Annotated in this window: 69 protein-coding genes and 4 pseudogenes (2 of these 73 running past the window's edge); 9 read left to right on the top strand and 64 right to left on the bottom strand. The window is 66.7% G+C overall.

All coding sequences use genetic code 11. The annotated features are described in order from the left end of the window. From guaA to V9E98_11845, 10 genes are all read right to left on the bottom strand, one after another. On the bottom strand, positions 1–489 hold the 5' end (the start) of the coding sequence (gene guaA, locus V9E98_11890; GenBank protein MEI2717669.1) for a glutamine-hydrolyzing GMP synthase. Its footprint begins 1,131 nt before the window's first position; only the first 489 of its 1,620 coding nucleotides appear in the window; it begins with the start codon at positions 487–489; its stop codon lies beyond the left edge, outside the window. Positions 490–560: 71 nt separating this feature from the next. Then, on the bottom strand, positions 561–965 hold the full coding sequence (locus V9E98_11885; protein MEI2717668.1) for a YjbQ family protein: 405 nt from the start codon (positions 963–965) through the stop codon (positions 561–563). A 34-nt stretch (positions 966–999) separates the two neighbouring features. Next, on the bottom strand, positions 1,000–2,721 hold the full coding sequence (locus V9E98_11880; protein ID MEI2717667.1) for a GMC family oxidoreductase: 1,722 nt from the start codon (positions 2,719–2,721) through the stop codon (positions 1,000–1,002). Positions 2,722–2,760: 39 nt separating this feature from the next. After that, positions 2,761–4,206 carry a succinic semialdehyde dehydrogenase gene (locus V9E98_11875; GenBank protein MEI2717666.1) on the bottom strand — a complete coding sequence of 482 codons (1,446 nt, stop codon included), beginning with the start codon at positions 4,204–4,206 and terminating at the stop codon, positions 2,761–2,763. A gap of 108 nt (positions 4,207–4,314) precedes the next feature. Further along, positions 4,315–6,057 (bottom strand): glycerol-3-phosphate dehydrogenase/oxidase, encoded by a 1,743-nt coding sequence (locus V9E98_11870; GenBank protein MEI2717665.1) that lies wholly within the window; start codon positions 6,055–6,057, stop codon positions 4,315–4,317. Next, positions 6,057–7,166: a GuaB3 family IMP dehydrogenase-related protein gene (locus V9E98_11865; GenBank protein ID MEI2717664.1), complete on the bottom strand. Its 1,110-nt coding sequence runs from the start codon at positions 7,164–7,166 to the stop codon at positions 6,057–6,059. The genes V9E98_11870 and V9E98_11865 overlap by 1 nt, the downstream gene beginning before the upstream one ends. A gap of 5 nt (positions 7,167–7,171) precedes the next feature. Then, entirely contained in the window at positions 7,172–8,638 is a 1,467-nt protein-coding gene (gene guaB, locus V9E98_11860) for an IMP dehydrogenase (GenBank protein ID MEI2717663.1), read from the bottom strand. Between the two features lie 222 nt (positions 8,639–8,860). Further along, the gene (locus V9E98_11855; GenBank protein MEI2717662.1) at positions 8,861–9,463 is read right to left on the bottom strand and encodes a response regulator transcription factor; all 603 of its coding nucleotides are present in this window, start codon (positions 9,461–9,463) and stop codon (positions 8,861–8,863) included. 91 nt (positions 9,464–9,554) lie between these two features. Further along, positions 9,555–10,346 carry a hypothetical protein gene (locus V9E98_11850; GenBank protein ID MEI2717661.1) on the bottom strand — a complete coding sequence of 264 codons (792 nt, stop codon included), beginning with the start codon at positions 10,344–10,346 and terminating at the stop codon, positions 9,555–9,557. Then, complete coding sequence (locus V9E98_11845; GenBank protein MEI2717660.1) at positions 10,343–11,308, bottom strand: MerR family transcriptional regulator; 966 nt, start codon at positions 11,306–11,308, stop codon at positions 10,343–10,345. Before V9E98_11845 ends, V9E98_11850 begins: the two co-directional genes overlap by 4 nt. A 132-nt stretch (positions 11,309–11,440) precedes the next feature. On the opposite strand from V9E98_11845, the gene V9E98_11840 reads away from it, so the two are divergent. Then, positions 11,441–11,734, top strand: a complete 294-nt coding sequence (locus V9E98_11840; protein ID MEI2717659.1) for a WhiB family transcriptional regulator — start codon at positions 11,441–11,443, stop codon at positions 11,732–11,734. A gap of 190 nt (positions 11,735–11,924) precedes the next feature. On the opposite strand, the gene groL is transcribed toward V9E98_11840, so the two are convergent. The 3 genes from groL to V9E98_11825 form a co-directional block, all read right to left on the bottom strand. Continuing rightward, positions 11,925–13,559: a chaperonin GroEL gene (groL, locus tag V9E98_11835; protein ID MEI2717658.1), complete on the bottom strand. Its 1,635-nt coding sequence runs from the start codon at positions 13,557–13,559 to the stop codon at positions 11,925–11,927. A 180-nt stretch (positions 13,560–13,739) separates the two neighbouring features. Further along, positions 13,740–14,039, bottom strand: a complete 300-nt coding sequence (gene groES, locus V9E98_11830) for a co-chaperone GroES (protein MEI2717657.1) — start codon at positions 14,037–14,039, stop codon at positions 13,740–13,742. Between the two features lie 310 nt (positions 14,040–14,349). Beyond that, the gene (locus V9E98_11825; GenBank protein ID MEI2717656.1) at positions 14,350–14,982 is read right to left on the bottom strand and encodes a peroxiredoxin; all 633 of its coding nucleotides are present in this window, start codon (positions 14,980–14,982) and stop codon (positions 14,350–14,352) included. Between the two features lie 186 nt (positions 14,983–15,168). Here V9E98_11825 and V9E98_11820 point away from each other — a divergent pair, with 186 nt between their 5' ends. The 3 genes from V9E98_11820 (at position 15,169) to V9E98_11810 (ending at position 17,563) form a co-directional block, all read left to right on the top strand. After that, positions 15,169–16,377 (top strand): class I SAM-dependent methyltransferase, encoded by a 1,209-nt coding sequence (locus V9E98_11820; protein ID MEI2717655.1) that lies wholly within the window; start codon positions 15,169–15,171, stop codon positions 16,375–16,377. 188 nt (positions 16,378–16,565) lie between these two features. Further along, a complete protein-coding gene (locus V9E98_11815) occupies positions 16,566–17,255 on the top strand; it encodes an AzlC family ABC transporter permease (GenBank protein MEI2717654.1) in 690 nt (229 codons plus the stop codon). Further along, on the top strand, positions 17,255–17,563 hold the full coding sequence (locus V9E98_11810) for an AzlD domain-containing protein (GenBank protein MEI2717653.1): 309 nt from the start codon (positions 17,255–17,257) through the stop codon (positions 17,561–17,563). The genes V9E98_11815 and V9E98_11810 overlap by 1 nt, the downstream gene beginning before the upstream one ends. Here V9E98_11810 and tsaD read toward each other — a convergent pair. The 6 genes from tsaD to alr are packed head-to-tail and all read right to left on the bottom strand — an operon-like array spanning position 17,542 to position 22,414. Then, complete coding sequence (tsaD, locus tag V9E98_11805; GenBank protein MEI2717652.1) at positions 17,542–18,609, bottom strand: tRNA (adenosine(37)-N6)-threonylcarbamoyltransferase complex transferase subunit TsaD; 1,068 nt, start codon at positions 18,607–18,609, stop codon at positions 17,542–17,544. The genes V9E98_11810 and tsaD overlap by 22 nt on opposite strands. After that, entirely contained in the window at positions 18,602–19,072 is a 471-nt protein-coding gene (gene rimI / locus V9E98_11800) for a ribosomal protein S18-alanine N-acetyltransferase (protein ID MEI2717651.1), read from the bottom strand. The genes tsaD and rimI overlap by 8 nt, the downstream gene beginning before the upstream one ends. Continuing rightward, positions 19,069–19,749, bottom strand: coding sequence for a tRNA (adenosine(37)-N6)-threonylcarbamoyltransferase complex dimerization subunit type 1 TsaB (gene tsaB, locus V9E98_11795; protein ID MEI2717650.1), 681 nt, complete (start codon positions 19,747–19,749; stop codon positions 19,069–19,071). The genes rimI and tsaB overlap by 4 nt, the downstream gene beginning before the upstream one ends. Before the next feature lie 9 nt (positions 19,750–19,758). After that, positions 19,759–20,232, bottom strand: a complete 474-nt coding sequence (gene tsaE, locus V9E98_11790; GenBank protein MEI2717649.1) for a tRNA (adenosine(37)-N6)-threonylcarbamoyltransferase complex ATPase subunit type 1 TsaE — start codon at positions 20,230–20,232, stop codon at positions 19,759–19,761. Positions 20,233–20,240: 8 nt separating this feature from the next. Further along, complete coding sequence (locus V9E98_11785; protein ID MEI2717648.1) at positions 20,241–21,284, bottom strand: alpha/beta hydrolase; 1,044 nt, start codon at positions 21,282–21,284, stop codon at positions 20,241–20,243. Then, entirely contained in the window at positions 21,284–22,414 is a 1,131-nt protein-coding gene (gene alr, locus V9E98_11780) for an alanine racemase (protein ID MEI2717647.1), read from the bottom strand. The genes V9E98_11785 and alr overlap by 1 nt, the downstream gene beginning before the upstream one ends. A gap of 189 nt (positions 22,415–22,603) precedes the next feature. Between alr and V9E98_11775 the strand changes: the two genes are divergently transcribed. Beyond that, positions 22,604–23,788, top strand: a complete 1,185-nt coding sequence (locus tag V9E98_11775) for an inorganic phosphate transporter (GenBank protein ID MEI2717646.1) — start codon at positions 22,604–22,606, stop codon at positions 23,786–23,788. Positions 23,789–23,828: 40 nt separating this feature from the next. On the opposite strand, the gene V9E98_11770 is transcribed toward V9E98_11775, so the two are convergent. The 9 genes from V9E98_11770 to V9E98_11730 all read right to left on the bottom strand — a co-directional run bounded on the left by V9E98_11770 (position 23,829) and on the right by V9E98_11730 (position 31,842). Further along, entirely contained in the window at positions 23,829–25,316 is a 1,488-nt protein-coding gene (locus V9E98_11770) for an NAD(P)H-hydrate dehydratase (GenBank protein ID MEI2717645.1), read from the bottom strand. 9 nt (positions 25,317–25,325) lie between these two features. Next, entirely contained in the window at positions 25,326–25,742 is a 417-nt protein-coding gene (locus V9E98_11765) for a holo-ACP synthase (GenBank protein MEI2717644.1), read from the bottom strand. Positions 25,743–25,818: 76 nt separating this feature from the next. Then, a complete protein-coding gene (gene glmS / locus V9E98_11760) occupies positions 25,819–26,775 on the bottom strand; it encodes a glutamine--fructose-6-phosphate transaminase (isomerizing) (GenBank protein ID MEI2717643.1) in 957 nt (318 codons plus the stop codon). 174 nt (positions 26,776–26,949) lie between these two features. After that, entirely contained in the window at positions 26,950–27,423 is a 474-nt protein-coding gene (locus V9E98_11755) for a hypothetical protein (GenBank protein MEI2717642.1), read from the bottom strand. Between the two features lie 277 nt (positions 27,424–27,700). After that, a complete protein-coding gene (gene glmM, locus V9E98_11750; GenBank protein ID MEI2717641.1) occupies positions 27,701–29,041 on the bottom strand; it encodes a phosphoglucosamine mutase in 1,341 nt (446 codons plus the stop codon). 10 nt (positions 29,042–29,051) lie between these two features. Further along, entirely contained in the window at positions 29,052–29,423 is a 372-nt protein-coding gene (gene rpsI, locus V9E98_11745) for a 30S ribosomal protein S9 (GenBank protein MEI2717640.1), read from the bottom strand. Positions 29,424–29,545: 122 nt separating this feature from the next. Then, positions 29,546–29,989 carry a 50S ribosomal protein L13 gene (gene rplM / locus V9E98_11740; protein ID MEI2717639.1) on the bottom strand — a complete coding sequence of 148 codons (444 nt, stop codon included), beginning with the start codon at positions 29,987–29,989 and terminating at the stop codon, positions 29,546–29,548. Between the two features lie 226 nt (positions 29,990–30,215). Beyond that, on the bottom strand, positions 30,216–31,184 hold the full coding sequence (gene arcC, locus V9E98_11735) for a carbamate kinase (protein ID MEI2717638.1): 969 nt from the start codon (positions 31,182–31,184) through the stop codon (positions 30,216–30,218). A 388-nt stretch (positions 31,185–31,572) separates the two neighbouring features. Beyond that, complete coding sequence (locus V9E98_11730; GenBank protein ID MEI2717637.1) at positions 31,573–31,842, bottom strand: hypothetical protein; 270 nt, start codon at positions 31,840–31,842, stop codon at positions 31,573–31,575. Positions 31,843–32,042: 200 nt separating this feature from the next. On the opposite strand from V9E98_11730, the gene V9E98_11725 reads away from it, so the two are divergent. The 3 genes from V9E98_11725 (at position 32,043) to V9E98_11715 (ending at position 34,438) form a co-directional block, all read left to right on the top strand. After that, entirely contained in the window at positions 32,043–32,603 is a 561-nt protein-coding gene (locus tag V9E98_11725) for a hypothetical protein (protein ID MEI2717636.1), read from the top strand. A gap of 151 nt (positions 32,604–32,754) precedes the next feature. Then, on the top strand, positions 32,755–33,273 hold the full coding sequence (locus V9E98_11720; protein MEI2717635.1) for a hypothetical protein: 519 nt from the start codon (positions 32,755–32,757) through the stop codon (positions 33,271–33,273). Between the two features lie 361 nt (positions 33,274–33,634). Continuing rightward, complete coding sequence (locus V9E98_11715; protein MEI2717634.1) at positions 33,635–34,438, top strand: hypothetical protein; 804 nt, start codon at positions 33,635–33,637, stop codon at positions 34,436–34,438. A 19-nt stretch (positions 34,439–34,457) separates the two neighbouring features. On the opposite strand, the gene truA is transcribed toward V9E98_11715, so the two are convergent. The 8 genes from truA to infA all read right to left on the bottom strand — a co-directional run bounded on the left by truA (position 34,458) and on the right by infA (position 38,993). Beyond that, positions 34,458–35,294, bottom strand: a complete 837-nt coding sequence (truA, locus tag V9E98_11710) for a tRNA pseudouridine(38-40) synthase TruA (protein ID MEI2717633.1) — start codon at positions 35,292–35,294, stop codon at positions 34,458–34,460. A 4-nt stretch (positions 35,295–35,298) separates the two neighbouring features. Further along, positions 35,299–35,919: a 50S ribosomal protein L17 gene (gene rplQ, locus V9E98_11705; protein ID MEI2717632.1), complete on the bottom strand. Its 621-nt coding sequence runs from the start codon at positions 35,917–35,919 to the stop codon at positions 35,299–35,301. Between the two features lie 29 nt (positions 35,920–35,948). Next, entirely contained in the window at positions 35,949–36,962 is a 1,014-nt protein-coding gene (locus V9E98_11700; GenBank protein MEI2717631.1) for a DNA-directed RNA polymerase subunit alpha, read from the bottom strand. 84 nt (positions 36,963–37,046) lie between these two features. Beyond that, positions 37,047–37,676 carry a 30S ribosomal protein S4 gene (gene rpsD, locus V9E98_11695; protein ID MEI2717630.1) on the bottom strand — a complete coding sequence of 210 codons (630 nt, stop codon included), beginning with the start codon at positions 37,674–37,676 and terminating at the stop codon, positions 37,047–37,049. Between the two features lie 11 nt (positions 37,677–37,687). Continuing rightward, entirely contained in the window at positions 37,688–38,086 is a 399-nt protein-coding gene (gene rpsK, locus V9E98_11690; GenBank protein MEI2717629.1) for a 30S ribosomal protein S11, read from the bottom strand. A gap of 26 nt (positions 38,087–38,112) precedes the next feature. Further along, the gene (gene rpsM / locus V9E98_11685) at positions 38,113–38,487 is read right to left on the bottom strand and encodes a 30S ribosomal protein S13 (protein ID MEI2717628.1); all 375 of its coding nucleotides are present in this window, start codon (positions 38,485–38,487) and stop codon (positions 38,113–38,115) included. A gap of 155 nt (positions 38,488–38,642) precedes the next feature. Continuing rightward, positions 38,643–38,756, bottom strand: a complete 114-nt coding sequence (rpmJ, locus tag V9E98_11680) for a 50S ribosomal protein L36 (GenBank protein ID MEI2717627.1) — start codon at positions 38,754–38,756, stop codon at positions 38,643–38,645. Positions 38,757–38,771: 15 nt separating this feature from the next. Beyond that, positions 38,772–38,993: a translation initiation factor IF-1 gene (gene infA / locus V9E98_11675; GenBank protein ID MEI2717626.1), complete on the bottom strand. Its 222-nt coding sequence runs from the start codon at positions 38,991–38,993 to the stop codon at positions 38,772–38,774. Positions 38,994–39,440: 447 nt separating this feature from the next. Here infA and V9E98_11670 point away from each other — a divergent pair, with 447 nt between their 5' ends. Continuing rightward, complete coding sequence (locus V9E98_11670) at positions 39,441–40,472, top strand: hypothetical protein (protein MEI2717625.1); 1,032 nt, start codon at positions 39,441–39,443, stop codon at positions 40,470–40,472. Here the strand turns inward: V9E98_11670 and map are convergent, their stop codons facing one another. The 28 genes and pseudogenes from map to V9E98_11530 form a co-directional block, all read right to left on the bottom strand. Continuing rightward, positions 40,473–41,303, bottom strand: coding sequence for a type I methionyl aminopeptidase (gene map / locus V9E98_11665; GenBank protein MEI2717624.1), 831 nt, complete (start codon positions 41,301–41,303; stop codon positions 40,473–40,475). Positions 41,304–41,352: 49 nt separating this feature from the next. Next, positions 41,353–41,916 (bottom strand): adenylate kinase, encoded by a 564-nt coding sequence (locus tag V9E98_11660; protein MEI2717623.1) that lies wholly within the window; start codon positions 41,914–41,916, stop codon positions 41,353–41,355. Positions 41,917–42,032: 116 nt separating this feature from the next. Then, complete coding sequence (gene secY / locus V9E98_11655) at positions 42,033–43,331, bottom strand: preprotein translocase subunit SecY (protein ID MEI2717622.1); 1,299 nt, start codon at positions 43,329–43,331, stop codon at positions 42,033–42,035. Between the two features lie 80 nt (positions 43,332–43,411). Then, entirely contained in the window at positions 43,412–43,846 is a 435-nt protein-coding gene (gene rplO / locus V9E98_11650) for a 50S ribosomal protein L15 (GenBank protein MEI2717621.1), read from the bottom strand. Then, positions 43,846–44,031: a 50S ribosomal protein L30 gene (gene rpmD / locus V9E98_11645; protein ID MEI2717620.1), complete on the bottom strand. Its 186-nt coding sequence runs from the start codon at positions 44,029–44,031 to the stop codon at positions 43,846–43,848. The genes rplO and rpmD overlap by 1 nt, the downstream gene beginning before the upstream one ends. Beyond that, positions 44,028–44,612, bottom strand: coding sequence for a 30S ribosomal protein S5 (gene rpsE / locus V9E98_11640; GenBank protein MEI2717619.1), 585 nt, complete (start codon positions 44,610–44,612; stop codon positions 44,028–44,030). The genes rpmD and rpsE overlap by 4 nt, the downstream gene beginning before the upstream one ends. Before the next feature lie 18 nt (positions 44,613–44,630). Next, positions 44,631–45,011, bottom strand: coding sequence for a 50S ribosomal protein L18 (gene rplR, locus V9E98_11635; protein ID MEI2717618.1), 381 nt, complete (start codon positions 45,009–45,011; stop codon positions 44,631–44,633). Positions 45,012–45,013: 2 nt separating this feature from the next. Beyond that, positions 45,014–45,550, bottom strand: coding sequence for a 50S ribosomal protein L6 (rplF, locus tag V9E98_11630; protein MEI2717617.1), 537 nt, complete (start codon positions 45,548–45,550; stop codon positions 45,014–45,016). A gap of 7 nt (positions 45,551–45,557) precedes the next feature. After that, positions 45,558–45,956, bottom strand: a complete 399-nt coding sequence (gene rpsH, locus V9E98_11625; GenBank protein ID MEI2717616.1) for a 30S ribosomal protein S8 — start codon at positions 45,954–45,956, stop codon at positions 45,558–45,560. A gap of 64 nt (positions 45,957–46,020) precedes the next feature. Then, on the bottom strand, positions 46,021–46,206 hold the full coding sequence (locus tag V9E98_11620) for a type Z 30S ribosomal protein S14 (GenBank protein ID MEI2717615.1): 186 nt from the start codon (positions 46,204–46,206) through the stop codon (positions 46,021–46,023). A gap of 4 nt (positions 46,207–46,210) precedes the next feature. Further along, entirely contained in the window at positions 46,211–46,780 is a 570-nt protein-coding gene (rplE, locus tag V9E98_11615) for a 50S ribosomal protein L5 (protein MEI2717614.1), read from the bottom strand. Beyond that, on the bottom strand, positions 46,777–47,130 hold the full coding sequence (gene rplX / locus V9E98_11610; protein MEI2717613.1) for a 50S ribosomal protein L24: 354 nt from the start codon (positions 47,128–47,130) through the stop codon (positions 46,777–46,779). The genes rplE and rplX overlap by 4 nt, the downstream gene beginning before the upstream one ends. Positions 47,131–47,135: 5 nt before the next feature. Continuing rightward, positions 47,136–47,504 (bottom strand): 50S ribosomal protein L14, encoded by a 369-nt coding sequence (gene rplN / locus V9E98_11605; protein MEI2717612.1) that lies wholly within the window; start codon positions 47,502–47,504, stop codon positions 47,136–47,138. A gap of 46 nt (positions 47,505–47,550) precedes the next feature. After that, positions 47,551–47,847 carry a 30S ribosomal protein S17 gene (gene rpsQ, locus V9E98_11600; GenBank protein MEI2717611.1) on the bottom strand — a complete coding sequence of 99 codons (297 nt, stop codon included), beginning with the start codon at positions 47,845–47,847 and terminating at the stop codon, positions 47,551–47,553. Then, positions 47,840–48,082: a 50S ribosomal protein L29 gene (gene rpmC, locus V9E98_11595; GenBank protein ID MEI2717610.1), complete on the bottom strand. Its 243-nt coding sequence runs from the start codon at positions 48,080–48,082 to the stop codon at positions 47,840–47,842. Before rpmC ends, rpsQ begins: the two co-directional genes overlap by 8 nt. Further along, on the bottom strand, positions 48,079–48,501 hold the full coding sequence (gene rplP / locus V9E98_11590) for a 50S ribosomal protein L16 (GenBank protein ID MEI2717609.1): 423 nt from the start codon (positions 48,499–48,501) through the stop codon (positions 48,079–48,081). Before rplP ends, rpmC begins: the two co-directional genes overlap by 4 nt. A gap of 2 nt (positions 48,502–48,503) precedes the next feature. Continuing rightward, positions 48,504–49,274: a 30S ribosomal protein S3 gene (rpsC, locus tag V9E98_11585; protein ID MEI2717608.1), complete on the bottom strand. Its 771-nt coding sequence runs from the start codon at positions 49,272–49,274 to the stop codon at positions 48,504–48,506. Between the two features lie 4 nt (positions 49,275–49,278). Further along, positions 49,279–49,644: a 50S ribosomal protein L22 gene (gene rplV / locus V9E98_11580; protein ID MEI2717607.1), complete on the bottom strand. Its 366-nt coding sequence runs from the start codon at positions 49,642–49,644 to the stop codon at positions 49,279–49,281. Positions 49,645–49,692: 48 nt separating this feature from the next. After that, on the bottom strand, positions 49,693–49,974 hold the full coding sequence (rpsS, locus tag V9E98_11575) for a 30S ribosomal protein S19 (protein MEI2717606.1): 282 nt from the start codon (positions 49,972–49,974) through the stop codon (positions 49,693–49,695). Positions 49,975–49,988: 14 nt separating this feature from the next. Further along, positions 49,989–50,826: pseudogene (rplB, locus tag V9E98_11570) on the bottom strand (50S ribosomal protein L2). 29 nt (positions 50,827–50,855) lie between these two features. Next, positions 50,856–51,131, bottom strand: a pseudogene (rplW, locus tag V9E98_11565) (50S ribosomal protein L23). A gap of 126 nt (positions 51,132–51,257) precedes the next feature. Further along, the gene (locus V9E98_11560; GenBank protein MEI2717605.1) at positions 51,258–51,458 is read right to left on the bottom strand and encodes a hypothetical protein; all 201 of its coding nucleotides are present in this window, start codon (positions 51,456–51,458) and stop codon (positions 51,258–51,260) included. Positions 51,459–51,512: 54 nt separating this feature from the next. Next, complete coding sequence (gene rplD / locus V9E98_11555) at positions 51,513–51,791, bottom strand: 50S ribosomal protein L4 (GenBank protein MEI2717604.1); 279 nt, start codon at positions 51,789–51,791, stop codon at positions 51,513–51,515. Next, the gene (gene rplC, locus V9E98_11550) at positions 51,791–52,441 is read right to left on the bottom strand and encodes a 50S ribosomal protein L3 (protein MEI2717603.1); all 651 of its coding nucleotides are present in this window, start codon (positions 52,439–52,441) and stop codon (positions 51,791–51,793) included. The genes rplD and rplC overlap by 1 nt, the downstream gene beginning before the upstream one ends. A 12-nt stretch (positions 52,442–52,453) precedes the next feature. Next, complete coding sequence (gene rpsJ / locus V9E98_11545; GenBank protein ID MEI2717602.1) at positions 52,454–52,762, bottom strand: 30S ribosomal protein S10; 309 nt, start codon at positions 52,760–52,762, stop codon at positions 52,454–52,456. 149 nt (positions 52,763–52,911) lie between these two features. Next, positions 52,912–54,109: pseudogene (gene tuf / locus V9E98_11540) on the bottom strand (elongation factor Tu). A gap of 186 nt (positions 54,110–54,295) precedes the next feature. Further along, positions 54,296–54,583, bottom strand: coding sequence for a hypothetical protein (locus V9E98_11535; protein ID MEI2717601.1), 288 nt, complete (start codon positions 54,581–54,583; stop codon positions 54,296–54,298). Between the two features lie 161 nt (positions 54,584–54,744). Beyond that, positions 54,745–54,782, bottom strand: a pseudogene (locus V9E98_11530) (hypothetical protein); it runs 67 nt beyond the window's last position.

The raw sequence follows: 54,782 nt of genomic DNA, 5'->3' as shown, positions 1-54,782 counted from the left end.
GACCGCGAGCCCGGGCGGAGCAGAGGTGACGGCGTCTCCATGCGACATCCACACCCGCTGCTGCCTCGGGAGGTTCGCCATGACGGCGGAGTCGAGCACGCGCACCTCGAACTGCGTCGCGCCGTATTCGCGGCCTCCCGTCTGCTCGACTCGCCCACCGAGCGCCTGTGCCATCGCCTGGAATCCGTAGCAGATGCCGAACACCGGGATGTCCAGGTCGAAGATCGTGGGGTCCAACTGCGGGGCGCCCGGTTCGTACACGCTCGCCGGGCCACCCGACAACACCAGTGCAGCGGGATCAAGTGCGGCGAGTTCGGCGGCAGTCGACCCACCGGGAACGATCTGGGAGAACCGGCCTGCCTCGCGTACGCGACGCGCGATCAGTTGTGCGTACTGGGCACCGAAATCGAGGACCAGTACCGGTCGGTCGTCGCTCGTGGTCACGTGGGGGTCCTCCCGGATGAAACCCCCAGCGTAGTTGAGGTCCATCGGGCCAGCAGCGGTACGCCGGGCCGAACCCAAGACAGGATCCGGGCGGACCGGCAACGAGAGTTCTCGCCTCAGGAGCCGGCCACGAACGAATACCGCACCTGACGCGTCGGGTTGTCGGCGTTGCTGTCGACCAGGACGATGCTCTGCCAGGTTCCCAACGGGACCCGACCCTGCACAACAGGGAGGGTCAGCACCGGCGCCGTGAACGCGGGTAGGACGTGATCGCGCCCGTGGCCCTGGCTGCCGTGACGGTGCGCGTAGATGTCCGAACGAGGCAACAGCCGTTCGACCGCCGCCGCGAGGTCGGCTTCCGTGCCGGCATGCAGTTCGATGACGGCGAGCCCGGCGGTCGCATGCGGCACGAAGATGTTCAGCAGGCCATCGCCACGACCGACCACGTGCGCATTCGCGTCATCGGTGAGGTCACTGATGAACTGATCGCCGGTCCGGTAGGTACGGACGTCGCTGTGCACGAGGGAGTCAGTCGCTGCTCTGTCTGCGTGGCGCTCAGGTGTGGGCGCCCGCGCCCTGACGGATGTCGACGATGGGCAGGCGCAGCGCACCCGGGGCCTCGTCCGGCACGACCGGTGACTTCGGCGCCACCGGCGTGATGGAACGGTAGGCCTCACCTTGGGCGGGACGGGGGTCCAACTCACCCTTGTTGGGCCACATCGCCATCGCGCGTTCAGCCTGAGCGGTGATGGTGAGCGACGGGTTCACCCCGAGGTTGGCGGTGATCGCGGCTCCATCGGTGATGTGCAGCCCCTCGTAACCCCACACCCGCTGGTAGGGGTCGACAACACCGTTGTCGGGTGAGTCCGAGATGGGAGCGCCGCCGACGAAGTGCGCGGTCATCGGCGCCGAGATGAGGTCACCGATGTTTCCACCGGCGAATCCGTCGATGCGTTGCGCGATACGACGGGTGACGTCGTTGCCGGCCGGGATCCAAGTGGGGTTCGGCTGACCTTCGCCCTGCTTGGAGGACAACTTGAGTCGGCCCAGCCGGGTCTTCTTCGCGAAGACCGTCAACGAGTTGTCGACGGGCTGCATGACCAAGGCGATGACACTGCGCTCCGACCAGCCACGCAATCCGGTGAAGACCTTCACCAGGTCACCGGGCTTGCGGGAGACGGTCTTGACCCATGTCTTCCACCGTGGGACACCCGGCTCCTCGTCGGTCATGACGGTGGTGAGCAGACCCATCAGGTTGGATCCCTTGCCGTAGCGCACCGGCTCGACGTGGGTGTCGGGGTCGGGGTAGAAGGACGACGTGATCGCGACTCCGCGCGTGAAGTCGTAGGACCGGTCGTTCGACATGGCGCCCAGGAGGCTCTCGGAGTTGCTGCGCGACAACTTGCCCAGCGCGGGACTGATCCGGTGCAGGTGACCGGCATCTTTCATCCGGTGCAGCAGCTTCTGGGTGTTGAAGGTGCCGGCGGCCACCACGACCTGCGCTCCGGTGAAGGTACGGCGAGCGCGCCCGGGGACGGGACCCGTGCGCTCGGTATCGACGGCGTAGCCCCCGCCGGGCAGCGGTCGCAGAGCGGTGACCGTGGTCAGGGGGTAGACAGCGGCACCGTTCTGTTCGGCGAGACCGAGGTAGTTCTTGGGCAGGGTGTTCTTCGCGTTGTGCCGGCAACCGGTCATGCACTCACCACACTGCATGCAGCCGTTGCGGTCGGGGCCCACCCCACCGAAGAAGGGATCCTTGGCCGGGACACCCGGACCGTCGCCGAAGTACACCCCGACAGGAGTGAGGGAGAACGTGTGCCCCACACCCATCTCGTCTGCGACTGCCTTCATGATCTCGTCCGACGGAGTCATGGTCGGGTTCTTCGTGACACCGAGCATGCGCGACGCCTGGTCGTAGTAGGGGGCGAGCTCGGCGGCCCAGTCAGTGATGTGCGCCCACTGTCGGTCGGCGAAGAAGCGCTTCGGCGGCACGTACAAGGTGTTGGCGTAGATGAGTGACCCGCCACCGACGCCGGCGGCTGCCAGCACGATGACGTCCTTCAGGATGTGGATACGCTGCAAGCCCTTCAGACCCAGGCGAGGCGCCCAGACGAACTTGTTGACCCGCCACGAGGTCTTCGGGAACGTCTGCTCGTCGTAGCGGCGACCGGCCTCGAGGACCGCCACGCGGTAGCCCTTCTCAGTCAGTCTCAGTGCGGCGACCGAGCCACCGAATCCCGACCCGATGATGACCACGTCATAGTCAAAGGCGTCCACCGTCACTCCGATCTGCGCCAGGATCTGCGCCAGGAGGCGCTACCTGACCCCGAGTTTCTTCATAGCTTTGACCGTCAGCGTAAGGGAATCCCCCCAGCGGCGGTCACTCCACCCGAAAGGTGGCCCGAATCCAAGGATGCGCTGAACCCCCACTGTTTGCGACTCGGTGTACTTCAGCAGCCCCTCGTCGCCGTGGCGTCGGCCCAATCCCGAGTCACGCATGCCCCCCATCGGCGCCCGGGTGGCCGCCCAGGCGGGAGCGTAGCCTTCGTTGACGTTGACCGTGCCGGCGTGGATGCGCGCTGCCATCTGTCGGCCGACGCGCAGGTCGGACGTGAGGACCGAGGCATTGAGCCCGTAGTCGCTGTCGTTCGCCCGGGCGATCGCCTGGTCATCGCTGTCGATGGGATAGATCGACACGACCGGCCCGAAAGTCTCATGCCGACACACGATCATGTCCTCGGTGACATCGGCGAGGACCGTCGGCTCGAATACGTACGGGCCCAGGTCGGGGCGGGGACGGCCACCGGCGAGCAGGGTGGCCCCTTTCGCCACGGCGTCTTCGACGTGTGACTGCACGGTGTGCAGTTGGCGAGCCGAGATCAAGGAACCCATGTCGGACCCCCAACCGACCATCACCCGCACGCGCATGGCCTTGACGCGCTCGACGAATCGGGGCACGAAGCGGTCATAGATGTCGCGATGGACGTAGATGCGTTCCATGGCAATGCACAACTGACCGGAGTTGGCGTAGACCGCGCGCACCGCGACTTCCGATGCCCGCTCGACGTCCGCGTCGGCTCGCACGATGAGTGCGTTCTTGCCGCCAAGTTCCAGCGAGCATCCGATGAGGCGACGACCGCACTGCTCGGCGATGAGTCGACCGACCCTGGTAGAACCGGTGAACATGACGAAGTCCGCGTTATCGACGATCACGGGGCCCAACTCAGCGCCGTCGCCGGCCACGACGCTGAGGACCCCGGACGGAAGACCCGCGAGGTGCAGCAGACGCAGGACCCACAGCGCGGTCAACGTGGTCTGGGTGTCGGGCTTGACCACGACGGTGTTGCCGGCGAGCAGCGCCGGTATCGCGTCGGAAACCGCGAGGGTGAGGGGGTAGTTCCAAGGCGCGATGATCCCGACGACACCCTTCGGATGCTGGTATCGCGTCACCGAGATCATCCCCGGGAAGGGACTACGCACCCGCCGCGGACGCAACAGCCGGGCCGAATCCCGGGCGTAGTGGCGGGCGGTCACACAGACGTCGAGGAGATCTTCCAACGCATCCTTGCGCGCCTTGCCGGTCTCCCACTGCACGATGTCCAGACCCTCATCTCGGTGCTCCAGGACCAGATCGTGGAAGCGCAGGATGATCCGGTTGCGCTCTTGCAGGGGCAGCGCCGCCCACTGGCGCTGCGCGCGACGGGCGACCCCGAACGCCTCGGTGACATCGGACGGATCCGATACCGGCACGTCGGCGATCACTCCACCGTCGACTAGGGGACCTCACCTCGAACGCTCGCCCAGTGGCGCTGGTGACTTCGGCGGCGAGGTCACGCAGGAAATGGGGGTCGGTGACTGTTTGTGTGGGACTCACTGTGCTCCCGCCAAAGTGGTTCCTGGCTCCCAGGTCGAGGGCCAGTCGGTGTCGAATCGTTCTGCTTGCTGCCGAGTGTGCGCTGAGTCCCACCCGAGATGCGCCGCCATGAGCGACACCGCGGGCTGCATCGCCGCGCGACCCACATCGGCTGTCTCGAGCGCGACCCGGGTACGGCGCACCAGCACGTCCTCGACCGTGAGGGCACCTTCGTCTTGTACTGCCACCACGATCTCCGCCCGCAGGTAAGGGGCGTCGGGATGCAGCCGACGACCCAGGTCCGGATCGGCTGCCACGAGTTCCGCGACCCGTCCCGCCCGGTCACCGTGCCGACGCAACAGGTGGACCACCGTGTCTTCGGACAGTCCCCATTCCCGCGCCATCCGCCCGCGCGCCTGCCACAGATCGCCGTAGCCCTCGGCACCCGCCACGGGGATCTCGTGAGTGCGGCAGGGCTGGGGGTCGCCCGCGACGAAGGCACTGCGCTCGGCGACGACGGCGTCCACGGCGTCGCGTGCCATCACGCGGTAGGTGGTGTACTTGCCGCCCGCGATCATGACGCAGCCCGGGATCGGGCGCAGGATCACATGCTCTCGCGACAACTGCGCCGTGGCGCTGTCGTCGTCCAGGTCAGCAGCCACGAGGGGGCGCAGTCCGCAATAGACCCCCACGACGTCGGAACGCGTCAGCGGGGGATCCAACCATCGGTTCGCCTGTTCCAGCAGATAGTCGATGTCGTCATCGCTCGCGCGGGGATCGGCCAAGTCCCCGACATAGTCGGTGTCGGTCGTGCCCACCAGCCACTTGTCCTCCCAGGGCAGCAGGAACAACACGGACGTGGCGGTGCGGGCGATGACGGCCGTCGTGGACCTGATGCGATCGCGTGGCACGATCAAATGGACGCCCTTGGATTGGCGCACCCGGGCAGACGGCTCCCCCAGTCCCGCCCGGGACTGAAACTCGTCGGTCCATACCCCCGTTGCCGACAGCACACAACGGGCGTGGACGTCGAACTCCTCGCCCTCTTCGCGACCCCCGGCGTCGAGCCCGACACGGACCCGGGCACCGGTAGTGCGGACCGGCTCGCCTGGGGTGGTGAGCAGTGACAATGCCTCGCATCGAGTCACCACTGCGGCGCCGAGACCGACCGCCGTGCGCGCCGTCGCCAAAGTGTGGCGCGCATCGTCGATCTGGGCGTCATGGAAGCGCACCCCGCCCTTGACCGCGGATCGGGACAAACTCGGGGCGACTCCGAGCACGGCCGCCCGGGACAGGGTGCGTGGGCGAGGCAACTGGCCGCCGTATGCGCCCACCCGGGACAACAGGTCGTACAGCGTGACACCCGCGCCCACGTAGGGCTTCTCCCAGGCGCGCCCGGCCAACGGCAGCAGGAACGGCAGAGGTCGCACGAGGTGCGGAGCGATCCGGTCGAGCAGCAGGCCGCGCTCTGTCAGCGCTTCGTGGACGAGGGCGAACTCGCGGTTCTCCAGGTAGCGCAGTCCGCCGTGCGCCAGACGGCTGGAGCGACTGGAGGTTCCGGATGCCAGATCGCGTTGCTCCACCAGACCGACGCGCAACCCCCGGGCCGCCGCATCCAGCGCGGACCCGGCGCCGACGACTCCGCCGCCGATCACGAGCAGGTCCAGGGGATCGTCGGCTGTGGTTGCCCGCAATGCGTCGATTGCCGCCGCCCGCTGCTGCGGATTGAGCCGGTCCGGCCCCGTCGCTTCGTCAGCCATCAGTCGCCAATGACGACCTCGACGCGCTGGAATTCCTTGAGATCCACGTAGCCGGCGGTGGCCATTCCCTTGCGGATGGCTCCGACGACGTTCATGGATCCATCGGCGACCCGACTCGGACCCGAGATGATCTCGGTCAATGTCCCGACGGTGCCCAGATGAACCCGCTCGCCACGCGGTAGGTCCCGGTGCACGGCCTCGGGCCCCCAGTGGTACCCGACTCCGGGAGAGTCGGTTCCGCGGGCGAGCACCGAGCCCACGACCACGGCGTCGGCGCCGCAGGCCAGCGCCCGCACCATGTGGCCGGAACGGCCCATGGATCCGTCCGCCAACACATGGACGTAGCGCCCGCCGGATTCGTCCATGTAGTCGCGCCGGGCCTCGGCGACCTCGGCGACGGCCGTGGCCATCGGTACGCGCACTCCCAGGACATTCGCGGAAGTGTGCGCGGCGCCGCCCCCGAACCCCACCAGGACACCCGCAGCTCCGGTGCGCATCAGATGGAGCGCCGACTGGTAGTTGGCGCACCCGCCCACGATGACGGGAGTCTCCATGTCACCGACGAAACGTTTGAGGTCGATCGGCTCGTCGGCCGAACTCACGTGCTCGGCGCTGACGGTCGTGCCGCGGATGATCAACATGTCGAGACCTGCCGACATTGCGACGGGAGCGAGTTCGGCGGCCCGCGCCGGTGACACGGCAGCCGCCACCACCCTGCCGGGCGCTCTCATCTCGGAGACGCGACGGGCGACGAGTTCGAGATCGATGGGACGGGAGTAGATCTCCTGCATGCGCGCGATGGCGGCGGAGTCCGGAACGGACGTGATGTCGGCCAGTTGCGGGGACGCGTCCTCGTACCGGCACCACAACCCTTCGAGGTTCAGCACGGCCAGTAGTCCGTGGTCCGCCATCAATGCGGCACTCGCAGGCGACACGACGGAGTCGGTGGGCGCAGCCATGATCGGCGCTGCGAAGCGGTAGGCATCGATCTGCCAGCCGAGGTCGACGTCGGCCGCATCACGCGTACGGCGTGACGGCACCACACTGACCTCGTCGAACGAGTACGCCCGCCTGCTGCGCCTGGCCCCACCCAGGTCGTAGTCGGTCATCGTGACTACCGTCCGGTCGGGTAGTAGTTGGGCGCCTCGGACGTCACCTGGACATCGTGGGGGTGGCTCTCGCGCAGACCTGCGGACGTGATCCGGACGAACCGCCCCTTGACCTTGAGGTCCGCGACGTCGGTGGCACCGGAGTAGCCCATGGCGGCCCGCAATCCCCCGACCAACTGGTGGGCGACCGCCGCCAGCGGGCCCCGGTAGGGAACCTGACCCTCGATGCCCTCGGGGACCAGTTTGTCGTCTGACAGAACGTCGTCTTGGAAGTAGCGGTCCTTGGAGTACGAACGGGCTTCGCCCCGCGACTGCATCGCCCCGAGTGATCCCATTCCGCGGTATTGCTTGAACTGCTTGCCGTTGACGAAGACGATGTCGCCGGGCGCCTCGGCGCAGCCGGCCAACAGCGAGCCGAGCATGACGGTGTCCGCGCCGGCCACGAGGGCCTTGGCGATGTCCCCGCTGTATTGCAGCCCGCCATCACCGATGACAGGAACCCCCGCGGGACCGGCGATCCGGGCGGCCTCGTGGATCGCCGTGATCTGGGGAACGCCGACTCCGGCGACGACCCGCGTGGTGCAGATGGAGCCGGGTCCCACCCCGACCTTGACACCGTCGGCGCCCGCCTCGATGAGCGCGGTGGCAGCGGCTGCCGTGGCGATGTTGCCGCCGATGACTTGCACGCCCGTGTCGTCCTTGATGCGGCGCACCATGTCGATCACCGCGCGCGAGTGTCCGTGTGCGGTGTCGACGACCACGACGTCGACACCGGCATCAATGAGCAGCCTGGCGCGTTTGTAGGAGTCTTCGCCCACGCCCACGGCTGCACCGACCCGCAGTCGGCCGGAGTCGTCCTTGGTGGCGAGTGGGTACTGCTCGGACTTGGTGAAATCCTTGACGGTCATGAGTCCGGCGAGGCGACCCTCCGGATCGACCAGCGGGAGTTTCTCGACACGGTGCCGGGCCAGGAGGGCGAAGGCGTCCTCGCGGGTGATGCCGATGGGTGCCGTGACGAGCGGCATGGGGGTCATGATGTCGCGGACCAGCATGGAGGGGTCCTCGACGAACCTCATGTCCCGGTTGGTCACGACTCCGACCAGCGCGCCGTCGGGCGCGACGACGGGAGCCCCGGAGATGCGGTAGCGGGCGCAGAGCCGCTCGACATCGGCGATCGTGTCGTCCGGGCCGCAGGTGACCGGGTTGGTGAGCATGCCGGCCTCGGATCGTTTGACGAGGTCGACCTCGACGGCCTGCTCCTCATCGGACATGTTGCGATGCAGGATGCCGATGCCACCCTGCCGGGCCATGGCGATCGCCATCCGCGCCTCGGTCACGGTATCCATCGCGCTGGAGACCAACGGAATTCCCAGCGTGATTCCGCGGGTCAGCCGGGTCGAGGTATCCACCTCGCTCGGGATCACGTCGGACTCATTGGGTAACAGCAGAACGTCGTCGTAGGTGAGTCCCAGGGCGGGTCCCTGGGGGTCGTCGAGGAGCCCTTGGGCGGCGGGGGGGAGCCCTTGGGCGGCGGGGGGGAGCCCTTGGGCGGCGGGGGGGAGCCCTTGGGCGGCGGGGGGGAGCCCTTGGGCCTCGGGGGGGAGCAAGGACACGGCAACCTCACAGCGGATCGGGCTTCAAGCGTACTCGCAGACCGGGGTGGATCGGCTCAGCCAGGATCCTCCGATCCTGACTCAGCTGATGAGGCCACGCCGGAACCCCTCGGCGACAGCATGTCCCCGGTCGCTGACACTGAGTTTGCGGAACAAGCGCCGTGCGTGAGTCTTGACCGTGTCCTCGGACAGGAACAACTCTTTGCCGATCTGGGAGTTGCTGAGCCCCTCACTCATGCCCCGCAGAACCTGCTGCTCCCGCTCTGTCAGTCCTGGGTCGGCGGACTGTCGCTGATGCGGGAGTCCGGTCCCATGCGGCTCATCGCCGGAGATGACAGCGAGTGCGGCGGCGAGCTCTTGGGGGGATGCGTCCTTGGCCAGGTATCCCAACGCCCCCTGCGAGACGGATTCCGCCACCAGTCCAGGCGCCTCGCCGGACGTCAGCATGAGCACCGAGACACGCCGGTCATGGTCATGCAGTCGGCGCAGGGCCTCGCATCCACCCATCCCCGGCATCTGCACGTCGAGGAGGATGACGTCCGGACGCTCCACGGGGTATCGGGCCAGGAGTTCCTCGCCACTGGCGGCGGTGCTGATGACGGAAACCTCCGGGATCGCAGCCAAGCAGCGTCTCACGGCGGCGCGCACGGATGGCGAGTCATCGCACACCATGACGGAAACCATCTGCCACTCTCCTGCCGCTGGGCCCGCAGCCGCTGGGCGAGCCTGCCGCCGCTGGGCCCATAGTGCCCGGCAGCGTCACCGCGATGCGCGGTCAAGCGGTATGGCGCAGAGTGCCGATGTCCGAGCGGCCCGTCCATGCGGACCCGAACCCCGGGGGCAGATGATCGTGGAGGTATCGCACCGCTTGTCCGGCTGCGACTCGCTGGGCGGGTGTGGCGTCATCCGCCAAGACCGTGACGATCGGCCACAGCATGGGCCGGAGGGCGAGAGCTTGAGCGCGGCTGAAGGCGACTCCGAGCAGCGCGACCGTTCCCGCCGCCCCGGTCGCGCGGCCCGCGGCACTCGCGAAGAGGGCGCTCTTGACGATGTGGCGCGGTGACCCCAGGGCGAGGGACAACCGGTGGGCGCGCTCACCGTGGGCGAGCGCCAACGGGTATTGGCCTTTGAGTAGGCAGATTTCCTCTGCCACCCAGGCGACGCGGATCTCATCGCGTAGGTCGACGGCCCGCTCCCTGCCTGCCCCCAGGTACGACGCCGCCAGATCCGGATCGGACATCCCGACCGCATCGGCTGCCCGCCCGACGAGCCCGTCGGTGGTGGCGCGTCCGCCGGCAGCGATCGCGCGCTCGTCCCAGGCGACCGCGGCTTCATGCTCGTCGATCTGGCGTAGACCGGAGGCGATGCGGGCGCACGCCAGACCCCCCACCTCGTCGTCCCGCTCGCAGAGCGGGTGCAAGGCGTCGAATGCGCCCCGGTAGTCACCCAGCGCCATCGTCACGACTGCTTCGGCCCATCGCGACCATGGGTCTGTGCGGTCGCTGACGGTCGTCAGCGCCACCTGAGGCGCCTGGGTGACGGCCGCCCAGGCGAGCTCGCGGCTCATGCTGCACCCGTGATCATGTCGACCGCCTCGCTGAGGCTGTGTGGTCGATCGGTCTCCGGTAGGTCGAGTTCAGACCAGCCCGGCCCAGCGGGCACGACCTGGACCGCCGGCCGTTGAGTCGGCATCCCGGTCAGCAACTCGGGGTCGGCCAACTCACGGCGCTGAGCCCACAGCACAACTGCCCGTGGTCGCAGCCTGCGCACCGCCGCGTGGATGGCGTCGGGTGGTACGCGGGCGCCCAGCAGCACCGACGACTGACCCGCGTCACGCAGGGCGGCCTGCAACGCGAAGAGCGGGAGCGTGTGTTGTTCGTCGGGCACACATGCCAACAAGACGGGTCGCCGTGACGATTCGGCGGTCTCGCCGTGGGCCTGAAGCGCTGCGATCACGGCGTCGGAGGCGACGTGTTCGATCTCGACACCGCGATTCGTCTGACGCCACCGCTCCCCCAGCGCCACCAACACGGGAACAACCACGCCCTCCCACGCAGGTATGACGCCGTGACGATCGAAGAGGGCCATGACAGTCCGGGTGATCGCCGGGGCGTCGAGGGAATCCGCCGCTCGGGCCAGGCCGCGCTGATCATCATCGCCGTCAGGCAGGGGTAAGACCTGCCCCCCTCCGGCGCGAGGCCGGGGATGCTCGTCGCGGAACTCGTCAGCCGACATGCGACGCAGCGCCTCGGGGGACTGATCCAGGCACGCCGAGACGGCCTCGGCCGGCGGGACACCGCCCGCCACCATCTGCTGGACAGCCCGGAGTCGGGCGATATCGGAGGCACTGTATCGACGATGCCCACCCGCGGTTCGAACGCTCGGAGCCAGGCCATATCGCCGGTGCCACGTCCGTAGGGTGGCCGCCGTCAGGCCCACCCGGGCCGCAGCCTCGGCGACAGAAATGGCGACGTCGGGCTCGGCTGCGTCCACCACATGGTCAGTATCGGCTGTCTGAGTCGCGCCCACCATTCACCTCCCGAGATTGCCGATTCGATCCCCTGTCAGATCGACTCTGCTTCGGCTATGAAAAAACTTCCTTCCCTATGTTGACACAGTTTTGCAAAAGTTCTACGGTGAAGGCACATCGAAGGAGATGCCATGGCGAACTTGAAGCGTCTGCCCGGACCGAACGCCGATCTGTGGGATTGGCAGCTCGAAGCGGCCTGCCGCAGGATGGGCTCTGAGGTCTTCTTCCATCCCGACCGGGAACGTGGCGAGGCGCGGGAACAACGCGAGGCGGCCGCCAAGGCCCTCTGCGCCACCTGCCCCGTCCAACGCCAATGCCTCGACCACGCCCTGAAGGTTCGCGAGCCCTACGGTGTCTGGGGTGGCCTGACCGAGGCGGAGCGCGCTCAACTCCTCGCGCAGCACCGCCGCGCCACGGCCGTGTGACGGAACCAGCAGCCCCGCCTGGCGACAACAACAAGGCCTGGCGACAAGAACAAGGCCTGGCGACGACAACAAGGGGAGCCCCAAACTCGATGAGTTGGGGCTCCCCTTGTTGCGTTTCGACTCTTTGTCGTTCTTGTGGTCCGGTCCTATCTGTACCTGACGGGAATCAGTGGTCAGTCCCTGACGGGAATCAGTGGCTGTGGCCTCCGGGTCCATGACTATGACCGTGACCGTGCTCGTGATCATCCTGCGGCTCTTCGGGCTTCTCCACGACGAGTGCCTCCGTGGTCAACAGCAGACCCGTGATCGACACCGCGTTCTGAAGCGCTGAACGGGTCACTTTGACGGGGTCGATCACTCCGGCGGCGATGAGGTCGGTGTAGTCACCGGTGGCCGCGTCGAAACCGACTCCAGGACCCGCCTGCGTGACGCTGTGGACGACAACAGAGCCGGGCTCACCAGCGTTCTCGGCGATCCAGGACAGCGGCTCGGCCAAGGACCGACGCAAGACCTGCACACCGATGCCCTCGTCCCCCGGTAGATCCAACTCTTCGAGAGCGCGGCCCGCATGCAGCAGCGCTGAGCCGCCACCGGGGACGACACCCTCTTCCAACGCGGCTCGGGTGGCCGAGACCGCGTCTTCGATGCGATGCTTGCGCTCCTTCATCTCGACCTCGGTGGCGGCGCCGACCTTGATGACACAGACTCCGCCGGACAGTTTGGCCAGGCGTTCACCCAGCTTCTCCCGATCCCACTCCGAGTCGGTCGCCTCCATCTCGCGGCGGATCTGGGCGACCCGCTCGTCGACGGCCGCAGCGTCGCCATGACCCTCGACGATCGTGGTGGTGTCCTTGGTGACCACCACCCGGCGAGCGTGCCCCAGAACCTCGAGTCCGACCTGATCGAGCTTGAGCCCGACCTCCTCCGTCACCACAGTCCCTCCGGTGAGGATCGCCATGTCCTGCAGCATCGCCTTGCGGCGATCTCCGAAGGCGGGCGCCTTGACGGCCACCGCGGTCAACGTGCCGCGTACCCGGTTGACGACCAAGGTGCTCAAGGCTTCACCCTCGACGTCTTCCGCAATGATGAGCAACGGCTTGCCGGCCTGGACGGCCTGCTCCAGAACGGGGAGCAACTCGCTGATGGCGCTGACCTTGCCCCCGACGAGCAAGATCGCCGCGTCTTCGAGCACGGCCTCCATCCGGTCGGCGTCGGTGATGAAGTACGGCGAGATGTAGCCCTTGTCGAACTGCATGCCCTCGGTGAACTCCAGCTCGACCCCCATGCTCTGAGAGTCCTCGACCGAGATCACACCGTCCTTACCGACCTTGTCGAATCCCTGCGCGATGAGATCGCCGACCTCGGGGTCCTGGGAGGAGACTGTGGCGACCTGACGGGTCTCGTCGATGTTGTCGACCTGGCGGGCATCGGCCAACAACTGATCGACGACGGCCTGGCACGCGGTGTCCAATCCGCGCTTGAGTTCGATCGGCGAGGCGCCGGCGGTCACGACACGAAGCCCCTGATGCACGAGAGCCTGGGCCAACACGGTGGCGGTGGTGGTTCCGTCGCCCGCGATGTCGTTGGTCTTCGTCGCGACCTCTTTGACCAGTTGGGCCCCGAGATTCTCGTAGGGGTCCTCGAGTTCGATCTCGCGGGCGATGGTGACGCCGTCGTTGGTGATGGTGGGCGCTCCCCACGACTTGTCGATGACCACGTTGCGGCCGCGGGGGCCGATCGTGACGCGGACGGCATCCGCCAGGGTGTCGACTCCTCGCTCCAGGGCAGAGCGAGCTGCGGTGTCGAATTCGATGATCTTGGACATGGTGGGAACTCCCGTTGTGGTGCTGGTCCCGACTGAGGCCGGGGGAATGACTGTGGGGTGGTGGCTGTGCTCCGGGCGTTCCGGCTCGAGGACTTGCGGCTCGAGCCTGACGCCGGAAAGACCACCGCCCCGGAGGCCCGGGTCGCGGGCCGCCCGGGGCGGTGGATCAGATGCGAGGAATCACTTCTCCACGATCGCGAGCACGTCGCGAGCGGACAAGATCAGGTACTCCTCACCGTTGTACTTGATCTCGGTGCCTCCGTATTTGCTGTAAATAACGGTGTCACCGGTCTTGATGTCGAGAGGGATACGGTTCTCCCCTTCGTCATCGAAACGGCCCGGACCCACTGCAAGGACACTGCCCTCCTGGGGCTTCTCCTTCGCGGTATCCGGAATGACCAGACCCGAAGCAGTGGTCTGCTCGGCGTCCAGTGGTTGGACCAGAATGCGGTCCTCGAGCGGTTTGATGGAGACTGACACGCCTCAACCTCCCCCTCACGGGATTAGGTGAACGAACGGTTGGCATGGCCGGATCGTCGACGTCGTCGCGGGACCGCAACGGCCCGGCCGGTTGGCACTTTCACAAGGAGAGTGCCAGCACTCACCTTAGGCCCGGATTAGCACTCCGTCAACTAGAGTGCCAACCCGAGTAGCTAACCCGAGTAGCTAACCCGAGTAGCTAACCCGAGTAGCTAACCCGAGTAGCCAACCCGAGTAGCCAACCCGAGTAGCCAGCGGAGGCGCCCACGCAAGGCGCCGTCCGGGTCGCCGCCCAGGTCCCGCCCGTCGGTCAGGCCGAGGGCTGCGCGGTCCAGCGCAGATAGGGCTTGACCTCCTCGACCTCGCCGAAGCGATCCTTCGCGTCGGCGGTCGACATCGCGGGGGAAACGATCACCCGCTCACCGACTTCCCAATCCACCGGCGTGGACACCGGCGCGGCGTCGGTCAGTTGCAGCGCATCCACCGCCCGCAGGATCTCCGTGAAATTGCGTCCGACCGACTTCGGGTAGGTCATGGTCAGGCGGACCTTGTTGTCGGGGTCGATGATGAACACCGAGCGCACGGTGGAGGTATCCCCCTCGCCGGGATGGATCATGTCGTACTTCGTCGACACGTCGCGGTCGGGGTCGGCGATGATCGGGAAGTTCAGGTCCGTGCCCCCCACGTCGCCGATGTCCCCGGCCCAACCCAGGTGGTCGGCGAGCGGATCAACCGACACCGCGATGCACTTCACACCCCGCTGCGCGAAGTCGTCACTCAACTGAGCAGTACGTCCCAGTTCGGTGGTGCAGACCGGCGTGTAGTCGGCAGGGTGACTGAACAGCACCGCCCAACTGCCGCTCTTCCAATCATGGAAATCGATATCTCCGTCGGTGGTGGCGGCGGAGAAGTCAGGGGCTTCATCGCCCAGACGCAGTGACATGTGGCGCTCCTCGGTGTCGTTCAGCGGGGTCTCGGGAGGCTACAACTGACCTCAACCGACCTCCTACCCCTAGGGGCATCGAGCCCAGCCCCCAAGGTCGGCGGCGAGCCTGGGAATCGAGTGCATCACGGTCACTGCGTCGGCATTCCTGGCGCCTCACCTCTGCAACGGCGGGATACTTCCAGGGTGGCGATCGATCCCGCAGTCTTGCAGTCGGATCACCTGAGGGATGCATGGGAGGCGGCCGCGGCCCTGCCCGACGAACCCGCCCCCCGCGATCTTGCTGCCTTGCGTTCCGCAGTTCGCGACGTCCCGGGCGAGACGATCACCGCCATCGTCCAGCAGACGCTGCTTCGCAGGCGGGCGGGCGCGAAGTTCGGCCGGACAGCGCAGTCCTGGTACTTCACGCGCGCCGGCCTGGAGCAGAGCAGTCGCCCCGCGGCTGCGGTACGCCGGGCGAGACGGCTGATCGAACTCGGGGTCACTCACTTGTACGACCTGGGCTGTGGGATCGGTGCGGACGCCCATGCCGCACGGGTCAGTGGCCTCTCGGTGGTGGCCGTCGACTCCGACCCCGTGACCGTGGCGGTGGCGACCGCGAATCTGCCGGGCGCCGAAGTGATCTGCGCCGACGCCACGACGATTGCTGTTCCCTCGGACGCTGCCATTTTCGTCGACCCAGCCCGGCGTGCTGGGCACCGACCCGACGGCAGTTCGGTGCGCACGCATGCCCCGGAGCGGTGGCAACCACCGTGGTCATGGGTGACGGCAACGGGCGCGAGGCATCCGCGGACAGTGGCAAAAGCAGCGCCCGGAATCCCGCACGAAGCCATTCCGATCGACTGCGCCACCGAGTGGGTGAGCATCGACGGCGACCTCGTCGAAGCAGCCGTTTGGTTTCCGGGACTGACCGACGGGTTGCCGCGCCGCAGCGCAGTCCTGCTGCGGTCGGGCACCGACCCTTGGCATTCAGAAACTGCGGCGATTCTGAGTTCGGACGACCCCCAACCGGCAGCATCCGGGGCGCTCGGCAGCTGGCTGCTGCTCCCCGATCCCGCCATCGTCAGGGCCGGCCTGGTCGATGTCGCGTGCGCCGAGGTCCACGGCCGGGTTGTGAGCCCCGGGATCGCGTACATCACCACCGACAACGAGCCCCCGGCGCGTCTGGGCCACCGGTTCCGGGTCGAAGACGTACTTCCCGCTCGCCCCAAGACCCTGCGCCGGGAACTGCGCAATCGTGGGATCGCCACCGTGACGATCCGCACACGCGGCCTGGCCCTGGACCCACAGGCCCTGCGGCGGCAGTTGCAGTTGCCGGCCGAGGGCCACGCAGCGGAACTGGTGCTGACCCGATCCGAAGGCGAGGCCGTCGCCCTTCTGGTTCGGGCCGTGTGAGCCTTCCCGTCTACCTTCCTCGCCGGTTCATCAACCGCCCGGAGCTGGGAAGCCGCAGGAGATCCGACGGCGGGCACTGCCGACCGTCCCGGCACGGCACGGCACGGCACGGCACGGCACGGCACGGCACGGCACGGCACGGCACGGCACGGCAATCGAGTATCCCGTGACTGCCTAGGCTACGAACCATGACCTCGCCGGCCGATTCCCGCTCCCGGCGGGAGGTCACCATCGACGCTTTGGCCATCGGCGCAGCGACCGGCGCCTACGGCATATCGTTCGGGGCGCTGGCAGTTGCCAACGGTTTCGACGCTTGGCAGACCCAGGCGTTGTCGGTGTTCATGTTCACGGGGGCATCGCAGTTCGCTCTGGTGGCGACCCTGGGATCCGGGGGCCTGGTCGTGGCCGCGGTCGCGACGGCGCTGCTGCTGGGGATGCGCAACGGCCTGTATGCCCTCTCACTGGCCCGGTCGCTGGCACCGCGAGGCTGGCAGCGCCCGCTCGCAGCACAACTGACCATCGACGAGTCCACGGCCATGGCGGTGGCCAGCGCGGACGACCCCGACCCGGACATCCTGCGGTACGCGTTCTGGGCGACGGGCGTCTCGGTCTTTGTCCTGTGGAATATCGGCACACTGATTGGATCACTTACTGTCGGCCTGATCGGTGATCCCCGTGCTTACGGGCTGGACGCCGCTGCGGCAGCAGCATTCCTCGCACTGCTGTGGCCCCGCCTGGCCCATCATGAGGCGCGCGTGGTCGCCATCGTCGCCGCCGGGGTGACCGTGATACTTATCCCCCTGGTCAGCCCCGGGATTCCCGTCCTGGCCAGTGCCCTCATCGCTGTTGTCGCCGGACTGCGCCGGAGCCGACCCTGATGTGGCCGGCAGTCCTGATCGCCAGCGCTGGATGTTTCCTGCTCAAACTGGTCGGCTATGTCGTCCCGAAGGAATGGCTGGATGATCGGCGCGTCAGCCGGGTCACGAGCCTGATCCCCGTTGCGATGCTGGCAGCACTGGTCGTCGTCCAGACCGTCGGCGCCGGGCAGGCGGTGACGCTCGACGCCCGAATGGCCGGCGTGGGGGCGGGGTTCATCGCGCTGCTACTGCGTGCCCCATTCCTGGTGGTGGTGGTCGTGGCCGGCGCGGTCGCCGCGGGCCTGCGCTATTCCGGTTGGACTGGGTGACCGCTCAACACCTCGGTGACGAGAAGGCCTGAGTCCGAGGGGAAATCCAGAGGACTGGGGGGAACCGCCCGCTGGACTGCCAGTGCGCCCAGCGCGGCGACCATGGCTCCGTTGTCCGTGCACAGCCCTGGTGGCGGGATCCGCACCCTCACCCCCGCCGCGGCGCTGCGCTCTTGGGCGAGGAACCGCAACCGCGAGTTGGCGGCGACGCCGCCGCCGATCACCAGGGTGTCAGCGCCCGTGTCCGCGCAGGCGAGGACAGCTTTGCTGACCAGGACATCGGCGACTGCTTCCTGGAATGAGGCAGCGACGTCGGCGATCGGCACGGGGCGCCCGTCCGCGTGACACTGCTCGACCCAACGGGCGACAGCTGTCTTCAGACCACTGAACGAGAAGTCATGACGATGCCGCTGCTGATCCCGGGGCGACGTCAAGCCGCGCGGGAACGCTATGGCCTGCGCGTCACCGGACCTCGCCGCGGCGTCGATCGGTGGACCACCCGGGAACGGGAGGCCCAGCAACCGGGCAACTTTGTCGAACGCCTCCCCCGCCGCGTCGTCGATGGTGACCCCGAGGGGTTCGACATCGCCCACCAGATCGCGCACGTGGAGCAGCGAACTGTGCCCGCCGGACACCAACAGCGCGACGCAGTTGTCAGGCAGCGGGCCGGACACGAGGGTGTCCACGGCAACATGAGCCGCCAGATGGTTGACCCCGTAGACGGGCTTGTCCAACGCCAGGGCCAGCGCCTTTGCCGCCGCGACCCCGACCACCAGGGCTCCCGCGAGGCCAGGGCCGGCGGTTACGGCGATCGCGTCGATGTCCGACAACGCCAGACCAGAAGCCCGGCACGCTTCGGCGAGGGTGGGCAGCATCTCCGCCAGGTGCGCCCTGCTCGCGATCTCTGGCACGATGCCGCCGTACCTCGCATGTTCGGCGGCGCTGCTGGCGAGCAGATTCACACGCAGGTCAGTACCCACGACGATCCCGACACCTGTCTCGTCGCAGGAGGTCTCGATCCCCAGGACCACGGGCTCGTCACGCATGAACGGCCTCCGCCAAATCGGGGACCTCATGGCGACGTAGCCGCATGGTCACGGCATCGGCGCCGTCAGGGTAGTACCGAGAACGGCGCCCGAGCCGAACGAAGCCCGTGCGTTCGTACAGCCGCAGGGCCGCGTCATTGTCCGCCCGGACCTCGAGGAACATCCGGGAGCACCCGACGGACCACGCATGGGCCACGGCCGCCCCGAGCAGGGCCGTTCCGACACCCCGACCGTGGGCGTTGGGCGATACCGCGATGGTCTGGAGGTCACAGTCCGGCTCGACGACATACAGGCCCAGGTAGCCGATCAGGGCGTCACTGTCTTCGGCCACGGTGTACCAGCGGGTGTCCCGGGAGAGCTCATCGCGCATCTGGTCGACGGTCCAAGCGGAATCCGGGAACACGTCAACTTCGATGGCCATGATCGCGGGCAGGTCGCCGGCCCGGGCGGGGCGCAGATTCATGGAGGCGGGGCTCCTTGCTTGGCGGGTGACCAGGTGATGTCGGGGCGCCGCAGGTAATCGGGCTGCAGGGACCCTCGTCCCCTCGTGGCGGCGGCGCACTGCGCCAGACTCGCTGGAGTCAGTCGGGTGGTCCCGACCGCTCTGCGGTCAGTATCCGTCAGCAGTGCTACGTCACCGACTGCCGTCTCGGTGCCGATGGCCGCACGCGCCTCGTCTCGGGTCACAACCCGCGGTGCGGCGTCCGGCCGACCCGAGCGGTAACGACCGAGATACACCTCGCGGCGGCGGGCATCCAGCACGACCCACCCGTCGACGAGGGCGTACTGCCGGGCGACCACGTCGAGCGAGCTGACTCCGCTGACGGGCAGACCCCGCGCCCACCCGAAAACCTGCGCGAACACGAGTCCCACTCTCAGCCCCGTGAAGGACCCTGGTCCCCGCCCGGCGACGACGCGCTGAGGGGTTCCGCGAGCCAGTGCCTGTCGGACCAGCGGTGCGAGTTCCTCGGCATGCGCCCGCGGGTTGGCGCCCGTGGCTCCGAAATGCAAGTCCCCCGCCGTCGTGGCGAGGGCCACCACGGCAACCACGCCGGAGGTGTCGACGGCCAGGATCATGACGTGGCTCGCAGGGCGCGCCTGACCGTTGCGCCCGGGAGGGCGTTGGTTGCCATCGCCCACGAGCTCCCCTCACCCACGGGTTCCCCTCACACTGGCCAGTCGTTCCAACAACTCAGCCACCCGCCCATCGTCCCACTCTGCCCCGACTCCCCGCAGCATCAGCCTGCGGTCCTCCCCGCCCGTGCCGCTGGGGCGCTCGATGTCGACTGACAACCACGAATCAGCGAACGCCGGCATGACGGGGTCACCCCACTCGACCACCACCACGACGTCCTCGGGGTCGGAGACGACGTCAGCGAAATCATCGTCGGGTCCCAGACGGTAAGCGTCGCAGTGCACGAGCGGAACAGCACCCGCGTAGCGGCGGCTGAGGACGAACGTGGGACTCGCAACGACCCCCTGGACCCCCATTCCGCGGGCCACGCCGCGCACGAGTGTGGTCTTGCCCGCCCCCAGCCGACCAGTGAGGCATACCGCGTCGCCGGCCTTGAGCATCGAGCCGATCACCTCACCCACTGCTTCCATGGCGTCCGGGTCGCCCACCCCGACCATCATCCGCGGGCGCGGACCGTGGCCAGCAGGTCCACCAGGTGCTCGGAGACCTCTTGGTGGCGTTCCGTGATGATCATGTGACCGGTCGCCGGCAGGATCACCAACTCGGCTCCCGGCACCTCCCGCACGATCTGCCGGCTGTGACTTTCCGGCGTGAGCACATCGCGGTCGCCCACCATGACCAGCGTCTCGACGCGATCGAGCGCGGACAGTGCCCGCATCTTGTCGTGATGGTCGAACTCAGGAAGGAAGTCGGCGACGACCTCGATAGGGGTACTCCCGATCAAGTCGGCCACGAAGCGCGCCTGGTCCCGCGAGACGCCCCCGCCGAAGGACAGTCGTTTGGTCAGCAGGAAATCCAAATCGGTGGTCCGCGCCCGATTCCGGTCGATGAGCTCGGAACGCGCGGCGAGGGCTGCCGCGACCCGGGGGGCCTCCTTGTGGAACAGACGCGCCAGGGGTTGGGGCAGATGCAGATCGAGGTCGTCGAGCCCCCCGGCGCTCGTGGCGATCAAGGCGACCCCACGGATCCGCCCTCCGAAGAGTTCCGGTCGCTCGGCAGCCAGCGCCATGACTGTCATCCCGCCCATCGAGTGACCTACCAGGATGACGGGCCCGGTGGCGGCGCACGCGTCGAGGACTCTGGCCAGGTCCCGACCCAACTGGTCGATGATGGGGCCGTTCGGCGCCGCCCGCCCGCTGCGGCCATGGGATCGCTGGTCCCATAGCACTAGTCGCGCCCGCCCCCGCAACGCTTGGCGCTGGTAGTGCCAGGTATCGAGATTCAGCGAGTAACCGTGGCTGAACACCACCGTGACATCGCCCTGAGCCGGGTCGGCAGGTTCGTCGATCTCCACATGGAGGACGGTCCCGTCATCGGCCGTCAGCGGATGCGGGTCGCCGCGCAACGTCCCCACCGCGTCGTCACCGTCCGCGGGTGTCGGGAACGAGACCCTCATCAGCGCCCGCTCGGCAGCAACACCCGCAGCGACACCGAGCCCGGCCGAGCCCAGGACCAGCAGTGTCCGCCCGGCACGAGTCATCACGCGGCCCCACCGAGGTGACGGCGCGGGATGCGCGGACCGATCCGGGTGACGATCTCGTAGTTGATCGTGCCGCAGGCGATGGCCCAATCGTCGGCCGTGGGCTCACCGTGACGACCGGAGCCGAACAGCAGGACCTCGTCGCCCGGTTTCGCCGGGGTGTCCCCGATGTCGATGACCATCTGGTCCATGGCGATGATCCCGGACACAGTGAAACGCTGTCCATTGATCTGAACCGGGATGCGGCTGGATCCGCTGCGCGGAACCCCATCGGCGTATCCGACCGGGACCAGAGCGAGCCGGGTCGCGCGGCGAGTCCGGTATCGGTGCCCGTAGGAGACCCCCTGGCCCCCTGGGACCCGCTTGACCAAAGCGAGCTCCGTCCCCACCGTCATCGCAGGGATGAGTCCCAAGGCCGCCGAGCTTCCGATGGCGGGACCGGGAGTAAGGCCGTAGATCGCGATCCCACATCGGACCATGTCGAAATGTGTGTCGGGATGCGCAAAGATCCCTCCGCTGTTGGCCAGGTGTCGAAGTTCCGGCACCAACCCTCCCTCCTCCGCCTGCGCGAGAGCGTCGCGAAACACACCGACCTGACGTGCGGTCACCGGTGAGTCCGGTTGGTCGGAACACGCGAGGTGGCTCCAGATGCCGACGATCTCGACCAGTCCGTCGTCCTGACGAGCGAGGGCGGCGGCGATCAGCCGGGACCAGTCCGCGATCGTGGCTCCGTTGCGACCCAAGCCCGTGTCGACCTTCAGATGGATTCGGGCTCGACGGCGCGTATGACGCCCCGCTTCGCACACCTGCTCGAGCGTGTCCGGGGACGCCACCGACAGTTCCACGTCTCGTGCGACACATTCGGTGAGATCGTCGTCCGGCGTGTGGAGCCAACACAACAAGGGGCCGCCGTCGCCCGATTCACGGACCTCGATCGCCTCGCTGGGAAGTGCTACGCCGAGGTAGTCCGCACCCGTGGCCCGGGCCACCCGGGCGGCCGGAATCATGCCATGCCCGTACCCGTCCGCTTTGACCACCGCTAGCAGCCTGGCGTCAGGAGCGGCCGCCTTGACCCGCATGACATTGCTGCCGATGGCCGCTAAGTTGACCTCGGCCATGGCACGTCGCATGACCCCATTGTCCCGACGCCGCCGACCCGACGCACGCGACCCCCGGATGAACGAAATGCAACGAGCGTTCACAGGTCGTTCATGGAGCGTTCATCTCAAACCGCGCAACGCGGACACAACGTCATCCATCATTGACACGATCCCCTGGACGTCACCTGGCGTTCAGGTTCCTGTCGAAGGGCGTTCATTGTGGATGTGTTGCTGATATCGGTCATCGCGCTGGTCGCCCTGGCACTGATCTTCGATTTCACCAACGGTTTCCACGACGCCGCGAACACCGTGTCCACGGTCGTCGCGACCAGGGCCCTACCGGCTCGATTCGCCCCCGCGTTCGCCGCCACCTTCAACTTCCTCGCCTACTTCGTCGTGGGTACGGCCGTGGCCAGCACAGTGGCCAAGACCGTGAACTCGCAGTACGCCGGAATCGCGGTCGTATTCGCTGCGCTGTTCGCGGCGGTCGCTTGGAATTACGCCACGTGGTACTTCGGGATGCCGTCGTCATCGAGCCACGCGATCATCGGTGGCCTGGTCGGTGCGGGTCTCGCCGCCGGCGGCTTCGCCGCCATCTCCTGGGACAGTGTCAGCAAAGCGGCCATCGGAATCATCGCCTCGCCGGCGGTCGCGCTCAGCATCGCGTTCATCGCCTTCTACCTCGTTTACGGCATCCAGAAGCTCCTGAAGTGGCACGACAACCACCCCGTCTTCAAGGGACTGCAGTTGGTCGCCTCGGCGGCACTGTCATTCGGCCACGGCGCGAACGACGCCCAGAAGACCATGGGCGTCATCGCCGCCCTGCTGCTGGGTGCCGGGTATACGACCGTCGGAGCCGACGGAAAGTCCGTCGAGGTTCCCGAGTGGGTGGCCTTGTCCGCCTACACCGCCATCGCGGTAGGCACGTTGTGGGGCGGCTGGAAGATCATCGAGACGATGGGCCTGAAGATCACGACACTGCACGCGAACTCGGGTGCCGCGGCCAACATCGGCGCCACGACCGCGATCTTCGGCGCGACATCGCTCGGCGTGCCGATCTCGACGACGCATGCAGCCGCCAGCTCCGTCGTCGGCGCCGGCGTCGGATCAGGCCGCGGCGCCAACTGGCGGGTCGTCGGCGAGATGGTCCTCGCGTGGATCATCACCATCCCCGCCTCTGCGGGGGTCGCCTGGGTGATGTTCCACCTGACTCAACTGCCGACAATCCTCGCATGGGTCACTGTCGGTGTTGTGGTCCTCGCGTTCGCGGGTTGGGCGATCTGGGCCATGATGCACACCGTGCACGCCGCCGACGTCGAAGCCGAGATCCCCGACGAAGAGGTTCTCGAGGAGACAGACGAGCACGTCCATCCGCATCTGTCGGGCCACGGACCGGTGGACTGACCGGCCGGGCCCACTCACCTGGGGTCTGAAAGAACCGACCCTAATCCTGGTCGGCCCGCAAGGCCGCCACAGCTTCCGGGACGTACTGGACCAAATCCCATGCGGTCATGGGGCGACCACCGGCGCTGGCCTTGCGAGCGGCAACCCCGTGAACCACGACAGCTGCCGCAACTGCCCGAGCCGTGTCTTCTGGATGGCGCGACAGGGCGGCACCGATGAGACCGGACAGCGCGTCACCGGTTCCCGCCGTCGCCAACGCTGCGGGCCCCATGACATCGACGTAGGTCTCTCCACCCGGCGCGGCGATGACCGTCCCCGCGCCCTTGAGCAGAACGATGGCCCGCAACTGCTCCGCCGCAGCCCGTGCCGACCGAACCCGGTCATCGTCCAGCGAGAACCCGAGCCGGGTGAACTCAGCCACGTGCGGGGTGATGACTGTGGCAGCATCGCGGTCCACGATCGCCTGGCGCAGGCTCGGCTCCTGGCTGACGAGGGTCAAGGCGTCGGCGTCGATGACCGCCGGGAGGTCCGTCGCGAGCACCGCAGCGAGACCTTCGACTTCCTCCGAGCCCGTGCCGATGCCGGGGCCCGCGATCCAGGCAGTGGCCTTGGAATCGTCTCCGACCGGGCCTCTGGCGAGGACGATGTCGGGGTATCGCGTGACCACCTGCGCCGCGACCTCAGGCGCAGGATCCTGCCAGAGCCGAACCATGCCCACGGCGCCGTGGCGCGCCGCGCCCACCACCATGTGCGCTGCCCCCGGATACAGCCGGGAACCGGCCCACACCCCCGGAACGCCATGGCTGTACTTGTAGTCGGACTCGCCGGGGGGAGCGAAGTACGGGGCGGCGTCGGCCAGCGACAACACCGTGAACAGCGGCTCTTGCGCGGCCGCGTATGGCGTGAGCCCGATGTCGACGAGTTCCAGGATTCCGCACCTTTCCCGCCCGGGCGGCAGGAGTTGTCCGGCTTTCAATGCCCCGAAAGTCACCGTGATGTCGGCCGTCACCACCGCGTTGGGGTCGGCCACCACGCCGGTGTTCGGATCGACCCCACTGGGGATGTCCACCGCCACCACCCAGGCGGTCGTGGGGATCGCCGCAACGAGTTGCGCTGCGTCCGCACGCAGCGCACCTTGAGCGCCGATCCCCACGATCCCGTCGACGACGATGTCCGCTGCCGAGACGAGATCTGGGGCCGCGGGGGACGTGTGGTCGCGGATGTGACCACCGGCGGCACGCAGTGCCCGCCCTCCCCGTTCGTGGAACTCGGCACCCAACGTGATGGCGTCGACACGAGCGCCACGCCGGGCCAGCGCCGCCCCGGCGAACAGAGCATCACCGCCGTTGTTCCCGGACCCGATCAGCAGCACGACCCGGGCGCCCGCGATCCGGGCGGGCTGGGGAACATCGAGGATCACCCGCGCCAGGCCTCGCGCCGCCCGGGCCATCAGGTCGTCGGCGGGGATCTGCTTCATCATGGCGGCCTCGGCCGCGTAGATCGACGTCACGTCATAGGCAGGGCGCATGAACTCAACCTATGCGGTCTCCACCATCCGCCGAGCACGGACTCCGTCCAACGACGCGCTGCCCTCGGCGACGACATAGGCGATGGCGACGTCACCCTCCATCGCGAGTGAGAGGTGGAACGCGGCGACCCCGAGCTCCGCCGCCGCCTCAGCGAGATGGCCGCGGGTGTGCACATAGGGCCTGCCGTCCGGTTCGGCGAGCACTTCGCAGTCATGCCATCTCGTCCCGGGCGGGACTCCCAGGGCCTTGGCGGTCGCCTCCTTGGCCGCGTACCGGGCCGCCAACGATGCGATCGAGCGTTCCTGCCCCAATTCGTCGGATCGTTCCCGGTCGGTGAACAGAACACCGGCGAATCCCGGAGTCCGGGTCACGTTGGCACCGAACTTGGCGACGTTGACCAAGTCGACGCCGATCCCCACAATCACGGGCTCACAGTGTCACGCGCTCTACCCGTTCGCGCGGCGCCGTCACCCGGCTGGTGGATGCGGGATCCGTAGCGCCTCACTCCACGGTGACGGACTTCGCCAGGTTGCGGGGCTGGTCGACGTCGTGACCCTTGGCAGTCGCCATCTCGCAGGCGAACACCTGCAGGGGAACCGTCGCCACCAGCGGCTGCATGAGAGTGGGGCAGGGTGGCACCCGGATGACATGGTCCGCGTAGGGGTTGACGGACTCGTCACCCTCTTCGGCGATCACGATCATCCGCGCTCCGCGGGCGCGGACCTCTTGGACGTTCGACACGATCTTGTCGTGCAGCACGGACCGACCCAGAGGCGACGGCACCACGACGATCACGGGGATACCTGGCTCGATGAGAGCGATGGGGCCGTGCTTCAACTCGCCGGCAGCGAATCCCTCGGCGTGCATGTACGCGAGTTCCTTCAACTTCAGGGCCCCCTCGAGTGCGACGGGGAACCCGACGTGGCGGCCGATGAACAGTACCGATGGTGAGTCGGCGAGCTCGCGGGCGATCGCCCGCACCCCTTCGACGGTGTCCAGCACGAGATCGACCTTGCTCGGCATGTCCTCGAGTTCGTCCAGGATGCGGCGGACCTCATCACCGAACATGTTGCCGCGTTCCTGAGCGAGGTAGAGGCCGACCAGGTAGGCGGCAACGATCTGGGTCAGGAACGCCTTGGTGGAAGCGACGGCGATCTCGGGACCGGCGTACGTGTACAACACCGCATCGCTCTCACGCGGGATCGTGGACCCGACGGTGTTGCAGATCGCGAGGACCCGCGCACCCTGCTCGCGTGCGTAGCGCAACGCCATGAGGGTGTCCATGGTCTCGCCCGACTGCGAGATCGCGATCACGAGAGTGGCGCGGTCGACGATCGGATCGCGGTACCGGAACTCACTTGCGAGTTCGACCTCGACCGGAATGCGTGTCCAATGCTCGATGGCGTACTTGGCGACCAAGCCGGCGTGATAGGCGGTCCCACAGGCGACGACGACGATCTTGCCGATCTCCCTGCAGTTCCGACGTCGGTGATGCGCATGTCGTCCAGACGCAGTGTGCCGTCGCGTTCGATCCGACCCCGCAGGGTGTCCGCGACGGCGCGGGGCTGCTCGGCGATCTCCTTGAGCATGAACAGGTCGTAGCCGCCCTTCTCGGCGGCGGAGGCGTCCCAGTCAACCGTGAACGGGGTCACCTCGGCGGGGGCTCCGTCGAAGTCGGTGACCGTCACGGCGTCTCGGCGTCACCTCGACGACCTGGTCCTGGCCGAGTTCGATCGCATTGCGGGTGTGGGCGATGAACGCCGCAACGTCGGAGGCCAAGAACGCCTCGCCGTCGCCGACGCCGACCACGAGTGGGGAGTTGCGCCGGGCTCCGACGATCACATCAGGACGGCGGGCATCGAGAGCGACCAGCGTGAAAGCACCGTTGAGTCGGCGTGCCACGCGCCGCATGGCCTCGGCGAGGTCGCCGCCAGTGGCCGGCAGCGTTGCGGAGACGAGGTGGGCGGCCACCTCCGAGTCCGTCTCGGACTGCAGGGTGACCCCGGCGAGACCCAGTTCCTCCCGGAGTTCGGCGAAGTTCTCGATGATGCCGTTGTGGATGATGGCGACGTTGCCGTCGGCCGACACGTGAGGGTGCGCGTTCATGTCGGTCGGGCCCGCCGTGCGTGGCCCAGCGCGTGTGACCGATTCCCGTGGTGGCGGGCGGCACGTCTTCGTCGGCTACCGCCTCGACGAGGTTGTTGAGTTTGCCCGCACGCTTGCGCGTCCACAATCGCCCGTGGTCGGCGAGTGCCACACCGGCTGAGTCGTAGCCGCGGTACTCAAGGCGACGCAGGCCCTCGATCACGACATCCAGGGCCGATCCGTCACCTACATAGCCCACAATTCCGCACATGAGCCCAGCGTACGGGTGGCTGCGTTTCTATAACGACAGGTGTTGCTGAACCACGCCCGCCAGATCAGCGGCGATCTGCTCCGCCTCGTCGTGTGACTCGGCCTCGACCATGACCCGGATGAGGGGCTCGGTACCCGAGGGGCGCAGCAGTACGCGGCCGGCATCCCCGAGACGATCCTCCGCGGCTTTGACCGCTGTCTGAACTGCGGCGTTGCTCCCGACGGCACTCTTGTCGACACCCGGGACATTGACGAGCACTTGGGGCAATCGCTTCATCACCGCGCTGAGTTGAGCCAAGGGCTGTCCCGCTGCCGCCATCCGGGCCAGCAAGTGCGCCGCCGTCAGCACACCGTCACCAGTGGTCGAGTGCTCGAGCATCAGGACATGGCCGCTCTGCTCGCCTCCGAGGACGTAGTCGGCGCGCAGCATCTCCTCCAGCACGTATCGATCGCCGACTGCGGTCTCGACGACGTTGATGTCGTTGGCCGACATGGCGAGACGGAACCCGAGGTTGGACATCACTGTCGCCACGACGGTGTTGTGTCGCAGGCGGCCGGACTGCTTCATGCCGATCGCGAGGACCGCCATGATCTGGTCGCCGTCCACGACGTTTCCGTCGGCATCCACGGCAAGGCATCGATCGGCGTCGCCGTCATTGGCGATCCCGACATGGGCTCCCTCGCTCAGAACCGCAGCGCGAAGATCGTCGAGATGGGTGGACCCGCAGTTGTCGTTGATGTTGTAACCGTCGGGACCCGTGTGGATCTCGATGACGTCGGCACCCAGTTCCCTCAGCACTTCGGGACCGGCGACGCTGGCCGCCCCGTTGGCGCCGTCCACGACGACACGAAGTCCGGACAGGTCCTCGGTCACGGTTCCGACGACATGACGCACGTACCGGCCGATGGGGTCGCCGCCCGAGCGGACCCGGCCCACGTCCCGTCCGGTGGGTCCCGGTTGCGGGTCGGCGAGCGCGGTCTCGATCCGGTCCTCGACGTCGTCCGGGAGCTTCAGACCACCGCGGGCGAAGAACTTGATGCCGTTGTCCGGCATGGGGTTGTGAGACGCCGACAGGACGACGCCGAAGTCGGCGTCGCTGTCGTGGGTGAGGAACGCGACGGCGGGGGTGGGGACCACACCGACATCCCAGACATCGACTCCGGTCGCGGCGATCCCGGCCACAACTGCGGCCGAGAGGAACTCACCGCTCGCGCGGGGGTCTCTGCCGACGACCGCAAGTGGGCGTTCCCGCGGGGACTGGGCGCTGAGGACACGCGCACCCGCCATGGCGAGGTCCAGCGCAAGCGGTGCGGTGAGGTCGCGGTTGGCGAGACCGCGGATCCCATCGGTGCCGAACAACCGGGCCACGAGGTGCCCGTCAGCGCTTGGAGTACTGCGGCGCCTTGCGGGCCTTCTTGAGGCCGTACTTCTTGCGCTCCTTGGCCCGGGCGTCGCGGGTGAGGAATCCGGCCTTCTTCAGGGTCGGACGGTGTGCCTCGGGGTCGATGCCGTTCAGGGCCCGGGCGATACCGAGTCGCAGGGCACCGGCCTGACCTGACGGGCCACCGCCATCGATTCGAGCGAAAACGTCGTACTGCTCCACGGAGCCGGTGGCCACGAACGGGCTGCTGATCAGCTGCTGGTGGACCTTGTCCGGGAAGGCCGCGTCCAGGGACCGGCCATTGATGTCCCAGTTGCCGGAGCCGGGGACCAAGCGCACCCGCGCAACCGCTTCCTTGCGGCGACCCACGGCCGCACCTTCGGCGGTGCGGGCGGGGATCCCCGACACTTCGGCGATCTCCGTCACGATCTCGACGCCGCCGAGGTCATCCTCGCCAGCCGTGATGACGTCGGTCTCGATGATTTCGTCGGTCACTGGGCCACCTGATCCAACTTGTAGGGTTCGGGCTGTTGGGCGCCGTGGGGATGATCGGGACCCGCGTACACCTTGAGCTTCTTCAACTGGGCACGGCCCAGGGAGTTGTGGGGCAACATCCCTTTGACGGCCTTTTCGACCATGCGCCGGGGGTCGTTCTCACGCAGGTCCCCGTAGGTTCGGCGTGACAGACCGCCGGGATATCCCGAGTGGCGCTGATCCAACTTGTCGGTGGCTTTGCTGCCGGTCAACGCGACCTTGCTGGCGTTGACCACGACGACGAAGTCACCGGTGTCGACGTGGGGGGCGAAGACCGGCTTGTGCTTTCCGCGCAGCAAGCGTGCGGTGTGGGAGGCCAGGCGACCGAGGACGATGTCCTCGGCGTCGATGACATGCCACTTGCGCTCGGTCTCACCCGGTTTGGGCGTGTAAGTGCGCACGATTTTGATCTCCTGCGATCGAGCCGGTGGGTCCCCAGCGGGATTTCGTCGGGGCGCCGAAGACACGGTCTTGCGGCGACAACCTCACAAGGGTACCCGGCGATTCGCAAGGTGGTCAAAGCGCCGGTGTCGGCACCGATGAGGACCGGTCCCTCTGTGATCGATCGAGTCCCGACTGTGATCGATCGACGGCCCTGACGAATGAGCCGGTCGCGCGCTCGGGCCGTCAGTGGAAGGTCACCTCGGTGGCATCGGTGGTGACCCGGGTGCCCTTCTCTCCGGCCATGATGGCCGGCAGATCCTCCAGCGCGCCGATCACGGCCGCTCGACCCGGGTTCTTGCGGGCGAAGTCAGCGGCTGCCTCGACCTTGGGGCCCATCGAACCGGCCGGGAAGTCGTACGCCTCGATCGCGTCGGGCGAGGCAGCCGCGATCGCCTTCTGGTCCGGCGTGCCCCAACCCAGATACACCGCATCAGCGTCTGTCGCGATCACCAGCAGGTCGGCTTCGAGATCCTCCGCCAACACCGCCGAGGACCGATCCTTGTCGATGACCGCCTCGACACCGACCAGATGCTTGTCGTTGAAGTCCCAGGGGCCTTCCAGTTCGCTGCCGCCGGGAACGTACATCGTGGGAATGCCGCCACCTCCGGTGCAGACCACGACCGCCCCGAGTTCGAGTAGAGCTTTGATGGGGCGGATCTCGAAGATCCTCTTGGGGACCGGTGACGGAACCACCCGGCGCCATGCGTCACCGTCCTGCTTGACCGTCCAGCCCTTGTCCGCGGCCAGTCGTTTGGCATCTTCCTCTGTGTAGACGGGCCCCACGAACTTGGTGGGGTCAGCCATCGCCGGATCGTCGGCGTCGACCTCGGTCATGGTGAGGATGGTCGCGATCGGCTTCTCGACGGGCAGGTAATTGCCGAGCTCCTGCTCGATGAAGTACCCGATCATGCCCTCGGTCTGGGCGCCCAGCACGTCGAACGGGTACTCCGACGCCTCGTCGTACGAGGACGCCTGCAAGGACAACAACCCGACCTGCGGGCCGTTACCGTGTGACACGACCAGTTCGTGCTCCATGGCGACCGGGCTCAGAGCGCGGCACGCGACCCGGACATTGTCGCGCTGGTTCTCCACGGTCATCGGTTCCCCGCGCTTCTGCAGGGCGTTTCCTCCGAGTGCAACCACGACGCGCATTCCCATGCTCCTTCAACAGATCCGATGTCCGACAGCGCCGAGCGTGGCAGACCTGCGCCTGCAATGCACGGCGAAATCCTCGCCCGGAGGGCCCGCCTCCCAACCGACACCTCACGTTCGGCCATTGGACACTGCCATCGCCCACATGGGTGATGGCCACACCCAAAGCCGGGGACGCTGCGTGCTGATGCATGTACCGTCAGTGACTTCGCTTCACCTAATGGGAGCTGGGTATGCGGGTTCTCTTGAGTCACCGAACGAGCCAGGCCGTGCTGGCGTCGGCGGCCGCTGCACTTTTTCTGGCAGGGCTGGGAGGCGGAACTCCAGCGGCAGCGGAGGAATCCGCCCAGCCAGCAGCACCAACCGTCTCCCCGACCCCGACTGCACCTCATCTCGATAACGGGAAGGAACTCACCTCGGCACCCGACCCCAGTCGCACCAAGGACGACGGCCCATCCACCATCGGCAACAAGGTCCCCGGCGGGGGTACACCCACAACTGGCAGTCCGCTGCAGGTCCACGAGTCGGGCAACGCCGCGATGATGCGCTTGCCCACTCGCCGACGCCCAGGAGAAGTCGCCATCGTGTATGCGATGGTGCGTTCAACCGACCAGCCGCGCATCAGCATCCCCGGTGGCGCCCCGCGCGAGGCGATCACCGGCATCACTGTCCTCGGCGGCTCGGAACCGATCGGCGTCGACCAAGACGGTCGAAAGCGCTACGCGGTGACCGTCCCAGTCCTCAAGCCCAAGAAGCAGGGGTCACGGTCGGTCGCCGGGAGCCTGCGTGTCCGCGTCAGCGGCGCAAACCTTGCGGGTCGATTCGGCCAGGGTCTTCGAACGCGCCTTCTCCCGTCGGGTGAGTTCGAAGATGTGCCGCCACGTGGAACCCCTGGATCTGCGGCTCCGGCACCCGAAGGACCGCGTCGACATCGAGAAGCGGAAGCTCTTCGGTCGCATGCCCCGAGGATTCACGGATCCCGACTACCTGGGCGGGTTCGCCCCGTGCAACGGGCGTGCGGCGTTCCGGGCCCGGACGAGTTACCGCACGTTGATGCGCGGCAAGTCAGACAAGCGAGTCTTGGCCAACGGGGCGTCCGCAGTGACCAAGACCGAACTGCCGCCGCTGCCGGCCATCAACCGCGGCCCCGATACGACCGACGCCATCCTGCTTGTCTCCGGCTTCATCTCGGCAGCATCCCCTTTCACGGCACCGGATTGTGACGCCAGTCAGGCCGGCGACACGTGGGAGAAGGCGTTCGGGTACCTGAAGGAGGCGGGTTACCCCGTTTACGCGATGGCGGCCGATACCCAGTCGTCAGGCGTGCACGGACAAGACGGGACATGCCCGCCGGCCTTGACACCAAGGGTGACCTGGACATCAACGGGGAGCGGTTCGCGCGATTCCTCAACCCGATGAGCGACAGCTACGGCGTGCGGCGAGTGTGGCTGATCGGCCACTCCGACGGTGGAATGTGGTCACGGGCGGCCATGGACTTCAAGTCCTCCATGCCCGGCCTCCACCTTTCCCCTGATCACGAACACTCGACACCCCGCACCTGGGTTCGATGATGGCCGATGTCGGACTGGCCGCCGCCCGCCAGACACAGCCCCTTTACACCTGCCTGGATTACACATGCATCCTCCGCAACGCACTCGCCCCTCTCGTCGACGCCTTGGAGGGGTTGATCTTCCCCGGAGCGGCCCTCGAGGAATTGACGGGCGCCTACACGCGGCGCTGGAACTACCGGGAACGCGGAGTCCTCACCGCGGAGCCCCAAGGACCTCCGATCTACACACTCTCCGGCGACGGGTTCACCAACAATCTCTACCAATTGCTCGGAAACGAGTGGGATCTCGATACCCGTGACGGGCGATACTGGTATGCCAATGATCTCGCCGTCGGGGTCTCCAGTCAGCAAGGCGACACCTTGCAGGCAGATGGAATCGCCACCGTTCGCTGCTTCCCTACCCAGGACGACCTGCACACGGAGACGGTCGATACGCTCCGATCTCGCCGATGGTCTGGACGCGATCGGAGAACTATTCGGAGTATGATGGCGCCGGAGACGCAGTACCACCGGGCCTGATGGCGATCACGGGTGACCCGCAGACAATGGAGAACCTCGACTCGGCATTGGCGGGAAACCGCCTCCCCGACGATAGTTGTCCCCATCAGACCGCGGGTGACGACACCACCCTGCCATCCGGCGCATCACTGGCCCCAGGAGAGTCGATCGACGACCCCGTCTACGGAATGCACCTGCAGATGCGCGCCGATGGCGACCTCGTCCTGACCGGATCGGACGGCTGGACCTGGTGGCGCAGCGGGACCGCCGGTCATCCAGGCGCAACAGCCCAGATGGGTGTCGACGGCAACTTCGGGGTGTACGACCAGGAGGGCCGACCCCTGTGGGTCACCGGCACATCGGGTCATTTCGGCGCCCCACGATGCAGGTGCGCCGGGAAGGGTTCGGGATCTACGGCAAGGACAACACCGAGTACTTCACGTCGGTGCGGCGGTGTACCGGAACGGACAAACCCAGCACGATCGAACCCGGCACCCGCTTGTACACCGGGCACTCGCTGTGCAGCTCGGACCACCGCTACATGCTGTCCATGCTGCCGAACGGCAACCTCGCGCTGTACGACCAGGGCAACGACAGTCGCCGGCTGTGGGTGTCGGGAACCTACGGAAACAAAGGCGTCTACGCCGAATTCCAGTCCGACGGCAACTTCGTGCTTTACGACCAGTATGGAAGGGCCGTGTGGGGCAGCGACACGTGGCGACATCCCGGCGGGACCTTGTCTGTGTCCTCGAAGAAGTTCGAGATCAAGGACGCCGGCGGCGCCAGCGTATGGCGCAGCGACCGCTGCCCATCCAACTCCGAACACAGCAAGCCGGGCACAACCCTCAAAGCGGGCCAGCGACTCGAACCGGGTCAGTCACTCTGCAGCGGCAACGGCAACTACCGGTTGACCATGCAGACGGACGGCGATCTGACCTTCTACGACGTCAAAGGCGGCGCCGGCGAGTACTGGTCGTCGAAGACCTACGGCAACCCGGGCGCCTACGCGCAGATGGGAGATGACGGGAACTTCGTCATCTACACCAGAGAGGGCAAACCTTTGTGGGCCACAGGCACGTGGAACTCCCCGGGCGCGTTCGTGCTCGTCACCGAGGAAAGCAAGAAGTTCGTCGTGAAACTTCCGAACAAGGACATCTGGAACAGCATCAAGGGCGCACTCACCTGATACCGAGCCCGCACGCGCGTCAGGAGCCCGAGACCGGACCCCGCACACGGCGAGTGGCCGCGGCCCGCTGACCCACCATTTCGTCGGGCGGGTAGGTGACTACTTCGAGCACCAGGCCCTCGGGGGGCATGACCTGGATCGACGAATCCCGCTCCGCCGCGGCCAGGACGGTCGCGAGCCATGATGTACCCCGGCGACCCTCCCCAATCGCCACGAGCGCGCCGACGAGCGAACGCACCATGGAGTGACAGAACGCGTCGGCTTCGACCGTGACCACGACCCGGCGGCGACGATCGCGCCGCACATCGAGCCGCAGGATTCGTCTGACGGTGGACGCTCCCTCACGCGGGCGGCAGAAGGCTGTGAAGTCGTGTTCGCCAACCAGTGCCTGCGCCGCCGAGGCCATGGCTGTGACATCGAGCGTCGTGCGATGTCTGGTGACCCAGTGCCGAGTCAGGGGATCCCAGGACGCCGACTCGTCACAGATCCGATAGGCGTACGTCCTCGACAGTGCCGAGAACCGCGCATCGAAACCCGGCGCTGCGGCCCCAGCGGCATGGATCTGAATCCGGTCGTCGGTGAGCCGGTTCAGGTGCCGGACCAGTCCGTCGGGGCCCCGGCTCAACCAGGTGTCGGCGGGGACATCGACATGGACCACCTGCATGCGGGCGTGAACTCCGGCGTCGGTACGGCCGGCGCAGACCACAGACCCGATGCGCGGGTCGATCTCACTCAGGGCGGTCTCGAGGTCACCTTGAACCGTGGCTCGGTCGCGCTGGCGCGCCCATCCCGAATAGCCAGTGCCGTCGTAAGCCAACTGCAGGCGCACCCGCGTCAGTGCGACGGCAGGGTCCACCACGTCACTTGGCGGGGTTGGTGTCCCCCGCGCCAGCGGCGGAGTCCGCGGCCTCAGCCTCGATCTCGCCGATGGCCTCCTCGGCCTCCGCGACGACCTCGTCGGTGGGATCGGATTCGGTGGCGTCCACGTCCGACTCCGCCGGCTGGGAGTCTTCAGGCGCTTTCGCCTGCTCGGTCGCCTTGGGATCTTCGGTCGGCTTCGCCGCCTCGCGATCCGCAGCCGCCCGCTTGGTGGCCGCGGTGGCCGCCGCGACCGTCTGCTCCGCCAAGGGCTCGACCAACTCGATAACCGCCATGGGCGCGTTGTCGCCCTTGCGGGGACCGAGTTTGGTGATCCTGGTGTAGCCGCCGGCGCGACCCGCGTATCCCGGGGCGATCTCGGTGAACAGCTCGTGCACGACACTCTTGTCGTGGATCACCGCCGCCACCTGACGCCGCGCGTGCAGATCGCCGCGCTTGGCCTTGGTGACCAGACGCTCGGCGAAGGGACGCAGCCTGCGCGCCTTGGCTTCGGTCGTGGTGATGCGGCCGTGCTCGAACAGAGCGGTCGCCAGGTTGGCCAGCATCAGACGCTGGTGCGACGGGCTACCACCCAGTCGGGCGCCTTTGGTCGGCGTGGGCATCGGAACTCCTCGAACGGTTCGTCGTTACGTCAGTACTGTTCGGTCTCGGCGTAGCCGGCGTCATCGTCGCCGTAGTAGACGACCTGGCTGGGATCGAATCCGGGAGGGCTGTCCCGCAACGCCAGCCCCAGTTCGTAGAGCTTGACCTTGACCTCGTCGATGGACTTGCTGCCGAAGTTGCGGATATCCAGCAGATCGGCCTCGGAGCGGGTGACCAACTCGCCCACCGTGGCGATGCCTTCGCGCTTGAGGCAGTTGTGCGACCGCACGGACAGGTTCAAGGCGTCGATGCTGGTGTTCAGCTGCTCGCTGACCTGCTCGTCGTCGGGAGACGGACCCAGGTCCAGACCTTCGGCCTCGACGTTGAGTTCGCGGGCGAGTCCGAACAACTCGACCAACGTGCGCCCGGCGGAAGCCACCGCGTCTCGGGGCAGGATCGACTGTTTGGTGGTGACATCCAGGATGAGCCGGTCGTAGTCGGTGCGCTGCTCGACACGGGTCGCCTCGACCTTGTAGGTGACCTTCAGTACCGGCGAGTAGATCGAGTCCACCGGGATACGACCGATCTCGACTCCTGCGTCGCGGGCCGGGGCCTGCGCGGACACGTAGCCACGACCGGGCTCGATGGTCAACTCCATCTCCAACTGGCCGCGTTCGTCGAGCGAAGCGATCACCATGTCGGGGTTGTGCACCTCGACACCAGCCGGCAACTGGATGTCGGCGGCGGTGACGAGGCCGGGACCGGCGCGGTGGATGTAGGCGATGGCCACGTCATCGCCATCGATCGACACGACCAACGACTTGACGTTCAGGATGATCTCCGTGACGTCTTCCTTGACGCCCTCGATCGTGCTGAACTCATGCTGCACGCCATCGATCTTGATGCTGGTGACGGCAGCACCGGGAATGCTGGACAGCAGGGTGCGGCGCAGCGAATTGCCGAGCGTATAGCCGAACCCGGGCTCGAGCGGTTCCAGGATGAACCGGGAGCGGTAGTCCGAGATCGCCTCTTCCCGCAGAACGGGACGCTTGGTGATGAGCACAGTTGTTCCTTCCTTCCGGCGCCCGCTATTTGACGCCGTACGAGTTGTCGGTGCCCCCGCGGTTCCGGCCGGGGGCGGCCGGGGTCACTTGGAGTAGAGCTCGACGATGAGCTGCTCCTGAACCTCAGTGTCGATGGCGGCCCTCTCGGGCAGCGAGTGGACGAGGATCCGCAACTGCGTGGGGATGGCCTCGAGCCAGCCTGGGACTTCCCGCAGGCCGGCGTCGTTGATCGCCGCCAGGAAAGGCGTCAGTTCACGAGATGAGGCCTTGACCTCGATGATGTCCGAGGGGCTCACGCGGTAGGACGGGATGTCCACCTTGTGGCCGTTGACGGTGAAGTGGCCGTGACGCACGAGCTGACGGGCCATGTCCCGTGAGGACGCGAATCCGGCCCGGTACACGACATTGTCCAGTCGGCTTTCGAGTAACTGCAGCAGGTTCTCACCGGTCTTGCCGGAGCGACGGGAGGCCTCGGCGAAGTACCCGCGGAACTGCTTTTCGAGGACGCCGTAGATGCGCGCGCACTTCTGCTTCTCACGCATCTGTAGCAGGTACTCGGACTCCTTGGTGCGCCGTGCCTGGCCGTGCATGCCGGGCGGGTACGCCTTGCGCTTCTCGAGTGGACAGTTGTTGATGCACTTGGAGCCCTTGAGGAAGAGCTTGGTCTTCTCCCGACGGCAGCGGCGGCAGTCGGGGCCGGTGTAGCGAGCCATGATTCTCCTGCTCAGACTCGGCGCCGCTTGGGCGGGCGGCAACCATTGTGGGCGACGGGGGTGACATCGGAGATCGAACCGACCTCCAGTCCGGTGGCCTGCAGCGACCGGATCGCGGTCTCACGGCCGCTGCCGGGACCGCGCACGAACACGTCGACCTTGCGCATGCCGTGTTCCATGGCCCGACGGGCAGCGGCTTCAGCCGCCATCTGGGCGGCGAACGGCGTGGACTTGCGGCTTCCCTTGAAGCCGACCTGACCCGACGAGGACCAGGCGATCACGGCACCGGTGGGGTCCGTGATCGAGATGATGGTGTTGTTGAACGTGCTCTTGATGTGCGCATGACCATGCGCGACGTTCTTCTTCTCCTTGCGGCGCACCTTCTTGGCGCCGGGGGACTTGGGAGGCATGTGGTGCGTTCTCTCCTACGGCTGGACTACTTGGCCTTCTTCTTGCCCGCGACTGTCTTGCGCGGGCCCTTGCGGGTGCGGGCGTTGGTGTGCGTCCGCTGACCGCGGACCGGAAGGCCGCGGCGGTGTCGGATCCCCTGGTAGGAGCCGACCTCGACCTTGCGCCGGATGTCAGCTTGAACCTCGCGGCGCAGGTCACCCTCCACCTTGTAGTTCGCTTCGATCCAGTCGCGCAGGGCGACGAGTTCGGCGTCTCCCAGGTCATGGACCCGGATGTCGGGGCTGATCCCGGTGGCCTTCAGGGTGTCCTGGGCGCGGGATCGGCCAATGCCGTGGATGTACGTGAGTGCAACCTCCAGCCGCTTGTCGCGGGGCAGGTCGACACCGACGAGACGTGCCATCGGGCGGTTCCTTACTACTTCGTCGACGGGTCGTCCAGATCACCGATCCCACCGCCCGGTGGGTCTTCGGCCCGTCGGTCCGAAGGTGTCGTCCTGGAACCGGGCACGTTGCCGATTCAGGGGACGGGCGATCTGCTGTGGCGCAGTCCGGGGCGTCAGCCCTGGCGCTGCTTGTGGCGGGGGTTGTCACAGATGACGCGGACGACACCCTTGCGTCGGATGACGCGGCACTTGTCGCACATCGGCTTGACGCTGGGCTTGACCTTCATCTGTTCCGTTTCCTGTCACTTGTAGCGGTAGATGATCCGACCTCGGGTGAGGTCGTACGGGGACAGTTCCACCACAACCCGGTCATCCGGCAGGATTCGGATGTAGTGCATCCGCATCTTGCCGCTGATATGGGCCAACACCTTGTGCCCGTTGTCGAGTTCGACGCGGAACATCGCGTTCGGGAGGGACTCCACAATGGTGCCCTCGAGTTCGATCGCTCCGTCCTTCTTGGCCATACCTCGACTACGTTCCCTTCGATGGTTGCCCGACGGCCCCGGGTGGGACTGTCCACTGCCGCCGGTCCACTGGTTCCCGCCCCGCCCGGCAGGGCGCCCCGCAAAGATCGACCCCGGAAATCCGGGGCCGAAACGGGTGGGTTGGACACAACAGACCGGCTGTCAGTGTAGGGCACACCGGCGCCATTCCCAAAACCCCAAGAAGCGCCCAAGAACCCCCAAGAACCCTCAAGAACCCCCACGAAGGCCAAAAGCGCTCAAACCGCCCGAGTCTTCGCTCGAAGCCCTGAATCGGCCGTGATCCCGATCACTTCCCCACCCGATCGGAGCAACGCCGGGGTTTTCACAAACCCACATCGGGCATCGGGAGAGAACCCGTCCATCGGCGACGGGATCTCGATCGACCTGAGAACCCACCACGGGTGACACCGAAGGGACCATACGCACATGGCTCGCAAGCGAGCGGGGATTCTGGCCGGCGCCGTCAGCGCAGCAGTGGTAAGCACAGCCCTCCCGGGTATCGCGAGTCCAGCCACTGCCTCCGGCCCCCATCAGGGCACCTCCGTCCAACGCTCTGCGGAACAATTGCTGGGCCAGGCCGAACAGGAACTTCGCGCCGCACGGGCCACGGCACGCGCGGTCGAAGAACAAGCCGAAAGCGGCGAGATCGATGCCGCACTGCTCGCCAACCTTCCCACCGACGACCACAACGTTCTCGATCCAGGGACGACCGACATCGAGGTGATCGCCGCCCTGCTCGACCCCGACAACCCGAAGTCAGCACTGCGTACGGCCACCATCACCGAACTGACATCGGCTCGCAGCACCAGCGCGAAGCTCGACGTTCCCGATGCCCCCGTCGTGCTGTCGACTGCGGACCAGGCTCTGGCCGCGGCCCAAGCCCGGGTGTCGGAAGCCCAAGAACGCAAGGAGAGCGCCGAGGCTCTGATCCGTCAGATAGACGGGCAGGCAAAAGGTGACGGGCCGGGTTCACAGAAGCTGGCCGAGTTGTGCGCGGACACCGGAGTCGTGGTGGACATCTGTCAACCGGGGCGCTGGAACGAGGCGCACCTGACTTTCGACAGCGTGGTCATCGGGCGGTATGTCTCCGTCGCGTGGCCAGAGATCCGACGCGTTGGCGGCTACCGCCCCTACGATCCCTATCCCGATCATCCGAGTGGACGTGCGGTCGACATCATGATGCCGAACGCCGGCAAGGGGTCGGATGTCGAGCTCGGCACGACGATCGCGAAGTATTTCCAGGATCATGCCAAGGACTTCGGCATCGAGTACCTGATCTGGCGGCAGCGCATGTGGATCGCCGGCACGGATTCCCGGGACTGGGTCTCAATGAGTGACCGTGGATCCCCCACGGCCAATCACATGGATCATGTGCACATCACCGTCAAGGACGGTCACAGCGGCACCGCCTTCCACATGCTCAAGCAGCAGGCGCAGCGGGCCGCGACGTCAGCCTGATCAACCCCGCTCGCCGGCGGGACTCGGGATTCCTGCTGCGGCGAAGTGCGCGGCTCCCCCGTCGAGCGCCGTCAGGACCCACGGCCCGTCCGCGGTGATGGCGACCGTGTGCTCCCAGTGCGCCGCAAAGGAACGGTCGACGGTGCTCACCGTCCAGTCATCGTCGTGGACGTAGACCTCTTCGCTGCCCAATGTGACCATTGGCTCGATGGCGATCGCCATCCCCGGCCTGAGTTTGGGGCCACGACCTGCGGGGCCGAAGTTCGGCACCGCCGGTTCCATGTGCATCCGCGACCCGATCCCGTGGCCCACATAGTCGCGCAGGATTCCGTAACCTCGTCCGACGCTGCGGACGGTGTCCTCGACGGCCGCCCCCACGTCCCCCAGGCGACCCCCGGGCAAGGCGGCGGACAATCCGGCCCACAGAGCCGCCCGAGTCGTGTCGGACAGTTCGGCGAGGTCGCGGGGCACGGCGCCCACCGCCACCGTGACGGCAGCATCGCCGTGCCAGCCCTCCACGACCGCACCGAAATCGATGGACACCAGGTCACCGGTGCGCAGGACCCGCTCCCCCGGAATCCCGTGCACGACTTCGTCATTGACGGACACACACAGCACTGCGGGATATCCGTGGTACCCGCGGAACGACGAACCGGCATCTCGTCGAGTGAGCACGCTTGCGGCGATCCGATCCAACTCGGCCGTGGTGACGCCATCGACACATGCCTCACCGCAAGCGGTGAGCGCCTCGGCGACAACAAGTCCCGCGCGTCGCATCATCGCGAGTTGTTCTCGGTTCTTGATCTCGATCGCACCGGGGCGTCGGAACATCACACCTCCGGATCGCAATCCCGCCCCCACGTACCGGCGGTTCGATCGGTCAGTCGTTCAGGGCCGCCAGGATCCGGCCGCTGACTTCCTCGATCGAGCCCATGCCGTCGACCTGGCGCAGGATTCCCTGCTCGGCGTACATCCGGGTCAGCGGCTCGGTCTCGGTCGCGTACACCTGCATCCGGCGGCGGATGACATCCTCGGTGTCGTCGGCGCGCCCTTCGACCTGGGCCCGCTTCAGCAGTCGCTGAACCACCTCTTCGGTGTCGGCCGTGATTTCGACTGCCGCGTCGAGAGCGTGACCCCCATCGGACAGGATCCCGTTCAGCTCGGCGACTTGTGGCGCTGTCCGCGGGTACCCGTCCAACAAGAACCCGTTGACCGCGTCGTCGTGACCCAACCGATCGGCCACCATGGCGTTGACCACAGAGTCGGGCACGTACTCGCCCCGGTCCATGAACTCCTTCGCCTGCTGACCCAGATCGGTGCCGTCACCGACATTCCGGCGGAAGATCTCGCCGGTGGAGATGTGGGGAATCCCCAGCTCCTTGGCGATCACAGCAGCTTGGGTTCCCTTGCCCGCCCCAGGCGGGCCCATCAGAACAATGCGCATGCTCGGACCTTATCGGGGCGCCTGCTTCGATTCACCCCGCAGGTGGCAATCGTCCCAGCTGTGTGTTGCGCGCGCCCATGTGACGTCGCGTTCCAGCCACTCATCAAGGCCAACCGTCAGTTCAGGAAGCCCTCGTAGTTGCGCTGCTGCAACTGGGACTCGATCTGCTTCACGGTGTCCAAGCCGACACCGACCATGATGAGCAGGCTGGTGCCGCCGAACACGAAGTTCTGACCGACGCCCAGCCCGCCGAACGCCAACACGGGCAGGACCGCGATGGCAGCCAAGTAGATGGAGCCCGGAGCCGTCAACCGACTCAGGACATAGTCCAGGTACTGGGCGGTCGGCTTGCCCGGGCGGATGCCGGGAATGAATCCGTTGCTCTTGTTGAGATTCTCCGCGACTTCGGTCGGGTTGAACGTGATGGAGACGTAGAAGTAGCAGAAGAAGATGGTCAAGATGGCGAACACCAGCAGGTACAGCCACCCTGTTCCCGTCTGGAAGTTCTGCAGCAGGAACTGCGCCACCGGACCGTCCGATCCGGTCAACTGCACGATCAGCGTGGGCACGAAAAGGATCGACGAAGCGAAGATGACCGGGATGACGCCGGCCATGTTGACCTTCAGCGGAATGTAAGTCGACGCCCCTCCGTAGAACCGTCTGCCCACCTGATTGCGTCCGTGCTGGACCGGGATGCGGCGCTGCGCCTGCTCGACGAACACGACGAGCCCCACGACTGCCACTCCGACGGCCAGAGTGAGCACGAAGGCCAATGTGCCCGAGGCCGCGAGAATCGCCAGGAACTGCTGAGGCATGACGGCGATGATCGACGTGAAGATCAGGATCGACATGCCGTTGCCGATACCGCGGTCCGTGATCAGCTCGCCGATCCACATGACGCATGCCGTACCCGCGGTCATGGTGATCACCATCACGACCATCTGAGCGGCGGACGTGTCCGGGACGATGCTCTCCTGGCAGCCTTGGAACAGTTGCCCGGGCGTGCGCGCGAGAGCCAGGATCGACGCGGACTGCAAGATCGCCAGCCCGATGGTCAGGTAGCGCGTGTACTGCGTGATCTGGGCTTGGCCGGCCTGTCCTTCCTTGCGGAGTTTCTCCAGCCGCGGGATCACCACGGCCAGCAGCTGCAGGATGATCGACGCCGTGATGTACGGCATGATGCCGAGCGCGAAGATGCTGAGTTGCAGCAGCGCCCCGCCGGAGAACAGGTTGATCAGCGAGTACAGGGAGTTTTCCTGGACGACCTCGATGCACCGCTGTACCGCTGTGTAGTCCACGCCGGGAGTCGGAATGACCGAGCCCAGTCGGTAGATCCCGATCATGGCGAGCACGAACAGCAGCTTGCGGCGCAGGTCCGGAGTCCGGAAAGCCGAGACGAAGGCGCTCAGTTGCACCTGGATCCTCCCAAGAATGCTGGCCGCAGATCTGCTCCACCCGGTGACAGGGGCTTCAGGCTATCAAGCCCCCTGACCGCTCAGGCGACGGTGACGGAACCCCCGGCGGCTTCGATCTTCTGCCGGGCCGAGGCGGACGCAGCGGTGACCGTGATGTTGACGGCCACATCGATCGAACCGTTGCCCAGCACCTTGACGGGATGCCCCGCCCGGACGGCGCCTTTGGCCACCAGGTCGTCCGCCGTGACAGACCCTCCCTGGGGGAACAGCGCGGCCAAGCGGTCCACGTTGACCGTCTGGTACTCGGTACGGAACGGATTGGTGAATCCGCGCAGCTTGGGCAGCCGCATGTGCAGGGGCATCTGACCACCCTCGAACGCCGCCGACACCTGGTTGCGTGCCTTGGTGCCCTTGGTACCCCGACCGGCAGTCTTGCCTTTGGAGGCCTCACCGCGACCCTTCCGGGTTTTCTCGGTCTTGGCGCCCGGCGCGGGGCGCAAGTGATGTGCCTTGATCATTCGTCCGTCTCCTCCACGTCGACCAGATGGGCCACCGTGTTCACCATTCCGCGGATCTCGGGGCGATCCGGTTGCACCACTGTGTCACCGATCCGCTTCAGCCCCAAAGAGCGCATGCTGTCGCGCTGAGCCTTGGTGCCTCCGATCAGCGACTTGCGCTGCGTGACCTTCAGCGAGCTCATGACTTGACCTCGGCCATCGCCCGGCGCATCGCCTCCGGAGCCACATCCTCGAGCGGGAGGCCCCGGCGGGCAGCGACCTGCTCGGGACGCTCGAGGCCCTTGAGCGCGGTCACTGTGGCGTGCACGATGTTGATCGCGTTGTCCGACCCCAGTGACTTGCTCAGCACGTCGGCGATGCCCGCGCATTCAAGAACCGCGCGCACGGGTCCGCCTGCGATGACGCCGGTACCGGGCGACGCGGGCCGCAGCAATACGACGCCGGCCGAGTCCTCTCCCACGATGGGGTGCGGGATCGTGCCCTGGATGCGCGGGACGGTGAAGAAGTTCTTCTTGGCCTCTTCGACACCCTTGGCGATCGCGGCCGGGACTTCTTTGGCCTTGCCGTAGCCGACTCCGACCCGACCGTCGCCGTCGCCGACCACGACCAGGGCCGTGAAACTGAACCGGCGGCCGCCCTTGACGACCTTGGCGACACGGTTGATGGCCACCACCCGCTCCAGGTACTGGTTGCGGTCGTCCTTGCCTCCGCGGTCGCGGCGGTCGCGGTTGCGGTCATTGCCGCCTCGTCGCTGCTGTGCCATATCGTCTACTCCCAATGCCTAGAAACTCAGGCCGCCGTCGCGGGCCCCATCGGCCACCGCGGCGATCCGACCGTGGTACTTGTTGCCGCCCCGGTCGAACACGACCGTGTCGACGCCGGCGTCTTTGGCGCGCTGCGCCAGTCGCTCTCCCACCATGCGTGCGACGGCTGTCTTGTCGCCGTCGGCGCTACGCATGTCGGCCTCCATCGTCGAGGCAGAGGCCAAGGTGCGACCCTCGCCGTCGTCCACAACCTGCACGAAGATGTGCCGGGCGGAGCGCGTGACGACCATGCGCGGACGCGTGGCGGTACCGCGGACCTTCTTGCGCACGCGGGTGTGGCGACGCTTGCGCGCCACCCGACTCGCGTCGCCGGAACCCAGTTTGGTCACAACCGGCATGACTACTTCCCTGCCTTTCCGGCCTTGCGGCGGATGACTTCGTCGGCGTACTTGACACCCTTGCCCTTGTAGGGCTCCGGCGGACGCAGCTTGCGGATGTTGGCCGCAACCTCGCCCACCAACTGCTTGTCGATGCCACTGATGTGGAATCGGGTGGGGGTCTCCACCTGGAAGGTGATGCCCTGCGGGGCGTCGACGTTGACCGGGTGGCTGAAGCCGAGTGACAACTCCAGCCCCTGCCCCTTGGCCTGGACCCGGTAGCCGGTTCCGACCAGTTCGAGGGTCTTGGTGTAGCCGTCCGTCACCCCGATGACCATGTTGTTCAACAGGGATCGAGTCAGTCCGTGCAACTGTTTGGCGGACCGTTCGTCGTTGGGGCGGGCGACCTCGAGGATCCCGTCGTCCTGCTTGACGGTGATGGGCTCCGCGACCGTGAGTGAAAGCTCGCCTTTAGGGCCCTTGACGGCAACGTCTTGGCCGTCGATCGACACCATCACCCCGCTGGGGACGGTGATGGGCATGCGTCCGATTCGAGACATGACTACCTCACCACACGTAGGCGAGGACTTCCCCGCCCACCTTGCTCTTGGCGGCCTGGCGCTCGGTGAGCAGCCCGGTCGACGTCGAGATGATCGCCGTCCCCAGACCACCCAGCACCTTGGGCAGCGCGTTGCTCTTGGCGTAGACACGAAGGCCAGGTTTCGAGACACGGCGGATGCCGGCGATCGAACGCTCCCGGGATGGCCCGTACTTCAGCGTCAGGGTCAGAGTCCTACCCACCTCGGCATCGGCGACGTCGAAGCCGGCGATGTATCCCTCCTGCTGGAGGATCTCCGCGATGCCGACCTTCATCTTCGAAGACGGCATACTCACCGACTCGTGATATGCCGAGTTCGCATTGCGCAGACGCGTCAGCATGTCTGCGATCGGGTCTGTCATCGTCATGGCCTCACCGGCCTTCCTCGCCGCGGTTTCCCGCAGGACCTACGGCGTTTGTGGGTGGTTGTGATTACCAGCTGCTCTTGCGGATGCCCGGCAGTTCGCCGCGGTGCGCCATCTCTCGCAGACACACCCGACACAAGCCGAACTTGCGGTACACCGAATGTGGTCGGCCGCAGCGGGTGCAGCGGGTGTATCCGCGCACCTTGAACTTCGGCTTGGCATTCGCCTTGTTGATCAGAGCCTTCTTCGCCATCTGCTCAGTTCTCCTTGAAGGGGAAGCCCAGCAGCCGCAGCAGCGCGCGTCCCTCGTCGTCGTTGGCGGCACTTGTGACCACCGTGATGTCCATCCCTCGGGCCCGATCGACCGAGTCGGCGTCGATCTCGTGGAACATGACCTGCTCGGTCAATCCGAATGTGTAGTTGCCGTGTCCGTCGAACTGCTTCGGCGACAGCCCCCGGAAGTCGCGGATGCGAGGCAGGGCCAGGCTGAGCAGCCGGTCCAGGAACTCCCACATCCGGTCGTTGCGGATGGTCACCTTGGCGCCGATGGGCTGACCCTCCCGCAGCTTGAACTGCGCAATCGACTTCGTCGCCTTGTTGATCTTGGGCCGTTGACCTGTGATCGTCGACAGGTCACGGATTGCGCCCTCGATGAGTTTGGAGTCGCGAGCGGCGTCTCCCACCCCCATGTTGACGACGACCTTCTGCACGGTCGGCACCTGCATCACGTTGGCGAACCCGAACTCCTCAGTGAGCGCGGGCACGATTTCTTCGCGATACCGCTGCTTCAACCGCGGCACGGTCGTGGTGGTTGTTGTCTCGCTCATACTTCCTTGCCCGTCCGCTTGCTGTATCGGACCCGCTTGGTGCCCGTGTAGGTGGACCCGTCAGCGCGCTGCTTCTCGGCTTCCTCGACGCGGAATCCCACTCGCGTGGGGCGGTTGTCCTCGGGGTCGATCAGCATCACGTTCGACACGTGCACCGGGGCCTCTTGGGTCACGATGCCGCCGGTCTTGCCACCACGAGCGGACTGGCCGACCCTGGTGTGCTTCTTGACGCGGTTGACGCCTTCGACGATGACTCGGTCGGAGTCAGCCAGGACCGTCAGAACCTTGCCCTTCAGGCCACGGTCCTTACCGCTGATGACCTGGACCTCGTCGCCAGCGCGGATCGACATCGCCATCACAACACCTCCGGAGCTAGCGAAATGATCTTCATGAACTTCTTGTCGCGCAGTTCGCGCCCGACGGGTCCGAAGATGCGCGTCCCGCGCGGTTCGCCGTCGCCCTTCAGCACGACCGCCGCATTCTCGTCGAAACGGATGTAGGAACCGTCGGGTCGACGACGCTGCTTCTTGGTGCGGACCACAACGGCCTTGACGACCTCGCCCTTCTTGACGTTCCCACCGGGGATCGCGTCCTTGACGGTGCACACGACCACATCGCCGATGCCGGCATACCGCCGCCCGGAGCCGCCGAGCACGCGGATGCACAACAGCTCCTTGGCGCCGGTGTTGTCCGCCACGCGGAGGCGTGACTCCTGCTGGATCATGTCCTTGTCCTTCTCTTGCGCTGCTTGTCGGTCGCCCGGACCGTAACTACTTGGCCTTCTCGAGGATCTCCACCACGCGCCAACGCTTGGTGGCCGACTGTGGTTTGGTCTCCATCAGCAGCACGCGGTCACCCACGCCCGCCTGGTTGCCCTCGTCGTGGGCTTTCAGCCGGCTGGTCCGACGCACGACCTTGCCGTACAGCGGGTGCTTGAACCGGTCCTCGACGGCGACCACGACGGTCTTGTCCATCTTGTCGCTGACCACCAGACCTTCGCGGGTCTTGCGGTAGCCGCGGCTGATTGCATCGTCGGTCTGCGTCACTGCGCTCGTGTCCTCACTCATTCGACTCAGCACCCTCGTCGGTCACGGAGGTGATGCCCAGTTCCCGTTCCCGCAGCACGGTGTAGATGCGGGCGATCTCACGGCGCACGGCCCGAAGCCGGCCGTGGCTCTCCAACTGACCGGTCGCGGACTGGAACCGCAGGTTGAACAGTTCTTCCTTGTGCTCACGCAACTTGGTCTCGAGTTCGTCGTCCTCGAGGTTGCGCAGTTCCGCTGTTTTGGTGGTTGCCATCAGCCTTCACCTGCCACGTCCCGCCGGATGATCCGGCACTTCACGGGGAGTTTGTGCATCGCACGCTCCAGAGCCTCTCGAGCGACCGCCTCGTCGGGGTAACTCAGTTCGAACATGACGCGCCCTGGCTTGACGTTCGCGACCCACCACTCGGGGGATCCCTTGCCGGAACCCATGCGGGTCTCGGCCGGCTTCTTGGTCAGCGGACGGTCGGGATAGATGTTGATCCACACCTTGCCGCCGCGTTTCACGCGCCGGTTGATCGCGATACGCGCCGCCTCGATCTGCCGGTTGGTGATGTAGGCGGGGCCGATGGCCTGCAACCCCCACTCGCCGTTGATCACCTTGGTGCCGCCCTTGGCGTTACCGGTGCGCTTGGGGTGATGCTGCTTACGGTGCTTCACCCGTCGGGGAATCAGCATGTTCAGGCCTCCGTCCCGGTCTGGCCGGCCTCGGCAGGGGCGCCCTGGCGACCCCGGCCGCCGCGCCCGCGATCCGCACCGCGGCGCCGACCCATGAGCTTCTGAGCCTCGGCCTGCTCACGATCGGCGCGGGTCACCGGGGCTTCGCCCTTGTAGATCCACACCTTCACGCCGATGCGACCAAAGGTCGTGTGCGCCTCCGCCAGGCCGTAGTCGATGTTCGCCCGCAGCGTGTGCAGCGGCACCCGCCCCTCTCGGTAGAACTCGGTTCGGCTCATCTCCGCGCCGCCGAGACGACCCGAAACCTGGATCCGAATGCCCTCGGCACCGGCTTTCAGCGTCGACTGGAGCGCCCGGCGCATCGCGCGCCGGAAGGCAACGCGACCCGCCAGCTGCTCGGCCACGGCCTGGGCCACCAGTTGCGCTTCGAGCTCGGGATCCTTGACCTCGAGCACATTGACCTGGACCTGCTTGCCGGTCAACTCCTCCAGTGCCCGCTTCAAGGCGTCGGTCTCCTTGCCGCCGCGCCCGATGACGATGCCCGGGCGGGCAGTGTGAATCCACAACTCGAGGCGACCCTGGGAGCGCTGGATCGTGACCTTGCTGATGGCAGCACGGGGCATCCGGTCAGCGATCAGCCGACGGACCTTGACGTCCTCCTCGACATAGTCGCGGTAACGCTGGCCCGGCTTGTTGCCGTCCGCGTACCAGTTGGAGGCGTAGTCGGCGGTGTAACCCAGCCGGAAGCCATGGGGGTGAATCTTCTGACCCATTGCGTCAGCCCCTCTTCCCGGTCGCATCGACGACCTCGTTCGGCGGTGCCACGACGATGGTGATGTGGCTTGATCGTTTGCGGATGCGGTAGGCGCGGCCCTGCGCCCGCGGACGAATACGTTTCATGGTCGGTCCCTCGTCGACGAACGCAGCAGCCACAACCAGGTCACGGACATCCATGTCGTGGTTGTTGGCGGCGTTGGCCAACGCGCTGTCCAGCACCTTCAGCACCGGCTCGCTGGCGTCCTGCGGTGAGAACTGCAGCACTGCCTGCGCCTCGTCGGTGGGCAGGCCGCGGATGAGGTCCACCACCCGGCGGGCCTTCATCGGCGACACGCGCACCCCGCGTGCCTGTGCCCTGGCTTCCATGACGTTCTCCTATTGCTCTCGCGTCGGCTCGGCTTGTCCTGCGCCGGCTCAGCGCCGGCGCGCCTTGCGGTCGTCCTTCACATGCCCCTTGAACGTGCGCGTGGGCGCGAACTCGCCGAGCTTGTGGCCGATCATGTTCTCGCTGATGAACACCGGCACGTGCTTGCGCCCGTCGTGCACGGCGATCGTGTGCCCGATCATGTCCGGCGTGATCATGGAGCGGCGCGACCAGGTCTTGATGACGCTGTGGCTGCCCTTCTCGTTCTGGGCATCGACCTTCTTCTGCAGGTGCACGTCGACGAACGGCCCCTTCTTCAGGCTGCGTGGCATGTTCCCTCAGTTCCTCAGCGCTTCTTGCCGGACTTGCGGCGACGGACGATGTACTTGTCGCTCGGCTTGCCAGCCTTGCGGGTGCGACCCTCGGGGCGACCATTCGGGTTGACGGGATGACGACCACCGGAGGTCTTGCCCTCACCACCACCGTGTGGATGGTCGACGGGGTTCATGGCCACACCGCGGACGGTGGGGCGCTTGCCCTTCCACCTCATGCGGCCGGCCTTGCCCCAGTTCAGGTTGGACTGCTCAGAGTTGCCGACTTCGCCGACGGTGGCCCGACAGCGTACGTCCACGTTGCGGATCTCGCCCGACGGCATCCGCAGCTGCGCGTAACGCCCCTCGCGGGCCACCAGCTGGACACTCGCGCCGGCGGAGCGGGCGATCTTGGCGCCACCGCCGGGTCGCATCTCGACGGCGTGCACCACGGTGCCGACGGGGATATTGCGCAACGGCAGGTTGTTGCCCGGTTTGATGTCGGCGCTCGGGCCGGTTTCGACCCTGTCTCCCTGCTTCAACCGGTCGGGCGCCAGGATGTACCGCTTCGTGCCATCGGCGAAGTGAAGCAAGCGCGATGCGCGCCGTTCGGTTGGGGTCGTACTCGATGTGCGCGACCTTGGCGTCGATGCCGTCCTTGTCAGCGCGCCGGAAGTCGATCACGCGGTAGGCGCGCTTGTGACCGCCGCCCTTGTGTCGGGTGGTGATCCGGCCGCTGCTGTTGCGGCCACCCTTCTTGGGCAACGGCCGGGTCAGCGACTTCTCCGAAGTGCTACGCGTGACTTCCACGAAGTCGGCCACGCTGGCGCCGCGACGACCAGGGGTCGTGGGCTTGTACCTGCGAATACCCATTGCTGTTGCCTTCCGAAACTCTCGGCCGGTCAGGAGACCGGTCCTCCGAAGATGTCGATGCGGTCACCGGCGCGCGACTGACACGATCGCGCGCTTGGTGTCGGGCCGCTGGCCGTAGCCGGTGCGGGTGCGGACCCGCTTGCCCTGTCGGTTCATGGTGTTCACGGCCGTGACAGTGACCCCGAACACCTGTTCCACGGCGATCTTGATCTCGCGTCTTGTTCGCCGTGCGCGGCACGACGAAGGTGTACTTGTTGGCGTCCAGCAGACCGTAACTCTTCTCGGAGATGACCGGGTGCCAGCAGGACGTCGCGCGGATCCGTTGAGTCTCATGCCTGCTCCTCGGTCTCGGTCGCGGCAGCCTGGGCCGCGGGGGCGCCGCTGCGGTTCGATGAACGCGGCCAGGCCGGCCTTGGTCGAACACGACCCGATCACTGATCACGGCGTCGTAGGCGCTCAGTTGATCGCTGGAGACCAGCATGGATGTTGGCGACGTTGCGCAGCGAACGCCAGGCGTTCTCCTCGTCTCGGGACAGCACCACCAGCAAGCGGCGTTCTTGCGCGAAATCGCCCAGCGTTGCCAGAGCCGCTTTGGTGGATGGCGTGCTCGGCATCGAAGGCGTCGACGACATTGACGCGGTCCTCGCGGGCCCGGTCGGACAAGACCCCGCGCAGGGCGGCGGCTTTCATCTTCTTCGGGGTCCGCTGACTGTAGTCCCGCGGCTGTCGGGCCGTGGGCGGCTACCGCCACCGGCGTATTGGGGGGCGCGGATCGAACCCTGACGGGCCCGGCCGGTTCCCTTCTGCTTGTAGGGCTTGCGGCCGCCGCCGGCGACCTCGCCCCGGGTCTTGGTCTTGTGGTTGCCGGTGCGAGCCGCGGCCAACTGAGCCACGACCACCTGGTGGATCAGCGGCACATTGGTCTGTACGTCGAAGATCTCGGGGGGAAGTTGGACCGATGACATCAGACTGATCCCTTCTTCGCCTCGCGGATGAAGACGATCGAGCCATCGGAACCCGGCAGGGCTCCGCGGATCAACAGGACGCCGTTGTCGTGGTCCACGCGCTCGACCGTCAGGTTCAAAGTGGTCTGGCGATCGCCACCCATACGGCCGGCCATGCGCAGGCCCTTGAACACCCGGCCCGGCGTGGCGCAGCCACCGATCGAACCAGGCGACCGGTGCTTGCGCTGCACACCGTGGGAGGCGCGCAGACCGTGGAAGCCATGCCGCTTCATGACGCCGGCGTAGCCCTTGCCCTTGGTGGTTCCGGTGACGTCGACCCGGGCTCCCGGTTCGAAGACAGTCACGTCGAACTCCTGGCCGACTGTGACCTCGCTGGCAGCGTCCGTGCGCAGTTCGACGAGATGCCGACGCGGGTGTGACGCCCGGCCTTGGCGAAGTGCCCCGCCATCGGCTTGTTCACCTTGCGTGGGATCGATCTGCCCGTAGCCCAGTTGGACGGCCGAGTAGCCGTCGGACTCCGGCGTGCGGACCTGAGTGACGACGCACGGGCCCGCCTTGACGACGGTGACGGGGACGACCTTGTTGTTCTCGTCCCAGATCTGGGTCATCCCGAGCTTCGTGCCCAGGAGTCCTTTCACTGCGGTACTCATCGGAAGTCGTCCTCAGCCCTTGATCTCGATCGCGACGCCGGAGGGCAGGTCGAGACGCATGAGGGCGTCGACCGTCTTCGGGGTGGGGTCGATGATGTCGATCAGCCGCTTGTGCGTGCGCATCTCGAAATGCTCGCGGCTGTCCTTGTACTTGTGGGGCGACCGGATCACGCAGTACACGTTCTTCTCGGTCGGCAGCGGCACGGGACCCGCGACGCGGGCGCCGGTGCGGGTCGCCGTCTCGACGATCCGGCGGGCCGACTTGTCGATCACGTCGTGGTCGTAGGCCTTCAGCCGGATGCGGATCTTCTGTTCCGCCATGTGCCTGCGTGTCCTTTGCTTCAGTCTCTTCTGGAACTCATTCAGTTGCTGCCCTGGACGGCTGACGCCGTTCCGGAGCAACTTTCAGTCGCTGCTCGATCGTGTGCCGGGTGGTGACGTGGAGCGCCACCACCCGGCAGAACGAGGTCTTACTCGAGGACCTTGGTCACCTGGCCGGCGCCCACGGTGCGGCCACCCTCGCGGATGGCGAACCGCAGACCCTCGTCCATGGCGACGGGCTGGATCAGTTCGCACGGTCATCGCGGTGTCGTCACCGGGGATGACCATCTCCTTGTCCTCGGGCAGCGTGACCACACCGGTCACGTCCGTGGTGCGGAAGTAGAACTGCGGCCGGTAGGAGTTGAAGAACGGCGTGTGCCGGCCACCCTCGTCCTTGGACAGGATGTAGACCTGCGCCTCGAACTGGGTGTGGGGCGTGGTGGTGCCGGGCTTGACGACAACCTGGCCGCGCTCGACGTCTTCACGCTTCGTGCCACGCAGGAGCAGTCCGACGTTCTCGCCGGCCTGACCCTCGTCCAGCAGCTTCCGGAACATCTCGACGCCGGTCACTGTCGTGCGCTGCGAGTCGGGACGGATGCCGACGATCTCGACCTCTTCGTTGACCTTGACGATGCCGCGCTCGATACGACCGGTGACGACGGTGCCGCGACCGGTGATCGTGAACACGTCCTCGATCAGGCATGAGGAACGGCTTGTCCATCTCGCGCTCGGGCGTGGGGATGCACTCGTCCACCGCGTTCATCAGTTCGAGGATCGACTCGCCCCACTTCTCGTCGCCCTGCAGGGCGGGAGCAGGCGGCGACCTTGATGACGGGGATGTCGTCGCCGGGGAACTCGTAGCTCGCTGAGCAGTTCGCGGACCTCGAGCTCGACGAGCTCGAGGATCTCCTCGTCATCGACCATGTCGCACTTGTTGAGCGCGACGACGATCGCGGGCACGCCGACCTGGCGGGCCAGGAGCACGTGCTCCTTGGTCTGCGGCATCGGGCCGTCGGTGGCGGCCACGACCAGGATCGCGCCGTCCATCTGGGCGGCGCCCGTGATCATGTTCTTGATGTAGTCGGCGTGACCGGGGCAGTCGACGTGGGCGTAGTGCCGCGCCTCGGTCTGGTACTCGACGTGAGCGATCGAGATGGTGATACCGCGCTGCCGCTCCTCGGGAGCCTTGTCGATCTCGTCGAACGGCGTGAACGGGTTGATGTCGGGGTACTTGTCGTGCAGAACCTTGGTGATGGCCGCGGTCAGCGTCGTCTTACCGTGGTCGATGTGACCGATGGTGCCGATGTTGACGTGCGGCTTGGTCCGCTCGAACTTCGCCTTCGCCACTGGGGTCCTCCTTGACCTCGTGCGCTTGTATGACTTCCGGCCGATCCTCTTCCGGACTGGAGCCAGGCTGATGCTGTCTTCGTCCTTGTGCCCCGATCGGTGGCGGTCTACGCCCTCGACGGGGTGTTCAGTTGTCGTTCAGTTGTCTCGGATCACCCAATCAGCCCGGTGCGGCCGCCCGGAGATTCATTCCCCGCGGGCCTTGGCGATGATTTCCTCGGCGACGCTGTTGGGGACCTGGTTGTAGGAGTCGAACTGCATCGAGTACGCGGCCCGGCCCTGCGTCTTGGAGCGCAGGTCGCCGACGTAACCGAACATCTCCGACAAGGGGACGAGGGCCTTGACGACTCGGGCCCCGGCTCGCTCGTCCATGGACTGGACCAGGCCACGGCGGGAGTTCAGGTCGCCGATCACCTCGCCGAGGAAGTCCTCGGGGGTGGTGACCTCGACGGCCATCATGGGCTCCAGCAGCACCGGGCCGGCCCGGCGGGCGGCCTTCCTTGAAAGCCATCGAGCCGGCGATCTTGAACGCCAACTCCGACGAGTCCACGTCGTGGTAGGCGCCGTCCAGCAAGTGTCACTTTGACGTCCACCATGGGGTAGCCGGCGAGCACGCCGAACTCCATCGCGTCCTGGCAACCGGCGTCGACACTGGGGATGTACTCGCGCGGGA

Source organism: Candidatus Nanopelagicales bacterium (genome assembly GCA_037045355.1).
Lineage (GTDB): Bacteria > Actinomycetota > Actinomycetes > S36-B12.
The sequence above is the reverse complement of the archived record's forward strand: the minus strand, read 5'-3'. Positions and strand labels throughout refer to the sequence as shown.

What these genes read in the sequence shown, in the direction of transcription:
- V9E98_11870 (MEI2717665.1), bottom strand. Translation starts at nt 6,057, where the DNA reads ATGGCTGACGAAGCGACGGGGCCGGACCGGCTCAATCCGCAGCAGCGG.
- V9E98_11865 (MEI2717664.1), bottom strand. Translation starts at nt 7,166, where the DNA reads ATGACCGACTACGACCTGGGTGGGGCCAGGCGCAGCAGGCGGGCGTAC.
- V9E98_11855 (MEI2717662.1), bottom strand. Translation starts at nt 9,463, where the DNA reads ATGGTTTCCGTCATGGTGTGCGATGACTCGCCATCCGTGCGCGCCGCC.
- V9E98_11850 (MEI2717661.1), bottom strand. Translation starts at nt 10,346, where the DNA reads ATGAGCCGCGAGCTCGCCTGGGCGGCCGTCACCCAGGCGCCTCAGGTG.
- V9E98_11840 (MEI2717659.1), top strand. Translation starts at nt 11,441, where the DNA reads ATGGCGAACTTGAAGCGTCTGCCCGGACCGAACGCCGATCTGTGGGAT.
- groL (MEI2717658.1), bottom strand. Translation starts at nt 13,559, where the DNA reads ATGTCCAAGATCATCGAATTCGACACCGCAGCTCGCTCTGCCCTGGAG.
- V9E98_11825 (MEI2717656.1), bottom strand. Translation starts at nt 14,982, where the DNA reads ATGTCACTGCGTCTGGGCGATGAAGCCCCTGACTTCTCCGCCGCCACC.
- V9E98_11815 (MEI2717654.1), top strand. Translation starts at nt 16,566, where the DNA reads ATGACCTCGCCGGCCGATTCCCGCTCCCGGCGGGAGGTCACCATCGAC.
- V9E98_11810 (MEI2717653.1), top strand. Translation starts at nt 17,255, where the DNA reads ATGTGGCCGGCAGTCCTGATCGCCAGCGCTGGATGTTTCCTGCTCAAA.
- tsaD (MEI2717652.1), bottom strand. Translation starts at nt 18,609, where the DNA reads ATGCGTGACGAGCCCGTGGTCCTGGGGATCGAGACCTCCTGCGACGAG.
- rimI (MEI2717651.1), bottom strand. Translation starts at nt 19,072, where the DNA reads ATGAATCTGCGCCCCGCCCGGGCCGGCGACCTGCCCGCGATCATGGCC.
- V9E98_11785 (MEI2717648.1), bottom strand. Translation starts at nt 21,284, where the DNA reads ATGACTCGTGCCGGGCGGACACTGCTGGTCCTGGGCTCGGCCGGGCTC.
- alr (MEI2717647.1), bottom strand. Translation starts at nt 22,414, where the DNA reads ATGCGACGTGCCATGGCCGAGGTCAACTTAGCGGCCATCGGCAGCAAT.
- V9E98_11770 (MEI2717645.1), bottom strand. Translation starts at nt 25,316, where the DNA reads ATGCGCCCTGCCTATGACGTGACGTCGATCTACGCGGCCGAGGCCGCC.
- V9E98_11755 (MEI2717642.1), bottom strand. Translation starts at nt 27,423, where the DNA reads ATGAACGCGCACCCTCACGTGTCGGCCGACGGCAACGTCGCCATCATC.
- arcC (MEI2717638.1), bottom strand. Translation starts at nt 31,184, where the DNA reads ATGCGCGTCGTGGTTGCACTCGGAGGAAACGCCCTGCAGAAGCGCGGG.
- V9E98_11720 (MEI2717635.1), top strand. Translation starts at nt 32,755, where the DNA reads ATGGCCGATGTCGGACTGGCCGCCGCCCGCCAGACACAGCCCCTTTAC.
- V9E98_11715 (MEI2717634.1), top strand. Translation starts at nt 33,635, where the DNA reads ATGCAGGTGCGCCGGGAAGGGTTCGGGATCTACGGCAAGGACAACACC.
- rplQ (MEI2717632.1), bottom strand. Translation starts at nt 35,919, where the DNA reads ATGCCCACGCCGACCAAAGGCGCCCGACTGGGTGGTAGCCCGTCGCAC.
- rpsD (MEI2717630.1), bottom strand. Translation starts at nt 37,676, where the DNA reads ATGGCTCGCTACACCGGCCCCGACTGCCGCCGCTGCCGTCGGGAGAAG.
- rpsK (MEI2717629.1), bottom strand. Translation starts at nt 38,086, where the DNA reads ATGCCTCCCAAGTCCCCCGGCGCCAAGAAGGTGCGCCGCAAGGAGAAG.
- rpsM (MEI2717628.1), bottom strand. Translation starts at nt 38,487, where the DNA reads ATGGCACGTCTCGTCGGTGTCGACCTGCCCCGCGACAAGCGGCTGGAG.
- rpmJ (MEI2717627.1), bottom strand. Translation starts at nt 38,756, where the DNA reads ATGAAGGTCAAGCCCAGCGTCAAGCCGATGTGCGACAAGTGCCGCGTC.
- infA (MEI2717626.1), bottom strand. Translation starts at nt 38,993, where the DNA reads ATGGCCAAGAAGGACGGAGCGATCGAACTCGAGGGCACCATTGTGGAG.
- V9E98_11670 (MEI2717625.1), top strand. Translation starts at nt 39,441, where the DNA reads ATGGCTCGCAAGCGAGCGGGGATTCTGGCCGGCGCCGTCAGCGCAGCA.
- map (MEI2717624.1), bottom strand. Translation starts at nt 41,303, where the DNA reads ATGTTCCGACGCCCCGGTGCGATCGAGATCAAGAACCGAGAACAACTC.
- V9E98_11660 (MEI2717623.1), bottom strand. Translation starts at nt 41,916, where the DNA reads ATGCGCATTGTTCTGATGGGCCCGCCTGGGGCGGGCAAGGGAACCCAA.
- rpmD (MEI2717620.1), bottom strand. Translation starts at nt 44,031, where the DNA reads ATGAGCTCGCTGAAGGTCACGCAGCGCAAGTCGCTGATCGGAGGCACC.
- rpsE (MEI2717619.1), bottom strand. Translation starts at nt 44,612, where the DNA reads ATGGCACAGCAGCGACGAGGCGGCAATGACCGCAACCGCGACCGCCGC.
- rplR (MEI2717618.1), bottom strand. Translation starts at nt 45,011, where the DNA reads ATGCCGGTTGTGACCAAACTGGGTTCCGGCGACGCGAGTCGGGTGGCG.
- rplF (MEI2717617.1), bottom strand. Translation starts at nt 45,550, where the DNA reads ATGTCTCGAATCGGACGCATGCCCATCACCGTCCCCAGCGGGGTGATG.
- rpsH (MEI2717616.1), bottom strand. Translation starts at nt 45,956, where the DNA reads ATGACGATGACAGACCCGATCGCAGACATGCTGACGCGTCTGCGCAAT.
- V9E98_11620 (MEI2717615.1), bottom strand. Translation starts at nt 46,206, where the DNA reads ATGGCGAAGAAGGCTCTGATCAACAAGGCGAATGCCAAGCCGAAGTTC.
- rplE (MEI2717614.1), bottom strand. Translation starts at nt 46,780, where the DNA reads ATGAGCGAGACAACAACCACCACGACCGTGCCGCGGTTGAAGCAGCGG.
- rplX (MEI2717613.1), bottom strand. Translation starts at nt 47,130, where the DNA reads ATGTCGATCCGCGCTGGCGACGAGGTCCAGGTCATCAGCGGTAAGGAC.
- rplN (MEI2717612.1), bottom strand. Translation starts at nt 47,504, where the DNA reads ATGATCCAGCAGGAGTCACGCCTCCGCGTGGCGGACAACACCGGCGCC.
- rpsQ (MEI2717611.1), bottom strand. Translation starts at nt 47,847, where the DNA reads ATGAGTGAGGACACGAGCGCAGTGACGCAGACCGACGATGCAATCAGC.
- rplP (MEI2717609.1), bottom strand. Translation starts at nt 48,501, where the DNA reads ATGCTGATTCCCCGACGGGTGAAGCACCGTAAGCAGCATCACCCCAAG.
- rpsC (MEI2717608.1), bottom strand. Translation starts at nt 49,274, where the DNA reads ATGGGTCAGAAGATTCACCCCCATGGCTTCCGGCTGGGTTACACCGCC.
- rplV (MEI2717607.1), bottom strand. Translation starts at nt 49,644, where the DNA reads ATGGAAGCCAGGGCACAGGCACGCGGGGTGCGCGTGTCGCCGATGAAG.
- rpsS (MEI2717606.1), bottom strand. Translation starts at nt 49,974, where the DNA reads ATGCCACGCAGCCTGAAGAAGGGGCCGTTCGTCGACGTGCACCTGCAG.
- V9E98_11560 (MEI2717605.1), bottom strand. Translation starts at nt 51,458, where the DNA reads ATGTCGTCGACGCCTTCGATGCCGAGCACGCCATCCACCAAAGCGGCT.
- rplD (MEI2717604.1), bottom strand. Translation starts at nt 51,791, where the DNA reads ATGTCATCGGTCCAACTTCCCCCCGAGATCTTCGACGTACAGACCAAT.
- rplC (MEI2717603.1), bottom strand. Translation starts at nt 52,441, where the DNA reads ATGAGTACCGCAGTGAAAGGACTCCTGGGCACGAAGCTCGGGATGACC.
- rpsJ (MEI2717602.1), bottom strand. Translation starts at nt 52,762, where the DNA reads ATGGCGGAACAGAAGATCCGCATCCGGCTGAAGGCCTACGACCACGAC.